This is a genomic window from Arthrobacter senegalensis, assembly GCF_059091765.1.
The window spans coordinates 55232-111737 of sequence record NZ_JBNHGZ010000004.1; the positions used below are offsets into that span (position 1 = coordinate 55232).

At 69.6% G+C, this 56506-nt stretch carries 56 protein-coding genes (2 of these 56 cut by a window edge); 11 read left to right on the forward strand and 45 right to left on the reverse strand.

Going from position 1 to position 56506, the window contains the following annotated elements; genetic code table 11:
* The 9 genes from dapB to AC5RVG_RS13220 form a co-directional block, all read right to left on the reverse strand.
* Nucleotides 1-331, reverse strand: partial view of a 4-hydroxy-tetrahydrodipicolinate reductase gene (dapB, locus tag AC5RVG_RS13180; RefSeq protein WP_494014175.1) — the beginning only. It extends 425 nt beyond the left edge of the window; only the first 331 of its 756 coding nucleotides appear in the window; it begins with the start codon at nt 329-331; its stop codon lies beyond the left edge, outside the window.
* 16 nt (nt 332-347) lie between these two features.
* On the reverse strand, nt 348-776 hold the full coding sequence (locus tag AC5RVG_RS13185) for a molybdenum cofactor biosynthesis protein MoaE (protein WP_494014176.1): 429 nt from the start codon (nt 774-776) through the stop codon (nt 348-350).
* 67 nt (nt 777-843) lie between these two features.
* Complete coding sequence (locus tag AC5RVG_RS13190) at nt 844-1335, reverse strand: MogA/MoaB family molybdenum cofactor biosynthesis protein (RefSeq protein WP_494014177.1); 492 nt, start codon at nt 1333-1335, stop codon at nt 844-846.
* Nucleotides 1332-1808 carry a cyclic pyranopterin monophosphate synthase MoaC gene (gene moaC, locus AC5RVG_RS13195; protein ID WP_494014178.1) on the reverse strand — a complete coding sequence of 159 codons (477 nt, stop codon included), beginning with the start codon at nt 1806-1808 and terminating at the stop codon, nt 1332-1334. The genes AC5RVG_RS13190 and moaC overlap by 4 nt, the downstream gene beginning before the upstream one ends.
* Complete coding sequence (locus tag AC5RVG_RS13200) at nt 1805-3016, reverse strand: molybdopterin molybdotransferase MoeA (protein ID WP_494014179.1); 1212 nt, start codon at nt 3014-3016, stop codon at nt 1805-1807. Before AC5RVG_RS13200 ends, moaC begins: the two co-directional genes overlap by 4 nt.
* A gap of 123 nt (nt 3017-3139) precedes the next feature.
* On the reverse strand, nt 3140-4192 hold the full coding sequence (locus AC5RVG_RS13205; protein WP_494002414.1) for a sulfate/molybdate ABC transporter ATP-binding protein: 1053 nt from the start codon (nt 4190-4192) through the stop codon (nt 3140-3142).
* On the reverse strand, nt 4189-5001 hold the full coding sequence (locus AC5RVG_RS13210) for an ABC transporter permease (protein ID WP_494002415.1): 813 nt from the start codon (nt 4999-5001) through the stop codon (nt 4189-4191). The genes AC5RVG_RS13205 and AC5RVG_RS13210 overlap by 4 nt, the downstream gene beginning before the upstream one ends.
* Nucleotides 5002-5075: 74 nt before the next feature.
* Entirely contained in the window at nt 5076-5741 is a 666-nt protein-coding gene (gene modA, locus AC5RVG_RS13215) for a molybdate ABC transporter substrate-binding protein (protein WP_494014180.1), read from the reverse strand.
* A 136-nt stretch (nt 5742-5877) separates the two neighbouring features.
* Nucleotides 5878-6282: a TOBE domain-containing protein gene (locus AC5RVG_RS13220; protein ID WP_494002417.1), complete on the reverse strand. Its 405-nt coding sequence runs from the start codon at nt 6280-6282 to the stop codon at nt 5878-5880.
* Between the two features lie 113 nt (nt 6283-6395).
* Here AC5RVG_RS13220 and moaA point away from each other — a divergent pair, with 113 nt between their 5' ends.
* Both moaA and AC5RVG_RS13230 read left to right on the forward strand, forming a co-directional pair.
* Nucleotides 6396-7499, forward strand: a complete 1104-nt coding sequence (gene moaA / locus AC5RVG_RS13225; RefSeq protein ID WP_494014181.1) for a GTP 3',8-cyclase MoaA — start codon at nt 6396-6398, stop codon at nt 7497-7499.
* Nucleotides 7500-7844 carry a MoaD/ThiS family protein gene (locus AC5RVG_RS13230; protein WP_494014182.1) on the forward strand — a complete coding sequence of 115 codons (345 nt, stop codon included), beginning with the start codon at nt 7500-7502 and terminating at the stop codon, nt 7842-7844.
* Between the two features lie 73 nt (nt 7845-7917).
* Here the strand turns inward: AC5RVG_RS13230 and AC5RVG_RS13235 are convergent, their stop codons facing one another.
* From AC5RVG_RS13235 to truB, 7 genes are all read right to left on the reverse strand, one after another.
* Nucleotides 7918-9291 carry a M16 family metallopeptidase gene (locus AC5RVG_RS13235; protein ID WP_494014183.1) on the reverse strand — a complete coding sequence of 458 codons (1374 nt, stop codon included), beginning with the start codon at nt 9289-9291 and terminating at the stop codon, nt 7918-7920.
* A 2-nt stretch (nt 9292-9293) separates the two neighbouring features.
* Nucleotides 9294-11537, reverse strand: a complete 2244-nt coding sequence (locus AC5RVG_RS13240) for a polyribonucleotide nucleotidyltransferase (RefSeq protein WP_494014383.1) — start codon at nt 11535-11537, stop codon at nt 9294-9296.
* A 316-nt stretch (nt 11538-11853) separates the two neighbouring features.
* Complete coding sequence (gene rpsO, locus AC5RVG_RS13245) at nt 11854-12123, reverse strand: 30S ribosomal protein S15 (protein ID WP_494002421.1); 270 nt, start codon at nt 12121-12123, stop codon at nt 11854-11856.
* 148 nt (nt 12124-12271) lie between these two features.
* Nucleotides 12272-13261, reverse strand: coding sequence for a bifunctional riboflavin kinase/FAD synthetase (locus AC5RVG_RS13250; protein WP_494002536.1), 990 nt, complete (start codon nt 13259-13261; stop codon nt 12272-12274).
* A gap of 62 nt (nt 13262-13323) precedes the next feature.
* The gene (locus AC5RVG_RS13255; RefSeq protein ID WP_494014184.1) at nt 13324-13797 is read right to left on the reverse strand and encodes a hypothetical protein; all 474 of its coding nucleotides are present in this window, start codon (nt 13795-13797) and stop codon (nt 13324-13326) included.
* Nucleotides 13794-14162 (reverse strand): hypothetical protein, encoded by a 369-nt coding sequence (locus AC5RVG_RS13260; RefSeq protein WP_494014384.1) that lies wholly within the window; start codon nt 14160-14162, stop codon nt 13794-13796. The genes AC5RVG_RS13255 and AC5RVG_RS13260 overlap by 4 nt, the downstream gene beginning before the upstream one ends.
* 2 nt (nt 14163-14164) lie before the next feature.
* The gene (gene truB / locus AC5RVG_RS13265; RefSeq protein WP_494014185.1) at nt 14165-15073 is read right to left on the reverse strand and encodes a tRNA pseudouridine(55) synthase TruB; all 909 of its coding nucleotides are present in this window, start codon (nt 15071-15073) and stop codon (nt 14165-14167) included.
* Between the two features lie 241 nt (nt 15074-15314).
* Between truB and AC5RVG_RS13270 the strand changes: the two genes are divergently transcribed.
* The gene (locus AC5RVG_RS13270) at nt 15315-16442 is read left to right on the forward strand and encodes a ScyD/ScyE family protein (RefSeq protein ID WP_494014186.1); all 1128 of its coding nucleotides are present in this window, start codon (nt 15315-15317) and stop codon (nt 16440-16442) included.
* A gap of 167 nt (nt 16443-16609) precedes the next feature.
* Here the strand turns inward: AC5RVG_RS13270 and rbfA are convergent, their stop codons facing one another.
* From rbfA to rimP, 5 genes are all read right to left on the reverse strand, one after another.
* The gene (rbfA, locus tag AC5RVG_RS13275; protein ID WP_494014187.1) at nt 16610-17071 is read right to left on the reverse strand and encodes a 30S ribosome-binding factor RbfA; all 462 of its coding nucleotides are present in this window, start codon (nt 17069-17071) and stop codon (nt 16610-16612) included.
* Between the two features lie 84 nt (nt 17072-17155).
* Nucleotides 17156-19975 (reverse strand): translation initiation factor IF-2, encoded by a 2820-nt coding sequence (gene infB / locus AC5RVG_RS13280; RefSeq protein WP_494014188.1) that lies wholly within the window; start codon nt 19973-19975, stop codon nt 17156-17158.
* 143 nt (nt 19976-20118) lie between these two features.
* On the reverse strand, nt 20119-20493 hold the full coding sequence (locus AC5RVG_RS13285) for a YlxR family protein (RefSeq protein WP_494002427.1): 375 nt from the start codon (nt 20491-20493) through the stop codon (nt 20119-20121).
* A gap of 85 nt (nt 20494-20578) precedes the next feature.
* Nucleotides 20579-21553 carry a transcription termination factor NusA gene (gene nusA, locus AC5RVG_RS13290; RefSeq protein WP_494014189.1) on the reverse strand — a complete coding sequence of 325 codons (975 nt, stop codon included), beginning with the start codon at nt 21551-21553 and terminating at the stop codon, nt 20579-20581.
* A 1-nt stretch (nt 21554) separates the two neighbouring features.
* On the reverse strand, nt 21555-22169 hold the full coding sequence (rimP, locus tag AC5RVG_RS13295; protein WP_494014190.1) for a ribosome maturation factor RimP: 615 nt from the start codon (nt 22167-22169) through the stop codon (nt 21555-21557).
* A gap of 129 nt (nt 22170-22298) precedes the next feature.
* On the opposite strand from rimP, the gene AC5RVG_RS13300 reads away from it, so the two are divergent.
* Entirely contained in the window at nt 22299-23360 is a 1062-nt protein-coding gene (locus AC5RVG_RS13300) for a DUF4439 domain-containing protein (RefSeq protein WP_494014191.1), read from the forward strand.
* 34 nt (nt 23361-23394) lie between these two features.
* Here AC5RVG_RS13300 and AC5RVG_RS13305 read toward each other — a convergent pair whose 3' ends face one another.
* Nucleotides 23395-24195 carry a sulfite exporter TauE/SafE family protein gene (locus AC5RVG_RS13305; protein WP_494002431.1) on the reverse strand — a complete coding sequence of 267 codons (801 nt, stop codon included), beginning with the start codon at nt 24193-24195 and terminating at the stop codon, nt 23395-23397.
* A complete protein-coding gene (locus AC5RVG_RS13310) occupies nt 24192-25991 on the reverse strand; it encodes a proline--tRNA ligase (protein ID WP_494014192.1) in 1800 nt (599 codons plus the stop codon). Before AC5RVG_RS13310 ends, AC5RVG_RS13305 begins: the two co-directional genes overlap by 4 nt.
* Nucleotides 25992-26188: 197 nt before the next feature.
* On the opposite strand from AC5RVG_RS13310, the gene AC5RVG_RS13315 reads away from it, so the two are divergent.
* Nucleotides 26189-26929, forward strand: coding sequence for an ABC transporter ATP-binding protein (locus tag AC5RVG_RS13315; protein WP_494014193.1), 741 nt, complete (start codon nt 26189-26191; stop codon nt 26927-26929).
* Nucleotides 26926-27681: an ABC transporter permease gene (locus tag AC5RVG_RS13320; RefSeq protein ID WP_494014194.1), complete on the forward strand. Its 756-nt coding sequence runs from the start codon at nt 26926-26928 to the stop codon at nt 27679-27681. The genes AC5RVG_RS13315 and AC5RVG_RS13320 overlap by 4 nt, the downstream gene beginning before the upstream one ends.
* Nucleotides 27682-27718: 37 nt before the next feature.
* Here AC5RVG_RS13320 and AC5RVG_RS13325 read toward each other — a convergent pair whose 3' ends face one another.
* From AC5RVG_RS13325 to AC5RVG_RS13370, 10 genes are all read right to left on the reverse strand, one after another.
* Nucleotides 27719-28567, reverse strand: a complete 849-nt coding sequence (locus AC5RVG_RS13325) for a GNAT family N-acetyltransferase (protein ID WP_494014195.1) — start codon at nt 28565-28567, stop codon at nt 27719-27721.
* Nucleotides 28568-28595: 28 nt separating this feature from the next.
* Nucleotides 28596-29762: a flavodoxin-dependent (E)-4-hydroxy-3-methylbut-2-enyl-diphosphate synthase gene (ispG, locus tag AC5RVG_RS13330; protein ID WP_494002538.1), complete on the reverse strand. Its 1167-nt coding sequence runs from the start codon at nt 29760-29762 to the stop codon at nt 28596-28598.
* Between the two features lie 92 nt (nt 29763-29854).
* Nucleotides 29855-30145 (reverse strand): YciI family protein, encoded by a 291-nt coding sequence (locus tag AC5RVG_RS13335; protein ID WP_494014196.1) that lies wholly within the window; start codon nt 30143-30145, stop codon nt 29855-29857.
* 134 nt (nt 30146-30279) lie between these two features.
* Complete coding sequence (locus AC5RVG_RS13340; protein WP_494014197.1) at nt 30280-32028, reverse strand: hypothetical protein; 1749 nt, start codon at nt 32026-32028, stop codon at nt 30280-30282.
* 170 nt (nt 32029-32198) lie between these two features.
* A complete protein-coding gene (locus AC5RVG_RS13345) occupies nt 32199-33623 on the reverse strand; it encodes a M50 family metallopeptidase (protein ID WP_494014198.1) in 1425 nt (474 codons plus the stop codon).
* Nucleotides 33620-34834, reverse strand: coding sequence for a 1-deoxy-D-xylulose-5-phosphate reductoisomerase (gene dxr / locus AC5RVG_RS13350; protein WP_494014199.1), 1215 nt, complete (start codon nt 34832-34834; stop codon nt 33620-33622). Before dxr ends, AC5RVG_RS13345 begins: the two co-directional genes overlap by 4 nt.
* Nucleotides 34835-35213: 379 nt before the next feature.
* The gene (locus tag AC5RVG_RS13355) at nt 35214-35609 is read right to left on the reverse strand and encodes a universal stress protein (protein WP_493977715.1); all 396 of its coding nucleotides are present in this window, start codon (nt 35607-35609) and stop codon (nt 35214-35216) included.
* On the reverse strand, nt 35606-37156 hold the full coding sequence (locus AC5RVG_RS13360; protein ID WP_494002440.1) for a tripartite tricarboxylate transporter permease: 1551 nt from the start codon (nt 37154-37156) through the stop codon (nt 35606-35608). The genes AC5RVG_RS13355 and AC5RVG_RS13360 overlap by 4 nt, the downstream gene beginning before the upstream one ends.
* Complete coding sequence (locus tag AC5RVG_RS13365; protein ID WP_494014200.1) at nt 37149-37688, reverse strand: tripartite tricarboxylate transporter TctB family protein; 540 nt, start codon at nt 37686-37688, stop codon at nt 37149-37151. Before AC5RVG_RS13365 ends, AC5RVG_RS13360 begins: the two co-directional genes overlap by 8 nt.
* A gap of 2 nt (nt 37689-37690) precedes the next feature.
* Entirely contained in the window at nt 37691-38698 is a 1008-nt protein-coding gene (locus tag AC5RVG_RS13370; RefSeq protein WP_494002442.1) for a Bug family tripartite tricarboxylate transporter substrate binding protein, read from the reverse strand.
* Between the two features lie 195 nt (nt 38699-38893).
* Here AC5RVG_RS13370 and AC5RVG_RS13375 point away from each other — a divergent pair, with 195 nt between their 5' ends.
* A complete protein-coding gene (locus tag AC5RVG_RS13375) occupies nt 38894-40489 on the forward strand; it encodes an ATP-binding protein (RefSeq protein WP_494002443.1) in 1596 nt (531 codons plus the stop codon).
* Complete coding sequence (locus AC5RVG_RS13380) at nt 40486-41334, forward strand: response regulator transcription factor (RefSeq protein ID WP_494014201.1); 849 nt, start codon at nt 40486-40488, stop codon at nt 41332-41334. The genes AC5RVG_RS13375 and AC5RVG_RS13380 overlap by 4 nt, the downstream gene beginning before the upstream one ends.
* 56 nt (nt 41335-41390) lie before the next feature.
* Here AC5RVG_RS13380 and AC5RVG_RS13385 read toward each other — a convergent pair whose 3' ends face one another.
* The 7 genes from AC5RVG_RS13385 to AC5RVG_RS13415 are packed head-to-tail and all read right to left on the reverse strand — an operon-like array spanning nt 41391 to nt 49105.
* Complete coding sequence (locus AC5RVG_RS13385; protein WP_494014202.1) at nt 41391-42209, reverse strand: HpcH/HpaI aldolase/citrate lyase family protein; 819 nt, start codon at nt 42207-42209, stop codon at nt 41391-41393.
* On the reverse strand, nt 42206-42799 hold the full coding sequence (locus AC5RVG_RS13390; protein ID WP_494002446.1) for a MaoC family dehydratase: 594 nt from the start codon (nt 42797-42799) through the stop codon (nt 42206-42208). Before AC5RVG_RS13390 ends, AC5RVG_RS13385 begins: the two co-directional genes overlap by 4 nt.
* A complete protein-coding gene (locus tag AC5RVG_RS13395; protein ID WP_494014203.1) occupies nt 42796-43449 on the reverse strand; it encodes a CoA transferase subunit B in 654 nt (217 codons plus the stop codon). The genes AC5RVG_RS13390 and AC5RVG_RS13395 overlap by 4 nt, the downstream gene beginning before the upstream one ends.
* Nucleotides 43450-43459: 10 nt before the next feature.
* Nucleotides 43460-44239 carry a CoA transferase subunit A gene (locus AC5RVG_RS13400; RefSeq protein ID WP_494014204.1) on the reverse strand — a complete coding sequence of 260 codons (780 nt, stop codon included), beginning with the start codon at nt 44237-44239 and terminating at the stop codon, nt 43460-43462.
* 25 nt (nt 44240-44264) lie between these two features.
* Nucleotides 44265-45428 (reverse strand): acyl-CoA dehydrogenase family protein, encoded by a 1164-nt coding sequence (locus tag AC5RVG_RS13405; protein WP_494014205.1) that lies wholly within the window; start codon nt 45426-45428, stop codon nt 44265-44267.
* Nucleotides 45429-45430: 2 nt separating this feature from the next.
* Nucleotides 45431-47494: an acetyl/propionyl/methylcrotonyl-CoA carboxylase subunit alpha gene (locus AC5RVG_RS13410; protein WP_494014206.1), complete on the reverse strand. Its 2064-nt coding sequence runs from the start codon at nt 47492-47494 to the stop codon at nt 45431-45433.
* Between the two features lie 6 nt (nt 47495-47500).
* The gene (locus tag AC5RVG_RS13415; protein ID WP_494014207.1) at nt 47501-49105 is read right to left on the reverse strand and encodes a carboxyl transferase domain-containing protein; all 1605 of its coding nucleotides are present in this window, start codon (nt 49103-49105) and stop codon (nt 47501-47503) included.
* Between the two features lie 166 nt (nt 49106-49271).
* Between AC5RVG_RS13415 and AC5RVG_RS13420 the strand changes: the two genes are divergently transcribed.
* Both AC5RVG_RS13420 and AC5RVG_RS13425 read left to right on the forward strand, forming a co-directional pair.
* Nucleotides 49272-49892, forward strand: coding sequence for an SACE_7040 family transcriptional regulator (locus AC5RVG_RS13420; RefSeq protein ID WP_494014208.1), 621 nt, complete (start codon nt 49272-49274; stop codon nt 49890-49892).
* A gap of 35 nt (nt 49893-49927) precedes the next feature.
* On the forward strand, nt 49928-50395 hold the full coding sequence (locus AC5RVG_RS13425; RefSeq protein WP_494002453.1) for a GNAT family N-acetyltransferase: 468 nt from the start codon (nt 49928-49930) through the stop codon (nt 50393-50395).
* 49 nt (nt 50396-50444) lie between these two features.
* Here the strand turns inward: AC5RVG_RS13425 and AC5RVG_RS13430 are convergent, their stop codons facing one another.
* From AC5RVG_RS13430 to pdhA, 3 genes are read right to left on the reverse strand one after another with little or no spacing between them, the layout of a single operon-like run.
* Complete coding sequence (locus AC5RVG_RS13430; protein ID WP_494014209.1) at nt 50445-51881, reverse strand: dihydrolipoamide acetyltransferase family protein; 1437 nt, start codon at nt 51879-51881, stop codon at nt 50445-50447.
* A 4-nt stretch (nt 51882-51885) separates the two neighbouring features.
* The gene (locus AC5RVG_RS13435; protein WP_494014210.1) at nt 51886-52893 is read right to left on the reverse strand and encodes an alpha-ketoacid dehydrogenase subunit beta; all 1008 of its coding nucleotides are present in this window, start codon (nt 52891-52893) and stop codon (nt 51886-51888) included.
* Entirely contained in the window at nt 52893-54014 is a 1122-nt protein-coding gene (gene pdhA / locus AC5RVG_RS13440; protein WP_494014211.1) for a pyruvate dehydrogenase (acetyl-transferring) E1 component subunit alpha, read from the reverse strand. Before pdhA ends, AC5RVG_RS13435 begins: the two co-directional genes overlap by 1 nt.
* Before the next feature lie 191 nt (nt 54015-54205).
* On the opposite strand from pdhA, the gene AC5RVG_RS13445 reads away from it, so the two are divergent.
* Entirely contained in the window at nt 54206-54682 is a 477-nt protein-coding gene (locus tag AC5RVG_RS13445) for an Lrp/AsnC family transcriptional regulator (protein ID WP_494002457.1), read from the forward strand.
* A 197-nt stretch (nt 54683-54879) separates the two neighbouring features.
* Here AC5RVG_RS13445 and AC5RVG_RS13450 read toward each other — a convergent pair whose 3' ends face one another.
* Nucleotides 54880-56505: a monocarboxylic acid transporter gene (locus AC5RVG_RS13450; protein ID WP_494014212.1), complete on the reverse strand. Its 1626-nt coding sequence runs from the start codon at nt 56503-56505 to the stop codon at nt 54880-54882.
* Nucleotides 56502-56506, reverse strand: partial view of a DUF485 domain-containing protein gene (locus tag AC5RVG_RS13455; protein WP_494014213.1) — the 3' end only. It continues 364 nt past the right edge of the window; the window shows 5 of its 369 coding nt (coding positions 365-369); the start codon falls outside the window, past its right edge — the gene reads right to left on this strand; the stop codon is at nt 56502-56504. The genes AC5RVG_RS13450 and AC5RVG_RS13455 overlap by 4 nt, the downstream gene beginning before the upstream one ends.

Here is a 56506-nt window from a genome sequence, read left to right on the forward strand (position 1 = left end):
GCGCGAAGTTGGGGGCGATCAGCACGCCCGTTCCGGGATGCTGTTCCAGCAGCTCCGCCAGCGAGTCGCGCCTGGCCTGGTCCCAGCCGGTGGTGCCGACCACCGCGTGCATGCCGTGCTCGACGGCGAAGCGGACGTTGGCCTCGGTGTTGTCCGGGGTGGTCAGGTCGACCACGACCTGCGTCCCCGCGGCCACCAGCTCTTCCAGCGCGTCGCCACGCTTCAGCGCGGCCACCAGGTCCAGGTCGGGGGCGCCCTGGATGGCCGCGACGGCCTCGCTGCCCATCCGTCCGCCGGCGCCCAGCACGGCCACCGCAAGTTGCTCAGTCATGCCCTCCAGCGTATCGCTACTGCCCGATGCCGACCCATTCGGTGCTGCCATCGGCGAAGTGCTGTTCCTTCCAGACCGGCACTTCTTCCTTGATCCGGTCCACCAGCTCCGAGCAGGCGGCGAAGGCCGCGGCGCGGTGCGCCGACGCGACGGCCGCGACCAGGGCCGGATCGCCGATCGCCAGCGGGCCGGTGCGGTGCGCCACCCAGATGCGCACGCCGTCGTGGTCCGCGGCGATGCGCCCCGCGACCTCGGCGATCACGCGCTGGGCGCTGGGGTGGGCGGAGTAGGACAGCGCGGCCACGGCCTGGCCGCCGTCGTGGTTGCGGACCACGCCGCTGAAGCTGACCACGGCGCCGCACTCGGCGGAGCCCACCGCGGCGGTAGCTTCGCCCGCGTCGATCGCCTCGCCGGTTACCGCGGCGTACAGCACCGTGCTGGTCATGGTTGTCCTCTCATCGGCTGCATGCTTCCAGTATCCCTTGGCCGGCGTTGACCGGCGCGGGGCGGCGTCAGCCGGCATGGCCTGCGTCGGTGTCGCCTTCCAGCTGCGCGCAGATGTGCCCGATCAGCGGATCCAGGGCGGCCAGGCCGTCGCGCACTCCCCCGGGAGAGCCGGGCAGGTTGACCACAAAGGTGGACCCGGCGGTCCCGGCCACGCCCCGGCTCAGCGCGGCCAGCGGGGTCTTGGTCCGCCCGTACGCGCGGATGGCTTCCATCACGCCGGGCAAATCCCGTTCCAGCGCGACGGCGGTGATTTCCGGGGTGCGGTCGTCGGCGGCCAGTCCGGTGCCTCCGCTGGTGACGATCACCCGGGGCCCGGCGGCGAGCATCTTCCGCAGCGCCTGGCGGACGGGTTCGCCGTCGGCGACGATCTGGGGGACACCGGCGGCCAGGCCGTGTCCGGCCAGCCACTCGGAGATCAATGGCGCGCATTCGTCCTCGTAGGCGCCGGCCGCGGCGCGGGTGGAGGCGACGATGATGCCGGCGGTCCTGGCGCTCACAGCGCCCAGTCCCCGCTCTTGCCTCCGGATTTTGCCAGCACCTTGATGTCGGAGATGACCGCGTGCTTGTCCACGGCCTTGACCATGTCGTACAGGCTCAGTGCCGCCACCGAGGCGGAGGTCAGCGCCTCCATTTCCACGCCGGTGACCGAGCGGGTCTTCACCGTCGCCTCGATCCGCACGGATTCCGCGGCCGGGAAAAAGTCCACCGTGACCTTGCTGATCGGCAGCGGGTGGCACAGCGGGATCAGCTGCGGCGTCTGCTTGGCCGCCATGATTCCGGCGACCCGGCTGACTGCCAACGCGTCGCCCTTGGGCAGCGAACCGGCGGCCAGGAGTTCCACCACGTCGGGGCGGGTGGTCAGCACGGCCTGCGCCGTGGCTTCCCGGGTGGTTTCGTCCTTGCCGCTGACATCGACCATGTGCGCCGTGCCGTCCTCGCGGACGTGGGTCAGGCGTTCTGCTTCACTCATAGCAGCCATATTTCCACGTCCTGGCCGGCTTCGGCGCGTTCCATCCCCACGGGCAGGTGGACCAGCGCGTTGGACTGCGCCAGCGCGTGCACCAGGTGGGACCCCGCTCCGCCGACCAACTGCACCCGTCCTCGGTCGTAGCGGCCGCGCCGCACCTGGTGTTTGCCGGCCGGCGACTCCGCGGCTTCCGCCAGCGGGGCGCGCAGCACCGCCCGCGGAGCGGGGGCTCCCAGCACCGCCGTCAGCGCCGGCCGCAGGAACATCTCGAACGAGACCAGGCAGCTGACCGGGTTGCCCGGGAACGCGAGGAAGACCGCGTCGCCGATCCGGCCGGCGCCCTGCGGCCCGCCCGGCTGCATCGCCACCGAGGCGAAGGCCACCCCTTCGGGCTCGAGCGCCTGCCGGACCACTTCGAAGGCGCCCTTGGAGATCCCGCCGGAGGTCAGCACCAGGTCGGCGCCGTGGCGGCGCAGGTCCTCGTCCAGCCGGCGGCGGAACCCGGGCGCGGAGTCGGCCAGGATGCGGCTGGAGACCACCTCGCAGCCGGCCTCCCGCAGCGAGGCCGCCAGCAGGGTGTTGTTGGCATCGTAGATCTGCCCGGCCCGCAGCCGGGCGCCGGCGGCCACCACCTCGTCGCCCGTGCTCAGCAGCAGCACCCGCAGCCGCGGCCGCACGTCGGCGGAGGCCAGGCCGAGCGCGGCGAGCAGGCCCAGCTGCGGCGCCTTCAGCAACGTTCCGGCCGCCAGCGCGAGGTCGCCGGCGGCGATGTCGCTGCCGGCGGCGCGGACGAACCGGCCGGCCTCGGTTTCCGGCAGGGTTACCGTGCCTCCCTCGCCCTCGACCGGGAAAGAGTCCGGCACCGCTTCCTCGATCGGCACGACGGCGTCCGCCCCCGCGGGCAGCATCGCCCCCGTCATGATCGGCGCGGCCGCGTTCGGCGGCAGCGCCGGGGCGGCATAGCCCGCGGGAATTGCCGGGGCCACGGCGAACCCCGCCCCGCCGGTTGTCTCCGCGCTGCGGACCGCGTAGCCGTCCATCTGCGAGTTCGCGAAGGGCGGCAGGCTCATCGGCGCGGCCACGTCGGCGGCCAGCACCCGCCCGAGGGCCGACGCCAGCGCCACCGTCTCGCTCCCGGCGAGGCAGTCCCGTGCGGCGTGACGGAGCAATTCCTCGACGACGGCGCAATGCCCGGCAACGCTCTGTGCCACTGGCCCTCCTTGTCGCAGGCGGAACCGACGGCCGGGTGCCGGAGAGGGTGCCGCGTGCATGTTCTGCTGCCATCCTAGGGGACGGCCTTGGGCGGCGCCGCGGAGCTTCCCCGGACGGGGACGTCAGCGCGGGTAGATCGACACCTCGGCCGCCTTGACCACAAAGTGCACGCGTTCCCCCGGCGCCAGCGACAGGTCGGAAACCGCGGCGGGCGTGACCTCGGCGGCCAGCGCGCCGGCCCTGACCGTGACCAGGCCGCCGTGCGGCACCAGTTCGGTCACGGTGGCCGCCACGGCGTTGCGCGGGCTGCCGGCCGGCAGGTCGGGGAACAGCGCCACCGAGGCAGGACGGAACACCGCCGCCGCGGGGTCCCCGGGACGCAGCCCGGCTTCGGCTTCCCCGCTCCAGTGCGTCCCGTCGGCGCCGGCCAGTCCGGTCTCCGTGGCGGTGCCGGTGACGAAGTTCAAGCCGGTCATCCCGGCGGCGAAGGCACTGCGCGGCCGGGCAAACACCTCGCGCACCGGCCCCTGCTCGACGATCCGCCCGCCGTCCATGACCACCACCCGGTCGGCCAGCAGCAGCGCGTCCAGCGGTTCATGCGTGACGATGACGGCGCTCCGCCCCGCCAGCACCCGGCGGAGCAGCCTGCGCAGGGCCGGGGCGGCCGTGATATCCAAGGCGGACATCGGCTCGTCAAACAGCAGCAGCGAAGGGTCGGCCGCCAGCGCGCGGGCTACCGCGACGCGCTGCGCCTGGCCCCCGGACAGCTCACCCGGCCGGCGGTCGGCCAGCCCGGAGGCTTCCAGTTCCGCGAGCCAGTGCCGGGCGGCCCTGCGGGCATCGGCCCGGGAGGCTCCCCGGCTGCGCAACCCGTAGGCAACGTTGGCCTCGACGCGCAGATGCGGAAACAACAGCGGTTCCTGCGCCAGCAGGCCGACGCCGCGGGCATGGGCGGGCACCCAGCGGTCCGGCTGCGGCTGCCCGGCGCTGAACAGGACCCTGCCGTCCAGTTCCGCCCGGCCCCAGGCGGGACGGAGCAGCCCGGCAACCAGACCCAGCAGGGTCGACTTGCCGGCCCCGTTCGGGCCGAGCACGGCGACGGTTTCTCCGTCCGCGACGCTGAAGTCCGCCTCGAAGCCGCGGGACGGCAGCCGCGCGGTCAGGTCCAGGCTCATGGGACACCCGCCGCCCGGCCCGGGCCGCTCCTGCGGTGGACCAGCATCACCACCGCGACGGCGACCACCACCAACACGAGCGACAGCGCCACCGCGGCATCCGCATCGGTTTCCCGCTGCAGGTAGATCTCCAGCGGGAGCGTGCGCGTGACTCCCTGCAGGCTTCCGGCAAAAGTCAGCGTGGCCCCGAACTCGCCCAGGCACCGGGCAAAGGACAGCACCGCCCCGGAGAGCAGCCCGGGCAGCACCAGCGGCAGGGTCACCGTGCGCAGGACGCGGGACGGCCTGGCGCCCAACGTCGCCGCAACCGTTTCATACCTGGTGCCCGCCGTGCGCAGCGCACCTTCCAGGCTCAACACGAGGAACGGCAGCGCCACGAAGGACTGCGCGAGCACCACGGCCGTGGTGGAGAACGCGATCTCTATGCCGATCATCTCGAAGGTGCCGCCGAGCAGCCCGCGCCGGCCGAACGTATACAGCAGGGCCAGGCCGCCGACGACGGGCGGCAGCACCAGGGGCAACAGCACCAGCGACCGGACGACCTGCTGGCCGGGGAAACTGCTGCGCGCCAGCACCAGCGCCATCGGGACGCCCAGCACGATGCACAGGGCCGTGCTGGCGGCGGCAGTCCGCAGGCTCAGTCCCAGCGCGGCCAGCGCCGGCTCGGAGGTCACGAGCCGTGGGAACTCCGGCCAGTTCACGCGCGCGGCCATCCCGGCCAGCGGCAGCAGGACGAAGACGGCGCCGGCCGCAGCCAGCGGATACACCCAGTAGGGCACCGGGGCGCGCACCGCCGTCGTCGTCGTCATGTTCTCCCGTTCGTTCCGAAGGTTGTCCGCATCCCATCCGGGCGCCCTGGCCGGGGCCGGGCGCCGCGCTGCGCTTAGGGCGGGCCGAATCCCGCCGCCGCCAGGGCCTTCCGGCCTGCGTTCCCGGTCACGAAATCCACGAAGGCCTCGGCTGCCGCCGGGTTGTCCGCCCCCTTCAGGCCGACGATCGGGTAGGCGTTGACCGCCTGCCCGGCTTCGGGGATGGAGATGCCGCGGGCCTTGCCTCCGGCGCCCTGCACGTCCGTCGCATACACCAGGCCGGCGTCGGCCTGGCCGGAGAGCACCTTGCCCAGGACGTCGGTGACCGACTGCTCTTCGCTGACCGCCGGGATGTGCACGCCGGCGGCGCGCTGGACGGCGGCGGCCGCGGCGCCGCAGGGAACCTGGGATGCGCACAGCACGGTTTTGACCCCGGGTTCGGCCAGGTCGTCCAGCGACGAGACGCCGGCGGGGTTCGCGGCGGGCACCGCGATCTGCAGCACGTTGGTGGCAAAGACCGCCGGCGGGCCCTCGTTCAGTCCGTGGCCGGCAACCAGGTCCATGGTCGCCTGGTCGGCCGTCGCGAAAACGTCCGCCGGGGCCCCGGCCAGGATCTGGGCGGCGAGGTCGGAAGAACCCCCGCTGTTCAGGCGCACGTCCACGCCGGGGTGGCCGGCCTCGAACTCGTCGGCCAGCCCGGAGAAGACGGAGTGCAACGACGCCGCCGCGAAAACGGTCACCGTGCCCTCGGGCCCGGAACCGTCCGACCGGCCGGCCGCGCCAGCTCCCGACGGCCCCGGCGCCGCGCACGCGCTGCCGGCGAGGATACAGGCCGCGGCCGCCGCCGGGCCGGCCAGGCGCTGCCAGCGGCGCACCTCAGCTCGTCCCCGACGGCGTCTCGACGGCGACCATGGTCGCCTTAACCGAGGCCACCGCCACCGACCCCGGTTCGATGCCGAGGTCCCGCACGGCTTCGGCACTCATCAAGGACACCACCCGGTGCGGACCGCACTGCAGCTCCACCTGGGCCATCACCGCGTCCAGCCGGACATCGGTCACGATCCCCACGAAGCGGTTGCGGGCCGAGCTGCCGATCCCGGTGGGATCCTGGGGCAGGGCAGCCTGCTCCCGGGCCAGGGCGGCCAGCTCCGCGCCGTCCACGGTCGCCCGGCCGGAGGCGTCCCGGTGCTTGGCCAGCGCTCCGGCGTCGATCCAGCGGCGCAGGGTATCGTCGCTGACCCCCAGGAAGCGCGCAGCATCCGAGATGCGTATCTGCGTCATGGAAAGCAGTATAGTTCCGCAAATGCGGAACCGGACAGGTTCGGGTTGCGTCCGGTGTCGCCCCTGCCGGAACCATCCCGCATCCGCGGCCCTCCGCCGGGTACCCTCGAGGTATGAGCGTTGATCTGGGAATGCCGCAGGTTCCCGGCGGGACCGCGTCCGCCGCGGCCCCGGCGCGCCCCGCAGGGACCGGCCCGGCGCTGGTGGACCGCTTTGGCCGGGTGGCCACCGACCTGCGGATCTCGCTGACCGACAAGTGCAACCTCCGCTGCACGTATTGCATGCCGGCCGAAGGCTTGGACTGGCTGGCCAGGGAACAGGTCCTCAGCGACGACGAGGTGGTCCGGCTGGTCCGGATCGCCGTCGGGCGGCTGGGCGTGCGCGAGCTGCGCCTGACCGGCGGCGAACCCCTGGTCCGTGCCGGGCTGGTGAACATCATCGCTGCCGTCCGCAACAACCACCCCGACCTGCCCGTGTCGCTGACCACCAACGCCCTCGGGCTGGAGAAGAAGGCGGCCGCCCTGAAGGCGGCCGGCCTGACCCGGATCAACGTCTCGCTGGACTCACTGCACCCGGAGACGTTTGCGCAGCTGACCCGCCGCCCGTTCCTGGACCGGGTGCTCGCCGGCATCGAAGCCGCCGACGCGGCCGGCCTGGGCCTGCTGAAGATCAACGCGGTGCTGATGCGCGGCATCAACGACGCCGAGGCGCCCGCGCTGCTGGACTGGGCGGTGGAACGGGGCTACGAGCTGAGGTTCATCGAGCAGATGCCGCTGGACGCGGACCATGGCTGGACCCGGCAGAACATGCTGTCCGCCGCCGAGATCCGCGCCCTGTTGGAGCCGGTCTTCCTGCTCTCCCCGGACCCGCGCTCACGCGACGGCGCCCCGGCGGAACGGTGGGAGGTGCGGCGGCGGGACCGCCCCGGCGTCGTCGCCGGCACCGTGGGAATCATCGCCTCCGTAACGGAACCGTTCTGTGCCGACTGCCGCCGCACCCGGGTCACGGCCGAGGGCAAGGTGCGCTCCTGCCTGTTCTCGCACGAGGAAACTGACCTGCTGGACCTCCTGCGCTCCGGCGCGGACGACGAGGCGGTGGCGGAACGGTGGAGGCATGCGATGTGGGGCAAACCCAAGGCCCACGGTATGGATCATGCGGGTCTGGGCGGCACGGACTTCGTCCAGCCGGACCGGACCATGAGTGCGATAGGCGGATAGATGATCATCCGGTATTTCGGGGCGGCGCAGGCCGCCGCCGGCGTCGAGGAGGAATCCCTGCCGCTGCCCGACGGCAGCACGCTGGAGGCGGTGCTGCGCGAGGTCATCGCCCGGCACAGCACCGCGGCGGCGAAGGAACCGGTGCCCGCCGGTGCCGGGGCCGTCCCCTCGGCTGGGGGCGGGCGTCCGATGCCTGCCGCACCCGGCAGGCCGTCCGCTCCCTCCATGGAGTCGGTCCTCGCCCGGAGCAGTTTCCTGCGCAACGAGGTGGCGTGGAAGGACCGGCAGGCACCGCTGGCGGCAGACGACGTGATTGACATCCTGCCGCCGTTCGCCGGCGGCTGACCGCGCCCCCCTCATCCCCAAGGAGGCGGGCAGCATCCGCGCCCTCGGCCGCCCGGGCGGGCCGGGGCCGGTTCTACCGGCCGAAGTCCGCCGCCGAGTCGAAGGGGCCGACGACGGTGACCACGCGCGGCGCCGCGGCCAGCTCGCCGGCGAGCTCCCGGACCTGCCCGGCGGTCACGGCCTCGATCCGGGCAAGCGACTCGTCGATGTCCAGGAACTCCCCCGACACCAGCTCGGCCCGGCCCAGCCGCGACATCCGGGAGCCGCTGTCTTCCAGGGCCATCACGATGCCGCCGGAAAGCTGCCCGACGGCCCGGCGCAGCTCGTCGGCGGAGATGCCGTCGGCCGCCAGCCGGTCGAGTTCGGCCCCGAGCAGGTCGATGACCTGGCCGGTCTTGGCCGGCGAACAACCGGCATACATGCCGAAGTAGCCCGCATCGGCGTAGGCGCCGGAGAACGAATAGGTGGCGTAGGCCAGGCCCCGTTTCTCCCGGATCTCCTGGAAGAGCCGGGAGGACATGCCGCCGCCCAGCACGGCATTGAGCACGCTCATGACGAAGCGGCGCTCGTCGGTGGCGTTGATGGACGGGCAGCCCATGACGATGTTGGCCTGCTCGACCGGGCGGCGGTGCACGTAGGTGCCGGCGACGGGGGCGATGGCCGCGGCCGCGGTCTGCCGCCTCGGCACCGGGACCGCACCGGCCTTGAGGTGCCAGCCGGCCGACTCCAGGGCGGCGAGCACCTGCGCGCACACCGCGTCGTGGTCCAGCCCGCCGGCCGCGGTGACCACCAGCTCGTCGGGCCGGTAGTAGCGCTGGTAGTGGGCCCAGACCGAGTCGCGGGCGACCGCCTTGATCGCCTCCGGCGTCCCGCCGATCGGCCGGCCCAGGGGGTGCCCGCCGAGCACCGCCTCAACAAATTTTTCGTGGCACACGTCCGCGGGATCGTCATTGTCCATGGCGATCTCTTCGAGGATGACTCCGCGTTCCTGCTCCAGCTCCTGCGGGTCAAGGACCGCAGAGGTGATCATGTCGGCGATCACGTCGATGGCCATCGGCAGGTCCGAATCCAGGACGCGCGCGTAGTAGCACGTGCTTTCCTTGGCCGTGGCCGCATTAGATTCGCCGCCGACCTCGTCGAAGGCGGAGGCGATGTCCAGTGCCGTCCGGCGCCTGGTGCCCTTGAAGAGCAGATGCTCCAGAAAATGGGTCGAGCCGTGTTGGCCCGCGGCTTCATCCCGCGAGCCAACACCGACCCAGAATCCGATCGTCGCCGACCGCTGGCCGGGCATGGCTTCGGTCAGCACCCGCACTCCCCCGGGCAGCACCGAGCGGCGCACGATGGCGCCGCCCGGTTCGCCGTGGACCAGCGTGGGGTCCGACCCGCCGAGCTCGGTGGCGTCGGCATGCTGCATGCTGCCGACCAGCGGCAGGGCGACGACGGTCATGCTTACTCGGCCACGGCCTCTTCGGCCGACGCCTCGTCGGCTGCGGCGTCCTCGGCCACCACGGGGGCGAGGGACAGCTTGCCGCGGTCGTCGATCTTAGTGATCTCGACCTGGACCTTCTGGCCCACCGACACCACGTCGTCGACGTTGTCCACGCGCTTGCCGCCGGCCAGCTTGCGCAGCTCGGAGATGTGCAGCAGGCCGTCCTTGCCCGGGGTCAGCGACACGAAGGCACCGAAGGTGGTGGTCTTCACGACCGTGCCCAGGTAGCGCTCGCCCACCTCGGGGATCTGCGGGTTGGCGATCGCGTTGACGGCGGCGCGGGCGGCTTCGGCGGCCGCACCGTCGGTCGCGCCGATCAGCACGGTGCCGTCGTCCTCGATGGAGATGTCCGCGCCGGTGTCTTCCTGGATCTGGTTGATCATCTTGCCCTTGGGGCCGATGACCTCGCCGATCTTGTCCACCGGGATCTTGACCGAGATGATCCGCGGGGCGAATTCGCTCATCTCGTCCGGCTGGTCGATCGCGGCATTGATCACGCCGAGAATGTGAAGCCGTGCCTCGCGGGCCTGCTTCAGGGCTGCGGCCAGCACGGACGCCGGGATGCCGTCGAGCTTGGTATCGAGCTGGATGGCGGTGACGAACTCCGAGGTACCGGCGACCTTGAAGTCCATGTCGCCCATGGCGTCCTCGGCACCCAGGATGTCGGTGAGCGCCGCGTAGCGGGTTTCACCGTCGACCTGGTCGGAGACAAGTCCCATGGCGATGCCGGCGACCGGGGCCTTCAGCGGCACGCCGGCGTTGAGCAGGGACAGGGTGGAGGCGCAGACCGAGCCCATGGAGGTAGAGCCGTTGGAGCTCAGCGCCTCGGAGACCTGGCGGATGGCGTACGGGAACTCTTCACGCGACGGCAGCACCGGCACCAGGGCGCGCTCGGCCAGCGCGCCGTGGCCGATTTCGCGGCGCTTGGGCGAGCCCACGCGGCCGGTCTCACCGGTGGAGTACGGCGGGAAGTTGTAGTTGTGCATGTAGCGCTTGCGCGTCACCGGCGACAGCGAATCGATCTGCTGCTCCATCTTCAGCATGTTCAGCGTGGTGACGCCCAGGATCTGGGTTTCGCCTCGCTCGAAGATGGCCGAGCCGTGGACGCGGGGCAGGACCTCGACCTCGGCGGTCAGCTTGCGGATGTCGCTCAGCCCGCGGCCGTCGATGCGCACCTGCTCGGTGAGGATGCGCTGGCGGACAACCTTCTTGGTCACGGCGTTGAAGGCCGCGGAAACTTCCTTCTCGCGACCGGCGAATTCCGCCGTCTCGGTGCCGGCCAGCTGCGCCAGGATCTCGGCCTTGAACGCGTCTGCGGCCTCGTTGCGCTGCTGCTTGTCGCCGATCGAGAAGATTTCCGTCAGCTTGGCAGCTGCGGCGGACTCCACGGCGGCGAAGGCATCGTCCTCGTAGTCCTTGAAGATCGGGAATTCGACCGTCGGCTTGGCCGCGCGGGCGGCCAGGTCGGACTGGGCCTCGCACAGCGCCCGGATGAACGGCTTGGCGGCCTCGAGGCCCTCGGCCACGACCTCTTCGGTGGGCGCGGTGGCGCCCTCTTCCTTGATCAGGTTCCAGGCGTTGTCGGTGGCTTCGGCCTCGACCATCATGATGGCGATGTCGTTGCCGGCGGCGATGCGGCCGGCCACCACCATGCTGAACACGGCGCGCTCCAGTTCGGAGTGCTTGGGGAAGGCCACCCACTGGCCGTCCACGAGCGCCACGCGGACGCCGCCGATCGGGCCGGAGAACGGCAGGCCGCTCAGCTGGGTGGACATCGAGGAGGCGTTGATCGCGACGACGTCGTACATGACGTCGGGATTGATGGCCAACACGGTCACCACTACCTGGACCTCGTTGCGCAGCCCCTTGACGAAGGCGGGGCGCAGCGGGCGGTCCATCAGGCGGCAGGCCAGGATCGCTTCGGTGGACGGGCGGCCTTCGCGGCGGAAGAACGAGCCCGGGATGCGGCCGGCGGCGTACATCCGCTCTTCCACGTCGACGGTCAGCGGGAAGAAGTCGAAGCCTTCGCGCGGGGACTTGCCCGCCGTGGTGGCGGAGAGCAGTGCGGTGTCTTCGTCGATGTAGACCATCGCCGAGCCGGCCGCCTGCTGGGCCACGCGGCCGGTTTCGAACCGGACCACGCGCTGGCCAAACCGGCCGTTGTCGATGACAGCTTCTGAGTACTGAATTTCGGGACCCTCCAAGAGAGCCACCTCCGTTTCTTCGAGTGCGGAGGCCGTCGGTATCTGCCCAAACCTGCGAGGCCGCTTCACGGCCAGCCTGCCTGTACGCCACCCGGTCTTCGATCGAGACCTACGGGCAAACCCTTTGAGGGCGTCCCGGAAGCCACTACCGAGGACCGCGAATGCCGCGATACCGAAAGTCTCCAGTTGATGTAGTTGTCGGCCGACGGTCTCCCGGCGGCCGTGCTCCTGCCGCGCCGCAAACCGGCGCGGTAGGAAAAAGGCGGCTCTCCTGTCCCCGTGTCGCAGTGGACGGAAGAGCCGCCTCCGTCACTGACTAGCGGCGCAGGCCGAGGCGCTCGATGAGCGCACGGTAGCGCGTGATGTCGGTGTCACGCAGGTAGGTGAGCATGCGACGACGGCGGCCGACCAGTGCCATGAGGCCCCGGCGGGTGTGGTGGTCGTGCTTGTGCATCTTCAGGTGTTCCGTCAGGTCGGAGATGCGACGGGACAGAACAGCGATCTGAACCTCGGGAGAACCCGTGTCGCCCTCGTGCGTGGCGTATTCCTTGATGATTTCCTGCTTGAGCGCGGCGTCTAATGCCACAGTAACTCCTAGAAGTTGTGCCGTGAGGCCCGAGTCAGCACTTCGCTGCCGGGGGCTCCGCAGTCTCCGCCGGCCGCCAGAGGCTTGCCGGCAGCAGAGCACGGAGGGATACAGCCGCCACGGACCGCAGCCGAATCCATCGGCCAGTTTACCTGTTGCGGGCTTGGTCTGTCGAAAGCAGGCTTCGGGTACGCACCACGTCGTCGCGCATTTGGGCGATCAGGGCCTCGGGGCCGGTGTAGGCCACCATGCCGCGCAGGCGTTCCACGAACTCGACCACCACCTGCTGCCCGTAGAGATCGAAGTCGTCCGTGTCCTCCTGCGGCCGGTCGATGACGTGCGCCTCGACCCGGCGGCTGGCGCCCTCGAAGGTCGGATTCGAGCCCACCGAGATGGCGGCCGGCCACCTGGTGCCGTGCTGGTCCACCAGCCAGCCGGCGTAGACGCCGTCGCCGGGGATCATGCCCGTTGCATGCTTGGACAGGTTCGCGGTGGGAAAACCCAGTTCCCGGCCGCGGGCGTCGCCGTGCACGACTTCGCCGCGCATCCGGTGGGTGCGTCCGAGCACCTCCGCCGCCGTGGCGACATCCCCCGCGGCGAGGGCTTCCCGGACCCAGGACGACGAGTAGCGCCGGCCGCTGCCCGCGGCGCCGAGGTCCGCATCGGTTTCATATTCGTCGACGACCTCGACGGTGAAGCCGAACTGCCGGCCCAGTTCCTGCATGGTGTTCAGGTCGCCGGCGTTGTTCTTCCCGAACCGCGTGTCGTGGCCGATGACGACGGCGGTGGCGCCGAGGGTCTCCACGAAGACCTTGCGGACGAACTCCTCAGGGGTTTCGCCGGCCAGTTCCAGCGTATAGGTCATCATCAGCAGCCCGTCCAGGCCGCTGGCCTCCAGCGCCTCGACCCGGTCCTGCAGTCCCATGATCAGCTGCGGGGCGGCGTCCGGCCGGTGGACCTGGGAAGGATGCGGATCGAAAGAAATCGCCACCGCCCGCGTCCCGCGGGCGGACGCGGTCTCCACCAGGCGGCGCAGCACCTGCTGGTGGCCGCGGTGGACGCCGTCGAAATTTCCCAGTGTCACCACTGACGGACCATAGCCGCGGGGTACGTCGGCCAGGTCTTTCCAGTAGTGCACAGTAAACTCCTCGTCGATCGGGGCCTTCAGCGGGTGCGGACCCGTCGCCGGGACCCCTTCCATTATGGACGACCTCCGGGGGGCTTCGAGCCCGCCGCCGGCCGGTGCCGCCAGAGCCACCACAGGCCGATGACCGGCAGCAGCAGGGGGACGTATCCGTATCCCTTGCCGAAGCCCGACCACACCGTGTCCTGCGGAAGCAGCTGGGGATCCAGCACGCTCAGCAGCCCGACGGCCAGGACTCCCACGAGTTCGATGCTCACGGCGGCCACCGACAGCCAGTAGGAGCGGGTCCCGGACCTGGCCAGCGTAACGGTCGCCAGGATGTACACGACGGCGGCGAAGGCGGAGAGCAGGTAGGCCACCGGCGCTTCCGAGAACTTGGTCGCTATCTGATAGCCCGCCCGGGCGGTGGCGGAGAGCGCGAAGACCCCGTAGACCGCCACCAGGAGGCGCCCGGGACCGGTGGCGCGGCCGGCGGCGGCGCTCACATCCCGGGTATGCCTTGCCCGTTGTTGTTCCTGGCCGGGTTTCATACGGCGATCGCTCCGTCCCAAATTTGTTCCATTCTCACCAGCATGACGAATACCGTGATTCCTGCCGCCCCCAGCACCAGGTTGCTCCACCGGCTGCGGTCCATGATGGCCCACCAGAAGGCTGCTACCGGAACCAGCAAGGCGGTGATCAGGTAGCCCCAAAATTCCCAGGTTTCCCCGCTGACGGGCTCACCGGAAGCCTGTCTGATGATACCCGCCGCCCCGTAGACGAGCAGAAACAGCTCCACCGCGGCGACCGAGAGAATCGTGACGTCGTTGGGACCGTGTTTCAGGAGGGCGGCAACCACGCAGATGACCGCGGCAAGCAGGGTGACCACCGTGCCGGCGATGAAAAAACCGTCGATGATCACTGTGCGTCCGCCTCGTTTCCCGGTGCGAACACCAGCAGGGGCCTGGCTTGCGCATCGTTGTCTTCCAGCAGCGCCACCAGCGATCCGTCCGGGGCGAACGCCGCCGTCGCGCCGGGTGCTCCGGCGGCCGGGATGCGTCGGCCGTGTGAGACGTCGTCGGCCTCGGTGGCGCTGAGTTCCCGGACGGGGAACAGTACGCGGGCGGCCTCGTCGAGGCCCGTCATCCGGAGGTCTTCGGCCAGTTCATCCAACGTGGCTGCGTTTTCAATCCGGAACGGACCCACCCGGGTCCGGCGCAGGGCCGTCAAGTGTCCGCCGACGCCCAGCCGCTGCCCGAGATCGCGCGCCAGCGCCCGGATGTAGGTTCCCGACGAGCACTCGACGGTGACGTCCACGTCCTGCACCTTCCCGCCCCGGCCGCGCCGTATGCCGTGGACCTCGAACCGGTGGATCGTGACCGGCCGGGCGGCCAACACCACGTCCTGTCCGGAGCGCACGCGCGCGTAGGACCGCTGGCCGTTGACCTTGATGGCCGAGACGCTGCTCGGTACCTGCAGGATCTCCCCGGTCAGTTCGGCGACGCCGTCCCTGATCTGCTGTTCCGTCACGGCAGCGGCGATGGTTTCCGCCGTGACGTCGCCCTCGGCGTCGTCGGTCACCGTGGACTGGCCGAGCCGGATGGTGGCGTCATACGTCTTGGGGGCGCCGACGATGTAGGTCAGCAGCCGGGTGGCCTTATTGACGCCGACCACCAGCACGCCCGTGGCCATGGGGTCCAGGGTGCCGGCGTGGCCGACCTTCCGCGTTCCGGCCAGGCGGCGCATGCGGCCGACAACGTCGTGGCTGGTCCACCCCTGCGGCTTGTCGACGAGTATCAATCCGGAACGGAGCAGGCCAGAAGTCACGCCTTTCAGTATATGGCGTCCCGGGGAAACGGCCGGTCGGGGCTTAAAGCGTGCATCGTTGACAGCCTCCGGGGGCTGCAATATTTTGGGCACACTGCGTGCCGTGGATGCGGCCTCCGAGGGATTTCAGCAGGCCAGCGGCACAGTCGCCTCTTCGGCATCACTTGCCCTTGTTCTCCGGCCACTCCGCCGGCCTGCGAGTCGTCCGGGGTGCCCCGCGGCTCTCTTCAGGAGCTTCATCGTGAAAAAACCATCGCTGTATCTCGCCCTTCCTTTGGCGCTCGGACTTGCGTTCGGCACCGGCCTGGCACCGTCATCGGCCCACCGGGAGAGCCCGGAGCCTCCGTCGGCGACCGTGCTGGCCGAGGGGCTGCAATCGCCGCTGAGTCTTGCGGCCGGCCGGCACGGCCTGTTTGTGACACAGAACTTCGCCGGCGTCCTGAACCGGATCAAGCGCCATGGCGATCCCGAAGTCCTGTACCGCTCCGGCGGACCCCAGGTCGCGTCCGCCTCCCTCTACAGGCACACGGTCTACTTCTCCGAGGGCACCGGTGCCGGCGGCATGGACGGGCTGCCGAACGTGCAGTGGATCAAGTCGTTGGACCTGCACGACGACGAGGCCGCGCCTCAGAAGATCGCCGACGTGGCGGCCTATGAGAAGAAGCACAACCCGGACGGCCGCGTCACCTACGGCTTCCGCCATGTGAAGGACCGGCAGTGCCTGGACAAGATTCCGGAGGGGATCCCGGCCAAGTACAAGGGCAACGTCGACTCCAACGCCTATGCCACGGCCGCCAACAGAAACAGCATTTATGTCGCCGACGCCGGCGGCAACGCCATCCTGAAGGTCGACAAGCACAGCAAGCGGGTCAGCACGGTTGCGGTGCTGCCGCCGGCATCATTCCGGGTCACCGCTGCGTTGGCGGCAGGCATGGGCCTGCCGGATTGCGTGGTCGGCCAGAAGTACTACCTGGAGCCGGTGCCTACGGACGTTGAGTTTGGCCGGCACGGCTGGCTGTACGTCACCTCGCTGCCGGGCGGTCCCGAAGACGGGAGCATCGGCGCGCTCGGCCGCGTCTTCAAGGTCCATGCCCACACCGGGAAGGTCGTGCAGCTGGCGGGGGGCCTGTCCGGCGCCACCAACCTGGCGGTCAGCTCACGCGGCGACATCTACATTGCCGAGATGTTCGGCAACAAGATCTCCGTGCTGAAGAAGGGCCACGACAAGGTGCGGACGTTCTTCGAGACCACTGCCCCGGGTGCGCTGGAGATCCGCGGCGACCGGCTCTACGCCACAACGAATGCGCTCCCTGACTTCACCGGGAAGACACCTCCCGACGGCAAGGTCATTAAGATCCGGCTGCACTGATCCGCGGCTGCCGGGACCGGAAAAAGGGCGGGCCACCTGCGCACAGCAGGTGGCCCGCCCTTTGGTGCAACGGCCGTCGGGCCGTGCAGCGGTCGTTGGTCAGCGCGGCCCACGCCCGGGAGCAACGGCCGTGGGCCGCAGCGGGACGTCAGTGGGCGCGGAAGCCGCTATTCCGGACGCGTTCCGCGGCCGGCGTCGTCCTCGTCCTCGTCTTCGGGCTTGCGGTACGGGTCCTCTTCGCCGGCAAAGGCGGCGCCTTCGGCCAGGGCCGCGACCTCGGCGTCCTTGGCCTTCGCGGCCCGCAACAGCTCCTCCAAGTGGCTGGCGTTCACCGGAATCTCGTCCGCGACGAATTCCAGCGTGGGTGTGAGCCGGGCGGTGATGTTCCGGCCCACTTCCGCCCGCAGGACGCCCTTGGCGGACTCCAGTGCCTTGCGGGTCCCGTCCTGCTCTTCGGCGTCGCCGAATACCGTGTAGTAGACGGTGGCGTGCTGCAGGTCGTTGGTCACCCGGGCGTCCGTGATGGTCACAAATCCCAAACGGGGATCCTTGACCCGGCGCTCAAGCGCCTGGGCGACCACTACTTTGATCCGGTCGGCCATCTTGGCGGCGCGTGCTGGGTCTGCCATGACCCCTCCTCAAATTCTCGTGTTGATGGCGGAACAGCGGGCGCCCGGCGGCGATGCCACCGGACGCCCGCTGCAGGCCGACTGCTAGACGCGCGGCTTTTCGCGCATTTCGAAGGTCTCGATGATGTCGCCTTCCTTGAGGTCGTTGAACGACCCAAGTCCGATGCCACATTCGAATCCTTCGCGGACCTCGGTCGCGTCGTCCTTGAACCGCTTGAGCGAGTCAACGGTGAGGTTCTCGCCGATGACCTTGCCGTCGCGGGTGACGCGCGCCTTGGTATTGCGGCGGATCGTGCCCGAGCGGACGATGGAGCCGGCGATGTTCCCGAACTTGGACGAACGGAAGATCTCGCGGATTTCGGCCGTGCCCAGCTGTGCCTCTTCGTACTCCGGCTTCAGCATGCCCTTCAGCGCGAGTTCGATGTCATCGATCGCCGCGTAGATGACCGAGTAGAAGCGCATGTCCACGCCCTCGCGGTCGGCCAGTTCGGCCACCCGCTCGGCCGGCTTGACGTTGAAGCCGATGATGATGGCATTGTCCACGGTGGCCAGGTTGACGTCGTTCTGCGTGATGGCACCGACACCGCGGTGGATAACGCGCAGCTGGACATCCTCGCCCACATCGATCTTGAGCAGCGAGTCTTCCAGCGCCTCCACGGCACCGGACACGTCGCCCTTGAGGATGAGGTTGAGGGTGTCGACCTTGCCCTCGGCCACGGCCTTGTCGAAGTCCTCGAGGCTGATGCGCTTGCGGCGCTTAGCCAGGGCTGCGTTGCGGTCCGCGGCTTCACGCTTCTCGGCGATCTGGCGGGCGGTCCGCTCGTCGTCGGTCACCAGGAAGGTGTCGCCGGCGCGCGGGACGGTGGACAGACCCAGCACCTGGACCGGACGCGACGGTTCGGCCTCGGTGACGGATGCGCCGTCTTCATCGAACATGGCACGGACGCGGCCGTGCGCGCTGCCGGTGACGATGGCGTCGCCCACCCGCAGCGTTCCGGACTGGACCAGCACGGTCGCCACTGCGCCGCGGCCCTTGTCCAGGTTCGCCTCGATCGCGATGCCGCGGGCGTCCTTGTTCGGGTTGGCCCGCAGGTCCAGGGCGGCGTCGGCGGTCAGCAGCACGGCCGAGAGGAGATCCTCGATGTGCAGGCCCTCGCGTGCCGAGACGTCCACGAACATGGTGTCGCCGCCGTATTCCTCCGGAACGAGGCCGTACTCGGTCAGCTGGCCGCGGATCTTCTCCGGGTTGGCGCCTTCCTTGTCGATCTTGTTCACGGCGACGACGATGGGCACGCCGGCAGCCTGCGCGTGGTTCAGCGCTTCAACGGTCTGCGGCATGACACCGTCGTCCGCGGCCACCACCAGGATGGCGATGTCGGTGACCTTCGCGCCACGGGCACGCATGGCGGTGAACGCCTCGTGGCCCGGGGTGTCGATGAAGGTGATCTTCCGGTCCCGGTCATCGTGCTGGAAGTCGATCTGGTAGGCACCGATGTGCTGGGTAATGCCGCCGTGTTCGCCTTCGCCCACCCGGGTGTTGCGGATGGCGTCCAGCAGGCGGGTCTTACCGTGGTCCACGTGGCCCATGACCGTCACGACGGCGGGGCGCCGCTCGAGGTCGGCTTCGCCCTCTGCCTCGAGTTCGGCGTCGAGGTCGATGTCGAACGAGTCAAGCAGTTCGCGCTCTTCGTCCTCCGGGGAGACAACCTGGATCTTGTAGCCCAGTTCAACACCGAGCAGCTCGAAGGTGTCCTCGTCCAGCGACTGCGTGGCGGTGGCCATCTCGCCGAGGTGGAACAGCACGGTCACCAGCGCTGCCGGATTCGCCTCGATCTTGTCGGCGAAGTCGGTGATGGAGGAGCCGCGGCGCAGCCGGACAACGGTGCTGCCGTCGCCGCGGGGTACCGAGACGCCGCCCAGCGACGGTGCGCTCATCTGCTCCAGTTCCTGGCGCTTGGCGCGCTTGGACTTGCGCTGCTTGCCGCGTCCGGCGCCTCCCTTGCCGAAGGCACCCTGGGTACCGCCGCGTCCGCGGCCGCCCTTGCCGAAACCGCCGCCGGCCGGTGCCGGTCCGCCGGCTCCGGGGCGGGCCGGAGCGCCCGGACGTCCGGGAGCGCCGCCGCCGCGGCCGGCCGGAGCCGGGCGCTCGGTGCGGTTGGGCATCATGCCCGGCGTAGGACGGGCACCGCCCGGACGCGGTGCGCCGGGACGAGGTGCGCCCGGCCGCGCGGGAGCACCCGGACGCGGTGCAGCGCCGGGACGCGGTGCGGCAGGACGGGGACCGCCCTGGCCGGCTGCCGGTGGACGCGGGCCGCCCGGGCGGGGCATGCCCTGCGAGGTTGCAAAGGGGTTGTTGCCCGGACGCGGAGCACGCTCGGCGTCACGGTCGCCGCGGCCGCGGGGCATGCCCTGGGACGTGGCGAAGGGGTTGTTGCCGGGGCGCGGGCCACCGGGGCGCGGGGCACCGGGGCGGGCCGGGGCGGGACCGCCGGGGCGCGGAGCTGCCGATCCCGGCTTGGCAGCCGGTGCTTCTGCGCGCTGCGGCGCCGCTTCCGCTGCCGGAGCTGCCGGAGCGGCAGGAGCCGGTGCTGCCGGGGCGGCAGGCGACGGCTTGGTGGCCTCCGCGGCCGGAGCCGGGGCGGCCGGAGCCGGGGCGGCCGGGGCGCTGGGAGCGGGCTTCGCTCCCGGCTTGGGCGCTGCTGCCTTGGGTGCTGTCTTGGGGGCCGCCTGTTCACCCTTCGGGGCGGCGGCGGGGAACGCGTCGCGAAGCTTCTTCACGACGGGTGCCTCAATGGTCGATGACGCTGAGCGGACGAATTCGCCCAGCTCCTGCAGTTTGGATACTGCATCTTTCGAGGTAATACCGAGCTCTTTTGCGAGCTCGTGTACGCGGACCTTGGCCACATTTCTCCTGTCTCGGTCCGCACGAGGCAGGTCTGCCGGGCACGAACCGTCTAATTCTTGCTGCGGCTTTCAGCAGAATGGGCTGAAAGGCCGCGGGCGGAGCACAATGAAGTACTCATCACTTGGCACTCATCGGGTTTCCATCAGTTTTCTGACCCGCTTTCAGGTTGGACGGTTGGGGTGACGGGGCCGGCCGCGGTGGCCGCCTCGTCGTCAGCACGGAACTGGTCTGCAACAGTGCTGCTGTCAACAGTGGCCCGGAAGGCCCTGCCGAAGGCATGCCGTTTCAAAGCCAGTTCCATGCAATCCGGTCCGCGGTGCATCCAGGCACCGCGTCCAGGCCTGCGGCGGCCCGGATCGACGACGACGGTGGGAACACCGTCGACTTCTTCGACTGCCAGCCGCAGCAGAACGGCCTGGTCTTCCCGGCGCCGGCAGCCTATGCAGGTCCGCTGGGGCGGCGTGGCCGCCTGGGCGTGCGCCTGCAAGGGCTTTTGACTGTCGGGAAACCCGGCCATGGATATTCTACCGCTTCCAGTGCCCGGCCAACGAACCGGGCGTGTTGCAGGCCCGAAACCGGGCGTGGTTTTTGCTTCTTGCGCGCTATTGGGCCATGGCTGCGTCGGACACGATATCGATCCGCCAGCCCGTCAGTTTTGCCGCAAGCCGGGCGTTTTGCCCTTCCTTGCCGATCGCCAGCGACAGCTGGTAATCCGGCACCACGACCCGGGCGGAACGCGTCTCCGGGTCGGTGATGGTCACGGAGCTGACCCGCGACGGCGAGAGCGCGCTGGCGATGAACGTCGCCGGATCCTCGCTGAAGTCGACGATGTCGATCTTTTCGTCGTGCAGCTCGGTCATGACGGCCCGCACGCGGGAACCCATTTCGCCGATGCAGGCACCCTTGGCATTGAGTCCGGGCACGTTGGCCTTGACTGCGATCTTCGTCCGGTGGCCGGCCTCCCGCGCCAGGGCAACAATCTCCACGCTCTTGTCCGCGATCTCGGGTACTTCCAGTTCGAAGAGCTTGCGCACCAGGCCGGGATGGGAACGGGACAGGGTGATCGAGGGGCCCTTCATGCCGCGGTGGACGTCCACCACATAGGCGCGCAGGCGCGTGCCGTGCACGTAGCTCTCCCCCGGGACCTGTTCGGGCGGCGGCAGCAACGCCTCCACCGTGCCCAGGTCCACCTGGACCATGTGGGGGTTGTGCCCCTGCTGGATCAAGCCGGACACCAGCTCCCCCTCCTTGCCGCGGAAGGCACCCAAGACGTTATCGTCCTCGGCGTCGCGCAGCCGTTGGAGGATGATCTGGCGTGCCGTGCTGGCCGCGATCCGGCCGAACCCGCTGGGCGTGTCGTCAAACTCGCCGATCACGGTGCCGTCGTCGTCCACCTCGGCCGCCCAGATGGTGACGTGGCCGCTCTTGCGGTCCAGCTCGGCCCGGGCCTGGTCGATGGAACCGGGGGACTTGTGATAGGCCACCAGCAGGGCCTGCTCGATCGTGGGGATCAGCAGGTCCAGCGGAATTTCGCGTTCGCGCTCCAGCAGCCGCAGGGCGCTCATATCGATATCCATCTCAGGCCTCCTCCTCGTTCTCCAGCTCGCCGTCGGCGGCGGCAATCGTGTCGTCGTCTACCGGGGCGAACTCCACTTCGACCTTGCCGGAGCGGATGTTCGTAAAGTCCAGGTGGACCGGTTCGCCGGGACGGGGCTTCATGCCCTTCTTCGGCGCTTCTTCCGGCCGCACGGTCACGCCGGCCTCGCCGACCTCCAGCAGGCGGCCGGCAACATCGTCGCCGGCGACCAGCTTGACCTTGACCAGCCGGCCCACGTTCCGGCGCCAGTGGCGCAGCTGGGTGAGCGGCCGGCTGAGCCCCGGCGAGGATACCTCCAGGCTGTAGGCGCGGCCGTCGTCGCGCGGATCCTCATCCAGCGTCTTGGAGAGGGCCTGCGACACCTCGGCGATGGCATCGAGCCCTACGCCGCCGGTCTGGTCCTCGGGCAGGTCCACGACGACGTGGACGATGCGCTGTGATCCGGCGTGGCGGATTTCCACATCCTCGAGGAACAACTCGTGCGCGGCCACGGACGGTTCCAGCAGCTCTTTCAGGCGTGCGGCCTCCGCGGACGTGTCGGTACCGGATGTCCCTCCGGTAGTGGGCACGCCGCTGTGATCGCGCCGCTGGGCCATACTGCCTCCCTGTTTCGGTAAGTCTCGCTTCTAGACTAGCGACTTTACCGTCACCGGTGGCCTCCCCGCGGCCAGTTCCCGGCCTACGCCGGTGCGGCGGACGCCGAAGCCGTGACATCATCTTCAGTTGTGGGATCTACTTCAAGGCGCCGCGGCGGCAACCAGACCGCGCCATCCCGGGCGTGGCGCCGGGCGCCGCTGCTGTTGCTCACCGCGGCGATTGTGGTCAGCACCGGCACCGTGGTGGCGAGCATCACCGAGCCCGCCCCGCCCCCCAGCACCACCGAGCAAGCCCGCCTCGACGCTCTGGACGGCCTGGAAGGCCTGGCCTCGGCCTTCGAGGAACACGACGACGACGGCGCCTCCCCCACCGCCGAACTGCTCCGGACCCAGGCGGACCTGCTGAGGCTGACCACGTCGTGGCCGTCCGGGTCCCCTGCCGCGCCGGACACCGCGGCCCCGTCGTCCCCCGCCGGCTTGGGCGGCAGCCCGGCCCCGGCCGTAAGGCCACCCGGCCCCGGGGAGCTGGCCGGGCTCGCCGGCGACCTGCTGGCCGACGCCCAGGAGACGGACCCGGGGCTGGCCCGGCTGCTGGCGTCGGTCGGCTCCGCGGTGTTCGCCCAGGCGCAGGTTTTGGCCGGCGGGGCGGAAGTGGCTGCGCCGTGGGAAGCCCCGGAGATACCGCCCGCCTCCCCCGGCTGCGCCGCCCCTTCCGCTCCGGCGGGGGACGCGCCCCGGTCGCCGTCGCCCGGCGCGCCGACGACGGAGGAGGCCTTGGCCGCCGTCGTGCGTAGTCACGAGCGCCTGGCCTACGCCTATGAAACGGTGCTGCCGCGCCTCGCCGGCGCCGAACGCGCGGTCGCCGCCGAGCGCCTCGCGGCGCATGCCGACGCCGCCGGGAACTGGCGGGCGGTGGCGGCGGCCGAATGCCTGGCCCTGCCGCTGCCGGAGCCGGCGTATGCCCTGGGCAGCGACTTCGCGGCCGATCCGCTGCCGGCGCTGCAGGGCGCCGAGGAGGCCGCCCTCCGGCCGCTGGCCGACCTGGTCGCGCTCAGCAGCGGGAGGGTGCGGGAGCACGCGGTGTCCGGCCTCGCCACCGCCACGGCGGAGCTGGCGGCCTCGACCGGCGTCGTGTCGCCCGCCCCGGGACTGGACGACGAACTGCTGGCCGCGCCCGCCACCGGCTCGTGACGAGGGGGCAGCTGGCCGCCCCCTCCGGTCCGGATCAGCGGCCCAGCACGTTCTCCTGCAACACGTCGTAGCCAAGCTTGAGGATCAGGGCCGCGACCACGGCCAGGAAGACCACGCGGATGAACTTGCTGCCCTGTGAGACGGCCATCCGTGCACCGACGTAACCGCCGGCCATGTTGGCGACGCCGAGCACCAGCCCGAGCCCCCACAGCAGCGCCCCGCTGGGCAGGAAAAAGGCCAGGGCGCCCAGGTTGGTGGCCATGTTCACGATCTTGGCCTTCGCGCTGGCAGCCAAGAAGTTGTAGCCGAGCAGCGCCACCATCGCGATGATCAGGAACGAGCCGGTGCCGGGACCGATCAGGCCGTCGTAGAAGCCAATGACCAGCCCGATTCCGGCGGCCGCGCCGAGGTGCCGGGCGCCCTTGTACCGCAGCCGGGTCAACGATCCCGCCGTCGGACGGAGCGCGGTAAAGACGGCCACCGCGATCAGGGCGACGACGATGATCGGCTTAAACACCTCGGCGGGCAGCACGGTGGCCACGATCGCCCCGCCGAAGCTTCCCGCCAGCGCGACGCCGGCCATTGGCAGCGCGGTTTTCAGGTCCGGGTGCGCCCTGCGGTAATAGGTCACCGCGCTGGTGGTGGTGCCGAAGATGGAGCCCATCTTGTTGGTGGCCAGTGCCTGCACCGGGCTGATGCCGGGGACCAGCAGCAGCACGGGCAACTGGAGCAGGCCGCCGCCGCCCACCACGGCGTCCACCCAGCCGGCGGCAAAGCCACCCACGACCACGAGGGCGAGGGTGGCCAGCTGCAGTTCCTCGAGTCCGGAGCTCACCTCCCGGCCAGGGCCGCCAACTGCCCGGCGGCCTCGGCCAGCGGCACGTTTTCGGCCTGCCCGGTGGCCCTGTCCTTGACTTCGACCACGCCGTCGGCCAGCCCGCGGCCAACCACCACGATGGTGGGCACCCCGATGAGTTCGGCGTCGGAGAACTTCACGCCCGGAGAGACCTTGGGCCGGTCGTCGTAGATGACATCGACGCCGGCGGCGGACAGTTCCTCGGCCAGCCTGTTGGCTGCCTCAAAAATTTCCGTGCCCTTCCCGGTGGCAACGATGTGGACGTCGGCCGGGGCCACGTTGCGCGGCCAGGCCAGGCCCTTGTCGTCGTGATAGGCCTCGGCGAGTGCGGCCACCGCACGGGTGACGCCCACGCCGTAGGAGCCCATGGTCACCGTGGCCAGCTTGCCGTTGCGGTCCAGCACCTGCAGGCCCAGGGCCTCGGCGTATTTGCGGCCCAGCTGGAAGATGTGGCCCATTTCGATGCCGCGGGCCGCCTCCAGCGGACCGGAGCCGTCCGGCGCGGGGTCCCCTTCGCGGACCTCGACCGACTCTACGACGCCGTCCCAGCCGAAGTCGCGTCCGGCGACCAGACCGAACACGTGCTTGCCGTCCTCGTTCGCGCCAGTGATCCAGCGCGTGCCGGGCACCACCCGGGGATCCACGAGGTAGAGCAGGCCCGTGGCCGACTCGGTCCCGAGGACCGCCGCGTCCAGGCTCTCGCCGGGACCGATGTAGCCCCTGACCAGGCCCGGATGCTTCTTCATGTCTTCCTCGGTGGCCGCCTCGACCTCGACTTCGCCGCCCACCGGGAGGAAGGCACCGATGTTCGCCTCGACGCGCTTGAGGTCGACGGCGCGGTCGCCCGGTACGCCAATGACCACCAGGCTCCGCTCTCCGGTGGGCAGCTTGATGGCCAGGACGACGTTCTTCAACGTGTCCGCGGCGGTCCACTCCCCGTCCGCGCGCGGTGCCAGCTGGTTGGCCGCGGCCACCAGGGTGTCGATCGTGGGGGTGTCAGGGGTGTCCTTGACTTCGGCGGCCGGGGCGTCGGCGTAGTCCACCGGCTCCGGTGCGACGGTGGTGACGGCCTCCACGTTGGCGGCGTAGCCGCCGGGCGAACGCACGAAGGTGTCCTCGCCGATCTCGGTGGGATGCAGGAACTCCTCGCTCTTCGACCCGCCCATGGCGCCGGACGTGGCCTTGACGGTCACCACTTCCAAGCCCAGGCGCTTGAAGATCCGCAGGTAGGCGCGCCGGTGCGCGTCATAGCTGACGTCCAGGCCCTCGTCGTCGACGTCGAAGGAGTAGGAGTCCTTCATGATGAATTCGCGGCCGCGCAGCAGCCCGGCGCGCGGGCGGGCCTCGTCGCGGTACTTGTTCTGGATTTGGTACAGCGTCACCGGCAGGTCCTTGTACGAGGAGTACAAATCCTTGACCAGCAGGGTGAACATTTCCTCGTGCGTGGGGGCCAACAGGTAGTCGGCACCCTTGCGGTCCTGCAGGCGGAACAACCCGTCGCCGTACTCGGTCCAGCGATTGGTCGCCTCGTACGGTTCGCGCGGCAGCAGCGCCGGGAAATGGACTTCCTGGGCGCCGATGGCGTTCATCTCCTCGCGGACCACGGCCTCCACCTTGGCCAGCACCTTCAGGCCCAGCGGCAGCCAGGAGTAGATACCGGGGGCGGCGCGGCGGATGTAGCCGGCGCGCACCAGCAGCTTGTGGCTGGCAACTTCGGCGTCGACCGGGTCATCGCGCAGGGTGCGCAGGAACATGCTGGACAGGCGAAGAACCACTGCAGGAATCCGTTTCTCAAGGGTTGGGCCGGCAGCGGCCCGCGAAATTCAACTGCCTTCTAATCTACTGGCTCCGCGCGCGTGCCAGCGACAGCCCGAGGGGTTGGCCAGGCAGCGGCCGCCAGAGCGTCTGGACGCACCCTTGCGACGGGTCTAGGTTGATGTCACCGAACCAGTAAAGGAGGGAGGCGGAGAGGATGCCGCACCCGGCGGCGCCCGTGGCGCCGGCCGTATCCGTCGCAGGGCTCACGGTGGTCCGTGCCCGTAAGCCCGTCCTGTCCGCCATCAACTGCGAAGTCTCCCCCGGAACCATCACCGGCCTGCTGGGGCCTTCGGGCAGCGGCAAGACCACGCTGATGCGGGCCATCGTCGGGGTGCAGAAAACGGCTGGCGGGACGGTCACCGTCCTGGGGCTGCCCGCGGGACACCGCGAGCTCAGGCACCGGATCGGCTACGTCACCCAGGACCCGAGCGTGTATCCCGATCTTTCGGTCCGCGAAAACGTCCGATACTTCGCCGCACTGCACGGCCGGTCCGCGTCCGAAGTGGACGAAGCCCTGGATTCCGTGGGACTTGCCGGGGAGGCGGGGCGTAAGACCGCGGACCTCTCCGGCGGCCAGTTCAGCCGGGTATCGCTGGCATGCGCTTTGGTGGGCAGGCCCAACCTGCTTGTGCTCGACGAACCGACCGTCGGCCTCGATCCCGTCCTGCGCGTGGAGCTCTGGGATCATTTCGCGGCCCTTGCTGCGGCGGGCACCACCCTGCTGGTTTCGAGCCACGTCATGGAAGAGGCCTCTCACTGCGATGATCTGTTGCTGCTGCGCGACGGCTCCCTCCTGGCCCAGCTCACGCCGGCGGAGCTGGCCGAGCGCGGCGGCACGGTGGACCTGGAAAAGGCTTTCCTCCACATGATCCGGAGCCGGGAGGCGGCGGCATGAACGCATCGATGACGCTGGCCACCGCGCGGCGTGTGCTGGCCCAGCTGCGCCACGATCCGCGCAGCATCGCGCTGATCGTCGTGGTTCCCGGCATCCTGCTCGGCGTGGTCTACCTGCTGTTCGACAATGAGGCCCTGCCGCCCGGTGCGCCGCGCACCTTCGACCGGGTGGGCCCGATGATGCTGGCGATCTTCCCGTTTGTCGTCATGTTCCTGATCACCTCCATCACCATGCTCCGCGAACGGACCACCGGCACCCTGGAACGCGTCCTGTCGACGCCGATTAACAAGACCGACCTCCTCTTCGGCTACGCCCTGGCGTTCGGGCTGATGGCCGCCCTCCAGGCCACGGTGACGACGGCGGTGGCCTACCTGGTTTTCGGTCTCGACATCGAAGGCAACGGGGCGCTGGTGGTGATGGTCGCCGTCGTCAACGCGGTTCTGGGAGTGGCGCTGGGACTCTTTTGTTCGGCCTTCGCCCGTACGGAGTTCCAAGCGGTGCAGTTCATGCCGGTAGTGGTGGTCCCGCAGATCCTGCTCTGCGGCCTGTTTGTGCCCAGGGAGCAGCTGTCCGACTGGCTGGAGGCCGTAGCGAACGCCATGCCGTTGACCTACACCGTGGATGCGCTGCAGCAGATCGCGGCCCACGCCGAAGCCACCGGGGACCTGTGGTTCGACTTGGCGGTTGCGGCCGGCTGCGTCATCGTGGGACTGCTGCTCGCGTCACTGACGCTGCGCCGGCGGAGCGCGTGAAGGGTGGACACGGCATGCTTCCGGGCACCTCCCCCGCCTAAAACAAGACGGTGGCGAAGGTGCCGACCTGCCGGAAGCCGACCGCGGCGTAGGCGGCCATGGCCCGGTGGTTGTAATCGTTGACGTAGAGGCTGGCGACCGGCGCGTACTTGCGGGACAACTCGACGACGGCTGCCATACAGCCGGCTGCCAGCCCGCGGCCGCGGTAGGCGGGGTTCACCCAGACGCCCTGGATCTGCACCGCGTCGGCGCTCACGTTGCCCAGTTCTGCCTTGAAGACGACCTGCCCCTGGCCGTCCCGGCGGATCAGCGAGTGTCCCTTCCCGATCAGGGTGGCCACGCGCTGCCGGTAGTGCTGGCCCCCGCCGATCAGCGGCGAGTACCCGACTTCCTCCTCGAACATCGCGACGCAGGCGGGCACCAGCACCTCAAAGTCGTCGTCGGTGGAGAACCGGACCTGCGGGTCCGCGGGCACGGCGGGAGTTCCGCGCAGCTCCATCAGGGGCTGGTTGGGCCGGACGTCGAAGGCCCGCGGATGGGCGGTCCGGTACGAAGACCAGATGCCGAGCACCCCCTCGGCGGGCCCGAAGATGGAGGACATGCGCCGCCCGCCGGCGGCCAGGTGGGCGCCCAGCCTGGCTCCCTGTTCGGCATCCAGCCCGGACGGGACCACGTTCACGCCCGCCCAGCAGGCCCCGGTGAGGACGCCGTCGTCGTACATTCCCAGGATGTGGGCACCGGAGGGGGTGGGGCCGGCGGTCCCGGCGGTCTCCAGGTGGGCGGCGAGGAAGACGTTGGCCACCGGGTCGGCGCGTACCAGCGCCCAAAGGTCTGCGGTATCCGCATCCGCCAGCGGCCGTATTCCGGCATGCGGATCGGCGGGCACGGCCCCTGCCGCACCCGCCGCGTCACGGCTAGCTGACGTTAACCACGGGGCTACCCTTGACAGCATTCTCGCCATCGGAGTCACCCATCTCCTCGGCAATCCTCAATGCTTCTTCGATCAGCGTTTCCACAATCTGGTCTTCGGGGACCGTCTTGATGACCTGGCCCTTCACGAAGATCTGGCCCTTCCCGTTGCCGGAGGCTACACCCAGGTCGGCTTCGCGGGCTTCGCCCGGTCCGTTCACGACGCAGCCCATCACGGCGACGCGCAGCGGCACCTCCATGCCTTCCAGCCCGGCGGTGACTTCGTCGGCCAGCTTGTACACGTCCACCTGGGCGCGCCCGCAGGAGGGACAGGAAACGATTTCCAGTTTGCGTTCCCGCAGGTTGAGCGACTGCAGGATCTGCAGGCCGACCTTGATCTCTTCCACCGGCGGGGCGGACAGGGACACGCGGATAGTGTCCCCAATCCCCTTCGAGAGCAGCGCCCCGAAGGCGGTGGCCGACTTGATGGTGCCCTGGAAGGCCGGACCGGCCTCGGTGACACCGAGGTGCAGCGGCCAGTCGCCGCGTTCGGCCAGCAGTTCGTAGGCGCGGACCATGACCACCGGGTCGTTGTGCTTGACCGAGATCTTGAAGTCGTGGAAGTCGTGTTCTTCGAACAGCGACGCCTCCCAGACGGCGGATTCGACCAGCGCCTCCGGGGTCGCCTTGCCGTACTTCTGCATCAGCCGCGGGTCCAGGGAGCCGGCGTTGACGCCGATCCGGATGGAGGTGCCGGCGGCCTTGGCTGCCTCGGCGATCTCCTTGACCTGGTCGTCGAATTTGCGGATGTTGCCCGGATTCACGCGGACGGCGGCGCAGCCGGCGTCGATGGCGGCGAAGACGTACTTGGGCTGGAAGTGGATGTCCGCGATCACCGGAATCTGTGACTTCTTGGCGATGATCGGCAGGGCCTCGGCGTCGTCGGCGCTGGGGCAGGCCACCCGGACAATGTCGCAACCGGAGGCCGTCAGCTCGGCAATCTGCTGCAGCGTCGCGTTGATATCCGTGGTGGGCGTGGTGGTCATCGACTGCACGCTGATGGGCGAGTCCGACCCGACCCCGACGGAGCCGACCTTGATCTGCCGGGTCTTGCGGCGCGGCGCCAGGACTGGCGGTGGTGAAGCTGGCATTCCAAGATTGACCGAGGTCAAAACGTCCTCCATGTGCCGGTAGGCAGTTGCTGATCAGGTTTCATTATCCCCTTCCCGCCGGGCGTTGGCACACGGTGCGGGAGTGGGAAGGATCATGCGTGGTGGGCGAACGCCCCGGTGACGGGCTTCCAGTCGGTGACTTTCAGGCCGGAGACGAAGTTGTTGACGTTGAATGGATCCTGCTTCAGTTCCTCCAGCAGGCTGGCTTCGTCCTCGGCGGTGAAGATCAGCAGCGCGCCGGTGCCGTCGGCGTAGGGGCCGGAGGCCAGCAGGCGGCCCCGGTCCAGGAAGCCGCCCAGCCAGGCGCGGTGGGCGGGACGGTATTCGTCCCGGCCGGGCTCGGAATCGGCGGCGTAGACATATTCGACGGCAAAGACACTCATGGTCTTCACCTTACCCGCCGGTGGATGCGGGCGGACTATTGGCAGGACGAGTGTGGATGGGGCGGGGCTATTGGTGACGCCGGTGGTTGGCCCGGGGCTATTGGCGGGACGCGTGTGGATGGTGCGGGGCGGGGCTATTGGTAGGAAACGAACCAGGGAGCCGGCTTCACGCCGGTGTAGGTGCGTTTCGGGCTGAAGGTCGGGGTGTCTTCGTCGTAGAAGTTCTTCCAGCCCATCCAGATGTTCTTCGGCAGGTCCTCCCGGAGGACGCGCCAGGTGTCCAGTTTCTGGCCGGGCCCGCCGTGGCCGTCGGCATGCAGCACCAGGGCCAGCTCTTCGTGGCCGGTTTCCAGCTTCTGGCGGTCCGAAATCATCTGGTACTGGAACTGATGCAGGATCAGCACCTTCTGGGGCAGGGAGTTCTTCCGGGTAAGCTTCGCCAGCCAGTCGCTGACCCGGTTGATCTCCGCAGCGGACACCGAGCCGATTTGCTCCATGTGACGCTGCCCCTTGCCCAGCCGCCATTCCGGATCCAGGGCCAGGCCCACATGCGGTTCCTTCAGCAGATCCTCGTACATCTTGGCCTGGGTGAGGAAGTCCGACCGGCCCGGCTGCAAATCCAGCACCACGTACACCCCGGCCTCGCCGGCGGCCTCAATCCACGGGCGCAACTCGTCCGGATCAGTCTCCTCCGAATAGTCGCCGTCCTTACCGGCCGAGGCGCTGGCAACCGTGGCGATGATCTCGAAGGCCGGGACCACCGGTTCCTTGCTGTGCGGTTGGTACTGCTTGGCGAGTTTCTTCACGCGCTTCACCGACGCCTTGGGATCCTGCTCGCCGAGCGCGCCGAGGGCGGGCCCGGAGGGATGCCCGTACAGCGCCACCATCCGCCGGGACGGGAAGGCCATCTGGCCTCCGCCGGGCAGTTCCGGCACGGTCAGTGCTGCCGTGGTCCGGCGCGCGAAGGTGTCGCCGCTGCCGAACTCTTCGCCGACGGCGAGCACGCGGTTCTCGGGCTCCTGCCGCAGGAATTCGATGGTCTCGCTGCCGTGTCGCGGGTCTGCGTGCGGGTCCTGGAAAACCCGGGCGCCCGCCGCCTCCACGACCGCCAGGGTCGCGCGATAGTCCCGCCCGCCGTCCTTGTCCGTCAACACCGAGACGGCCGCGGGCTCCTCCGCACGCTCGGGCGCCTCCATGTCCCCGTCCGGGGGAAGGATTTCCGCGTCCGCCAGCAGCGGGGCCCACGCCTCGATGCTTTGATCCGGGTCGGCGCCGGACACCGTCGATGCGGTATTCAGGCCCGCGGAGCCGGCAGCGGCCGAGGCGGCGGGCCCGGCCGCGGAGCCGGCCTTGGTCGAATCAGAGGGCACGGCCCCGGAGTTGGCTTCCGGCGCGGCACTCGGGGAGCCCTCCGGCTCGGCGGGCGGCCGGCCGAAAGCCTTGACCTGGCGGACGCCGAGCCGCTCCAGTTCTTCGGCCAGCCCGTCCCCGGCCAACAGCAGCGGCACACCCATCGGTACCGATTCGGCAGCCGCGGCAGCTATGGCCTCGGCGTCGCCGGGAGGCGCGACGAACGCCACGGGACTGGAGTCAAACAACGCCTGGCTGGCGGCGAGCGATGCTTCGGCGTCGGAGCCGGCAAGCACCTGCGGATCGGCGGCACCAGCCCTCAACTGCACGCGATCCGGGGCAACCTCTGTTGACGCCGCCGATGATGGCGGATCCTGGGCCTCGCCCGGCGCGGTGCAACCGGCAAGTACAACAGCGGCCGCCAGGACGGCGGCGGCGCCGGTCCTGAACCGGGGCCTGCGGCCCATCGACTCCGCCCGGGCGCTGCCCCGAAGGCTCGCTGCGGTGCGGGCTGTACGCGGTGCCGTGCTCACGGGTCGTGGCTCCCTTCGCCGGTTCCGGCCAGTCTAACCACGGGGACCGGCAGGGTTCCAACCAACGGCGGGCGCGCCGCGCACAAGGGTCAGTCGCGCACACGGGCATGCACCGCCGTCGTGCCGGATCAGGGGAGGTGGCGGTTTCGCCAGGGCGCCGCCATGCCGGATCAGCCGAAGATATTGACCGGTTTGACGATGTCCGCGTAAATCAGCAGCGCGCCCATGCCCATCATCACCACGGCCACCACGTAGGTCAGCGGGAGCAGCTTGGCGATGTCCACCGGCCCCGGATCCGGGCGGCGGAACAGCTTGGCGAAGCCGCGGCGGATGGCCTCCCAAAGCGCGCCGGCCACGTGCCCTCCGTCGAGCGGCAGCAGCGGGATCAGGTTGAACACGAACAGCGCCAGGTTGACCGAACCGACCAACCCGATCAGCGAGGCCGCCCGCGCCTCGAAGGGAATCTCGTCCATCGCGCTGATCTCGCCGGCAATCCGGCCCACGCCCACCACGCTCATCGGCCCGTTCGGGTCCCGTGGAGCATCGCTGAAGGCGGCCTCAGCCACGTCGGCCAGCCGCTGCGGCAGATGGAGCACCACGCCGGTGATCGCCTGCAGGTTCTCCCCCACGGCCGGGAGCACGTCGCCGGCCGGCTGCGGTACCAGCGCGGTGGTGGCGCCCATCCCCACGAAGCCCGCCTGCTCCGTCACCGGCTCGCCGTCGCCGTCGAGCAGCGGTTGCCCGGCGTCGTCGAATACCGGGCGCTCGGTGAGGATCGGGGTGATGGTCGTCGTGATTTCCCGGCCGTCGCGCTGGAGGGTGATCGGCGTCTGCTCCCCCGCCGCGTCCCGGATCCATGCGGTCAACTGGTACCAGTCGGTGACCGGCCTGCCGTCGAAGGCGGTGACGGTGTCCCCTGGCCGGATGCCCGCCGCGGTGGCGGGAGCCTCGGGATCGCTGGGCAGGCAGTCGGTCTGTCCGGTTTCGGCGGCCTGCGACGCCGGGACCACGCATTTATTGACCTGGGCAATGGTGGTGGTGGCCTGGGCGGTGCCGAAGCCGACCAGCACGATGCCGATCAGCACCGTGCCGATGACCAGGTTCACAAACGGACCGCCGAGCATGATGATGACCCGTTTCCAGACCGGCAGTTTGTAGAACATCCGGTTTTCGTCGCCGGGCTGCAGCCGCTCGGCTTCGGCCTGCCGGGCATCGTTGGCCAGTTGCTGGAACATGCCGGTGCTGGACCGGCGGACCGCGCCGCCGCCGGCGCCTCCGCCGCCGACGCCGCCGCCGTCGACGCCGCTGCCGACGCCGTCGCCGTCCTTGACTCTGCCGCCGCGGGCGCTGTCCTTGGCCGGCGGGTACATGCCGATCATCGACACGTAGCCGCCGAGCGGGATGGCCTTCACGCCGTATTCGGTCTCGCCGCGCCGTCGGGAGAAGAGGGTCTTGCCGAAGCCGACCATGTACTGGGTGACCCGCACCTTGAACAGCTTGGCGGGCAGCAGGTGGCCCACCTCATGCAGGGCGATGGACACGGCGATGCCGACGGCCACGAAGAGGACGCCGAGAATGAAAAGCAGAATGGTCACAACATAGCCAAACGTTCGTAGGCCCGCGAGCGTGCCCAGTCCTCTGCGGCCAGCACTGCCGCCACGGTCAGTTCGTCGGACGGCGCGTGCGCATCCACCACGGCAGCCACCGTCTCCACAATCTCGTCGAAGCGGATCCGGCCGTCGTGGAAGGCGTCCACGGCTTCTTCGTTGGCCGCGTTGTAGACGGCCATGAAGGTCCCGCCGCGGCCGGCCGCCTCCTTGGCCAGCCGCACCGCGCCGAAGACCTCCTCGTCCAAGGGCTCGAAGGTCCAGCTGGTGGCACGGCTCCAGTCACACGGCTGCGCGGCGCCCGGTACCCGCTCCGGCCAGCCCATGCCGAGGGCGATCGGCAGGCGCATGTCCGGCGGCGACGCCTGCGCGATGGTGGATCCGTCGGTGAACTGCACCATCGAGTGCACCACAGACTGCGGGTGCACCACCACGTCGATCCGCTCCAGCGGGACGTCGAAGAGCAGGTGGGCTTCGATGACTTCCAGCGCCTTGTTCACCATCGTCGCCGAGTTGGTGGTGACCATCCGACCCATGTCCCAAGTGGGGTGGGCCAGCGCCTGCGCCGGAGTGACGTCGCGCAGCTGTTCCTTACTGAAGCCGCGGAACGGCCCGCCGGATGCGGTGACGATCAGCCGGTCCACTTCGGCGGCCGTGCCCGACCGGAGCGCCTGGGCCAGCGCCGAGTGTTCCGAATCCACCGGCACGATCTGCCCGGGCCGCGCGGCCTGCTTGACCAGGGGCCCGCCGGCAATCAGGGACTCCTTGTTGGCCAGTGCCAGCAAGTGGCCCGCACCGAGCGCGGCCAGCGTGGGGGCCAGGCCGATGGACCCGGTAATGCCGTTAAGCACGACGTCGGCGTCCGGCCATGCGGCGATCCTCGCCGCTGCGTCGGGGCCGGCAAAGAGCTCCGGCGAGTATCCGGACACGCCGGCGTCCGCCGCGGCGGCCTTGATGGCCGTTGCCAGTTCATCCACCGTCCCGGCGGCGGTTCCGACCGCCTGGGCCCGGGTGTGGACCGCCTGCCGGGCGGCCAGTTCCACGTTGCCGCCGGCTGCGAGCGCCGTGACCTCGAAGCGTTCCGGGGCCGCGTCCACGACGTCGATCCCCTGCGTGCCGATCGAACCCGTGGAACCCAGCAGCACTACCTTGCGTCGGGCGGGAAGCGGTGCGGCGCGGGGCGGATCTCGGAACTCCATGCGCTCAATTATCCAGCACGGGCGGTCCGCCCGCCGAGCGCCAGCTGTGGGGCGTCCAAGTTACCCCTTGGCTTCGAGATCACCGGTTGTACGGGGTGATCTCGAAGCCATCCCCTGACCTGGTGTGGAGATCATCCTCTACGGCGCGTAATCCCGACGACAACCTCCTGGCCGGACGGGCTGCTCCTCACCCGCCCGACCAGCCACCCGATGCAGGGAAAATCTGCCGGTGCAGGGTTTGCGGGCCCTGCACTGGCAGCGGAACCCTGCACCGGCGTCGATGTCGGCAACCCCTGACCTCCGGGGACAGGGGTTGCCCCTGGGCACTCCCCCGGCGAGCGCGGCATCGCCGACTGTGGCGAGCCATCGCCGCCACCGGCTACCCCTGCTTGACCGCCAACACGTTGCAGGAGGCGCCCAGCAGGATGGTTTGCGCCGTGGAACCCATCACCAGCTTGCCGACCGGCGTGCGGTTGCGCACCCCGATGACAATCAGGTCCGCCCCGGACTCTTCGGCGGCGTCGAGCACGTCGTCGGCGGCCAGCCCGTCCGAGATGCCGTGCCTGATGCTGAAATCGACGCCGGCCCCCGCCAGGACCGACTCCAGCCGGGTAACGTCGGCGGCGTCCGCATAGGTTGGGTCCACCAACCGGTCGGCCCGGGTCGTGTTGACCACCAGCAGCTTCGCCGAACGGCGGCCGGCCTCGTCGATGGCGGCGGCCAATGCGGCGTCGCCCAGAGCGTTGGGAACATACCCCACCACTATCGTCGTCATGCGCTGACCTCCTTGCCTTGGGGGTTCTCGTCGTCGAGCATCGCCGATTCCATCACGCGCTGGCGCTTCTTCATCCAGAAGGACAGCGCGAAGATAACGACCAGGGCAATGTAGATGCCGGCCGAGATCGGAGTGGATACCAGCGCCATCGGATCCCCCTGGGAGATGGCCAGCGAACGCCGCAGCTGGCTCTCGAAGATCGGCCCCAGGATCATGCCCACCACGAGCGGGGCGATCGGGTAGCCGTACCGGCGCATGAAGAAGCCCAGCACGCCCACCACCAGCAGCACGAACACGTCGACCGGGGTGAAGTTCACCGAGAACGCGCCCATGGCCGCGAAGACCAGGATGCCGGCGTAGAGGTACGGCCGCGGGATCTGCAGGATCTTCACCCAGATGCCGACCAGCGGCAGGTTCAGGACCAGCAGCATCAGGTTGCCCACGTAGAGGCTGGCGATCAGTGCCCAGACCAGGGCGCCCTCGACCTCGAACAGCAGCGGCCCGGGCTGGATGTTGTAGCGCTGGAACGCCACCAGCATCATCGCCGCCGTCGCCGTCGTCGGGATGCCCAGCGTCAGCAGCGGGACCAGCACGCCGGCCGCGGCCGCGTTGTTGGCCGACTCCGGCCCCGCCACGCCTTCGATGGCGCCGCGCCCGAATTGCTTCTTGCGCGCGCCCCTGGCCAGTTTCTTCTCGGACGCATAGGACAGGAAGGTGGCCACGTCGGCGCCGCCGGCCGGCATGGTGCCGATCGGGAAGCCGATGAAGGTCCCGCGCAGCCACGGCTTCCAGGACCGCCGCCAGTCCTCCTTCTTCATCCACGACGTCCAGCCGCCGGTCACCGGGATGACCTTGACGGGCCCGTGCCGCAGCCGGGACGCCACGTACAGCGCCTCGCCCAGCGCGAACAGCCCCACGGCCACCAGCACCACGTCGATCCCGTCCGCCAGGAAGGGGCTGCCGAAGGTGTAGCGCTGCTGGCCGGTCATCAGGTCCACGCCCATGAACGCCATGAACAGTCCCAGCCCCAGCGAGGCCAGGCCGCGCAGCACCGAGGCGCCCAGCAGCGCGCCGACGGTCAGGAACGCCACGACCATCAGGGCAACGTACTCCACCGGACCGATTTGCACGGCGAACGCAGCCACATAGGGCGCCACGAAACTCAGCAGCACCGTGGCCACCGTGCCGGCGATGAAGGAACCGATTGCCGCCGTCGCCAGCGCCGCGGCACCGCGGCCGGCTTTCGCCATCCGGTTGCCCTCGAGCGCGGTGACGATGGAGGCGGATTCACCGGGCGTGTTCAGCAGGATCGACGTGGTCGAGCCGCCGTACATGCCGCCGTAGTAAATCCCGGCGAAAACGATGATCGCCGCGGTCGGCTCGAGGCTGTAGGTGATCGGCATCAGCAGGGCAACGGTCATCGCCGGCCCGATACCCGGCAGCACGCCCACCGCCGTTCCGACCAGGACGCCGCCCAGGGCGTACAGGAGGTAGATCGGCTGCATCGCCACGGAAAAGCCCTCCAGGAGGGCGTAGAAGTTATCCATTCAGGAACGGCACCCCTTCGAGCACGCCGGCAGGCAGCGAGACGCCGAGGAGCCCGGCGAACGCGAACTGCAGCAACAGCGCCATGACTACCCCGACCACGGCCGCACGCCACAGCGGCTTGGCGCCGAGCGCCCACGCCGCGCCGACGAACAGCACGGCCGCGGCAACCGGCCAGCCCAGCGGCACGATCAGGAAAATATGAACGACGACGGCGCCCGCCATCTTGGCGACGGTCAGCCAGTCCGTCTTGACATCCGGATCGATGTCTTCGCCCTCTTCGGCCTCGCCGGTGACGCCGCGCAGCAACTGCACGATCAGGCCGGCACCGACGGCCACCAGCAGGCCGGAGACGATGTACGGCAGCGCCCGGGGCCCGATGTCGCTGGCCGCGTCGGGCGTTTCGATCCCCGCCCCGGCCACGAACCCGACGATCCCGATGCTCAGGATCACGGCCGCGAAGACTATTTCTCCGAGCGGCTTGCCCGGGGCGGCAGTGCCGCCCCGGACCGCTCCAGTAGTGGAAGAGGCCATGGTTACTTCACGAGACCGATATCCGTCAGGGTCGCGGTGACTGTCTTGATGTCCTCCGTCAGGAAGCTTTCAAATTCTTCGCCGGCCAGGAAGGCGTCGCCCCAGTTGTTGGTGGACAGGGTTTCCTTCCACGCATCGGTGTCGTGCAGCTCGGTCATCAGTGCCGTGAGCTTCTCCGCCTGGGCATCGTCGATAGACCCGGGAGCCACGACGCCGCGCCAGTTGGTGAGCACCACGTCCATGCCCTGCTCCTTCAGCGGCTTGACCTCGGGCAACTGCGGCGCCGCCTCCGGGCCGGAGACCGCCAGTGCGCGCAGCTTGCCGGCCTTGACCTGCTCCGCGTACTCCCCCACGCCGGAGATGCCGGCCGAGACCTTGTTGCCCAGCAGCGCCGCCAGCGATTCCCCGCCACCGGAGTACGGGATGTAGTTCAGGCTGTCGGCGCCGATTCCGGCTTCCTTCAGCATGAGGCCGGCCAGGATGTGGTCGGCGCCGCCGGCGGAGCCGCCGGTGATGGAGACGCCCTTGCCCTTGGCCTTGACGTCGGCGATCAGGTCGTCGATCGTCTGGTAGGGCGAGTCGGCGGGAACGACGACGACGAGCGGTTCTTCGGTGAGCCGGGCGATCGGCGTGGTGTCTTCGATCCGGTTCTTCGACTTGTTGGTTTCCACGGCCCCGACCATGACGTACCCCATCACCATCAAGGTGTCCGGGTTCTGTTCGGTGGCCAGCTTCGCCAGCCCGTTGGTGCCGCCGGCGCCGCCAATGTTGACCACCGAGGCGCTGGAAACCAGGTCGTTTTCCTGCAGATCCTTTTGGATGGCGCGGCCGGTCTGGTCCCAGCCGCCGCCCGGGTCTGCCGGGACAATGATGTTGAGCTTGTCGATGCCGGCTTCTTCGGCACCGCCCCCGCCGCCACTAGTGGAGCCGCAGGCGGCCAGGACCAGGGCGGATGCTGCCGCGGCGGCCACCAGGGCCGAACGGCGTCTCATCGTACGGTCGAGCTTCATGTAGGTTCTTCCTCCTCCAACCGGCGTGATGGGCATCACCATGCCGTGCGCCCCAGCGTAGGGGCCGGCCCGGCGCGCGGGAAGAATGCGGTCATTGTGGCCGTATTGGTCATTGTGGTCACAACCGCGCCCCGCGCCGAGGCACCAGATGACGGCTGCAAAGTGGCGCAGCTAACAGCATGAGAAAATGGTGGTGTGTTCCAATCCCTGTCGCTGCGGACCCAGCTGTTTGTGCTGCAGCTGTCCATCCTGCTCGCCGTCGTGCTGGTGGCCGGCTCGGTCGCCATTTCGATGCAGGAGCAGCAGATCCGCGACGCCTACGAGGGGCGGATGATCGGCGTGGCACGCTCGGTGGCGCAACTGCCGTCCATTGTGGACGCCTTCGACGACGAAGACCCCAGCGAGACCATCCAGCCGATCGCCGAGCTCATCGCGCAGTCCACGGGCGTGACCTATGTGGTGGTCACGGACGACCGCGGGATCCGCTACTCACACCCGAACCCGGCATTGATCGGGCAGATGGTTTCCACGGACCCGTCGATCCCGTTGTCCGGCGAGACGTTCGTGGGCAGGCAGACCGGCACGCTGGGCGAGTCGTGGCGGGTGAAGGTGCCCGTCTATGACCGGTCGGGCGGAACCGTGATCGGCACGGCGTCGGTCGGCACCTTGGAATCAACGCTGCGCGATGACCTCAACGACGACTTGCCCGTTCTGCTGGCCTGGCTCATCGCGGCGGCACTGGTCGGATCGGCCGGCGCGATCTACATCTCGCGGCTGGTGTGGCGGCGGATCTATCAGCTCGAACCGGAGGAGATCGCCGCCCTGCTCGAAACGCGCGACGCGATGCTGCACGGCATCGGCGAGGGCGTGGTCGCCGTCGACGACCGCGGGCGCATCGCCTTGCTCAACGATGAGGCCAAACGCCTCCTGGAGGTCTCCGACGCCGCTTTGGGCCAGCCAGCCACCACCATCCTGGAACCGGAGCTGGCAGCAATGCTCGCGGCCACCGGCGGCGCCGACGAAACGGTCCTCGCCGGCGAACGGGTGCTGCTGGCCCGGGCCAATGCGGCCACCGTGGACTCGCGCCGCGTGGGCAGCGTCCTCATCCTGCGTGACCGCACCGAACTGCACCAACTGCTGCAGGATTTGGACGGCGCACGGGATGTCACCCAGGCCCTGCGTGCCCAGGCGCACGAATTTTCCAACAAGATGCATGTGATCTCCGGCCTGCTGGAACTGGGCCGCGCGCAACAGGCGGTGGACTTCATCTCGCGCTCCGGCCACGGCGGGTCGGTGGTGGCGGGCGAACTGGCCCCGGGCATCACGGACCCGGACGCGGCCAGCCTGCTGATGGCCAAGACCACCATCTGCGACGAAAAGGACATCAGGCTGCTCATCGATCCGGCATCCGAGCTCGCCCCGGACGGCACCACCGATGCGGTCACGGTGCTCGGGAACCTGATCGACAACGCCATCGAAGCCGTGGGGATGCAGGGAACCATCACCGTCGCCATCGCCAGCGGCCCGGCCGGCTGCACCATCACGGTCGCCGACGACGGCCCCGGCATCCCTGCGGAGGAATACCACCGCATCTTCGAGCCCGGCGTCTCGGGCAAGGAAGCCGCCCTGCCGGGCAGCCGAGGGTTCGGCCTCGCGCTGGTCAGCCGCGTCGCCGCGCGGCGCGGAGGCAGCGCCCGCGTGGCGGCGTCGGCCTCCGGCGGCGCCGAGTTCACGGTCACGTTCTCGCCCACCCCGCCCAACGCCCGCGCGCACGAAATTCCGGTCCCATGAGCCAGATCCGCACGGTCGTCATCGACGACGACAAAGAAGTTGCCGGGGTACACACCGGCTTCCTGCTGGCCCACGGCGCCTTCGACGCCGTGGGCACCGCATACACCGGGGCCGAGGGCCTGGCCATGGTCGCGGCGCTACGCCCCGAACTGGTGCTGCTGGACATCCACCTGCCGGACATGAGCGGCATCGACGTGCTGCGCGCGGTCCGGAACCTTCCCGGCGAACCTGTCGACGTGATCGCGATAACTGCGGCACGCGAACTGGACACGGTGCGGGCCGCGATGGCCGGCGGCGTGCTCCACTACCTCGTCAAGCCGTTCAACGCGCGGGTGCTGATGGAGCGGCTGGACGCCTATGTGGAACACCGCCGGCACATCAGCGGCAGCGACGACTCCGCCGTGCTGGACCAGGACGGCATCGACCGGCTGCTCGCGCCGCAGCTCGACGCCGGCAGGGAGTCCGCCCGGCGGGACGCGGACGGAACGGCCGAAGGCCCGGCGCCCCGCGGCGCCTCGGGCGCACCCCGGCTGTTGCCGCGCGCCGCCGCGTCCCGAAGCGATGCCGGCCGCGCCGCGCTTTCCGCCGTCGCGCTGTCCGGCTCCGGGGCCGCGGTCCCGCTGCCCAAGGGCCTGTCCCTGCCCACCCTGGAGGCGGTGATCGCCGACCTGCATGCGGCCGGCGCTGCCTCCTCTGCGTCCGAGGTCGCCGGGCGGCTGGGCCTGGCCCGGGTCAGCGCGCGGCGCTACCTGGAGTACCTGGTGTCGCGCGGCGAGGCACGGATCACCCCGCGCTACGGGGCAGCCGGCCGGCCGGAGAAGTTTTACGTCCCGATAGGCCGCTAGGACTGTGTTCCGGTCCCGCTCACGAGTCAGGACGGGGCCTGCGTCCCGACCAGACGTTAGGACGGGGTTTGCCGGGCCCGCCGCAGGATCTGCTCGGCGTGCTTGAGGACCGGCCCGTCGACCATTTGGCCGCGGAACCGGAAGGCCCCGGATTCGGTGGCGGCGGCGGCCAGCAGCGCGGCCGCATGGTCGGTTTCCTCCTCGCCCGGGCGATAAGCGGCCCGCACCACGTCGGCCTGGCTGGGGTGGATGATGGCCTTGGCCGCGAACCCCGAGGCGACGGCGTCCTCAGCCTCAGCGGCGAGCCCGCCGAGGTCCGCTATGTCGAGGTAGACCGAGTCGATGGCGGCCTTGCCGTAGGCGCCGGCGGCAAGCAGGACCTGCGAACGCGCCTGCCGGGCCACGTCCCGATAGGTTCCGGACGCGGACCGGCTGGAGCTGCCGCCCAGTGAGGCGACCAGGTCCTCGGCTCCCCACATCAGCGCGGTGACGTTCGCGCAGCGTGCCAGTTCCGCGGCGCGCAGCACGCCGAGGGCCGTCTCGCACAGGGCCACTACCGAGTACTCCCCCAGCCCGCCGGCCGCCGCCGCGTCCTCCGCCTTGGCCAGCATGATGGTGCGGTAGCCGGACCGGCGGACGGCCTCCAGGTCCGGTGCGTGGTCGGCGGTACCGGCCGCGTTGACCCGGACGATCGTCCGGTCGGGGTCCAGCGGGTTGTCGATGATGGCTGCCCGGGCCGCCGCACGGTCGGCCGGAGCAACGGCGTCCTCCAGGTCCAGGATCACCGCGTCGGCGCGTGCGGCCGCCTTGCCGTACCGGTCCGGGCGGTCCGCCGGACAAAACAGGATGGCCGGTCCCATGCCGAAGCCGGTCATCGGCTTCCGTCCCCGGGCCGGCCGTCCCACAGTTCGGCGTCGGCCGTTTCCGAGCCCGCGATGGCGTCCGCGTGGCCGTCCTTGGTCCACATCAAACAGCTGCGCGTCACCGTGGCGACCACGTCCCCGTGCTGGTTCCGGCCGGTATGGTGCATGGTCACCACGCCGGTCCCGGGCCGGGAGCGGGACAGCCGCTTGTCGGTGACCACCGTCTCGGTGTACAGGGTGTCCCCGTGGTAGAGCGGGTGCGGGAACGTCACGTCGGTCATGCCCAGTTGTGCCACGATCGTGGACTGGGTGAGCTGGCCGACGGACTGGCCCACGACCGTGGCGAGGGTGAACATGGAATTCATCAGCCGCTGGCCGAACGGCTGCTCCGCCGCCCACGCCGCGTCGAGGTGCAGGGCCTGGTTGTTCATGGTGGCGGTGGTGAAGAAAACATTGTCCGCCTCGGTGACCGTCCGGCCCGGCCGGTGCGCGTAGATGACGTCTGCCTCGATCTCCTCGAAGTAGAGCCCGCGCTGGATGATCACTTTCTGCGCCCCGGCCGCTTCCGACGGCGTCGCCGCTGCCCCGGCGTCGGTGTTCACCGGGCACCCGCCTGGTACTGGTCGACCCGGAGCTCGGCTCCGGTGGCCGCCACGACGTCCCGCATGTCGACGCCGGGGGCGGTCTCGCGCAGCACCAGTCCCTGCTCCCCGACGTCGATGACCGCCAGGTCGGTGATGATGGTGTCCACGCAGCCCCTGCCGGTCAGCGGCAGCGTGCATTCGGTCAAAATCTTGGGATTCCCGTCCCTGTCCACGTGTTCCATCATGACGATCAGCCGTTTGGCGCCGAAGACCAGGTCCATGGCACCGCCCATGCCCTTGACCATCTTGCCGGGGATCATCCAGTTGGCCAGGTCCCCGGTCCGGGACACCTGCATGGCGCCGAGAACGGCGACGTCGACGTGCCCGCCGCGGACCATGCCGAAGGAAGCGGAAGAGTCGAAGATCGCCGCTCCCCGGTTGAGCGTGACGGTCTCCTTGCCCGCGTTGATCAGGTCCGGGTCGACGTTGTCCTCGGTGGGATAGGGGCCGACGCCGAGGATCCCATTCTCCGAATGCAGGATGACCTCCACGCCGTCGGGGATGTAGTTGGGGATGAGGGTGGGCATGCCGATGCCCAGGTTCACGTATTGCCCGTTTTCCAGTTCCTTAGCCACCCGAGCGGCCAGTTCGTTGCGCGTCAGCGCCATGGCGTACTCCTTACTTCCCGGTCGCGCCGGTGTCGTGGCCGGCCAACCGCACCGTGCGTTTTTCGATCCGCTTTTCCACCTCCGGCGCCACCACCACCCGCTGGACGAAGATGCCGGGGGTGTGGATCTGCTGGGGGTCCAGTTCGCCCGGTTCGACGAGTTCCTCGACCTCGGCGATCGTGATCCTGCCGGCCATGGCGCACAGCGGGTTGAAATTCATGGCTGTCACGTGGAACACCAGGTTGCCCAGCCGGTCGCCCTTCCAGGCGTGCACCAGGCCGAAGTCGGGCCGCAGGGACTCCTCCAGCACGTACTCGGCCCCGCCGAAGCTGCGGACTTCCTTCGGCTCCGACGCCTTGGCCACCGCGCCGTCGGCGTCGTATTTGCGCGGCAGCCCACCCTCGCTGACCTGGGTGCCGACCCCGGCGGCCGTATAGAACGCGGGTATCCCGGCCCCGCCGGCGCGCAGCTTCTCCGCCAGCGTCCCTTGGGGGGTCAGCTCCACTTCCAGCTCGCCGGCCAGGAACTGCCGGGCGAACTCCTTGTTCTCGCCCACGTAGGAGCTGATGGTGCGCCGGATGCGCCCGTCGGCCAGCAGCACGCCCAGCCCCCAGTCGTCCACGCCGCAGTTGTTGCTGATGGTCTCCAGGTCGGTGGTGCCGGCGTCGTGCAGGGCCTGGATCAGCGCCACCGGAATGCCGCACAGGCCGAAGCCGCCCACGGCCAGCGAGGCGCCGTCGGGAATGTCCGCCACGGCTTCCGCGGCGGAAGCTACTACCTTGTCGATCACTGCGTCCTCCTCTGCCTGCGGTCTGTCAAAGCCCCAGTTCGCGGGCGATGAGCATCAGCTGCACTTCGGTGGTCCCTTCCCCGACCTCCAGGATCTTCGAGTCACGGTAGTGGCGCGCCACCCGGAATTCGTTGATGAAGCCGAAGCCGCCGAAAATCTGCGTGGCATCGCGGGCGTTGTCCATGGCGGCTTCGCCTGCCACCATCTTGGCAATCGCGGACTGGGTTTTGAAGTGTTGGCCGGCGAGCATCCGGGCGGCGGCGTCGTAATACGCCAGCCGCGCCGTGTGCGCGCGGGCCTGCATCCGGGCGATCTTGAACTGGATGGCCTGGAAGGAGCCGATGCTGGTGCCGAAGGCCTGGCGCTCCTTGGCGTAGCGCACCGCTTCATCCACGCAGCCCTGCGCCGCGCCCGTGGCCAGCGCGGCGATGGCGATCCGGCCCTCGTCCAGAATTTGCAGGAAGTTCGCATAGCCCCGGCCGCGGCGGCCCAGCAGGTTCTCCTCCGGGACCCGGACGTTGTCCAGGGTGAGCGGATGCGTGTCGGAGGCGTTCCAGCCCACCTTGTTGTAGGCCTTCTCGGCGGTGAAGCCCGGGGTGTCGGTGGGAACCAGGATGGTGGAAATCTCCTTCTTCAGCGAGCCGTCGTCGCGCTCGGAGGTGCCGGTGACCGCGGTGACGGTGACCAGCCGGGAGATGTCGGTGCCGGAATTCGTGATGAATTCCTTGTGCCCGTTGACCACCCACTGCCCGTCCACGAGCTCGGCCCGGGTCTTCGTGCCGCCCGCGTCGGAGCCCGCTTCGGGTTCGGTCAGGCCGAAGCCGGCGAGCGCCTCGCCGCTGGCCAGCATGGGCAGCCACTGTTGTTTCTGGTCCTCGCTGCCGAAGCGGTAGATGGGCATGGCCCCCAGGGAGACCCCGGCCTCCAGGGTGATCGCCACCGATTGGTCCACCGCACCGAGTTCTTCCAGCGCCAGGGCGAGCGCAAAGTAATCGCCGCCCATGCCGCCGTACTCCTCGGGGAACGGGAGGCCGAACAGTCCCATCTCGCCCATCTGTGCCACCACTTTGTACGGGAAGCTGTGCTCCTCGTCGTGCTTGGCGGACACCGGGGCCACCACCTCGCGGGCAAATTCCCGCACGGTCCCCACCAGGTCCTGATAGTCCTCGCTCAGTGAAAAGTCAGGCATGGTCATGCCCCTTTCTGTTCAGGTTCTTCGGGGACAGGATCCGCTGCCCGCACGACGGCGACGATCTGGCCGGCCTTGACCAGGTCGCCGGGTTTGAGGTTGATGCTGGCCTCGCCGGCGATCGCGGCGCTCAGCTGGTGTTCCATCTTCATCGCTTCCACCGTCAACAGCGGCTGGCCGGCCACCACCCGGTCGCCGTTGGCCACCGCCACGGATGTCACCGTCCCGGGCATCGGCGAGCGCACCTCGGGTGATGTCTCCCCCTCGGCCTGGCGGACCCCCGCCAGGGCATCGGCGAGCCGCCGCTCCCGGCCGCGGACGGTCACCCGGGCCGACCAGCCGGCGTCGCCCAGCCAGATCGTGCCGTCCCCGCCGAACGCGTGGCGCAGCGGCCGGCGGAGTCCGTCGACCTCCGCCGCCTGCCCGGCCCGGTCCAGCACGACGGCGTAGCTGCCGCCGCCGGCCGTCACCAGGGCACCGGCGGGCGCGCCGGCGGGCGCGTCGCCCGTCCAGGCCACCGTCACGTCGCGGTGTTCTCCGCCGCCGAGGTCGAAGCTGACCGTGCCCGGGCGCGGCCCGCTCAACCGCCAGCCCTCGCTCCGCCAGGCGGACCCCGCGCCGCCGGCGGCACATGCGTGGATCCGCGCGTCCCGTTGCCGGAGCAGCCAGTCCACGGCGGCCACGGACAGTTCGGCGTCACCGGGCCGGCGGAACTGCTGGTGTTCGATCTTCCGGTCGATCAGAGTGGTGTCCAGCCGCCCGGCCCGCACGTCCTCGTCGGCCAGCAGGCTGCGGAGGTGCTCGATGTTGGTATGGATGCCCAGCACCATGGTGTCGGCGAGCGCACCGTCCAGCCGTGCCAGGGCCTGCTGCCGGTCCTCGCCCCAGGCGACCACCTTGGACAGCAGCGGGTCGTAGTCGGAGGGGATGACCAGCCCGGGCAGCAGCGAACTGTCCACCCGGATGCCCTCCCCGGCGGCTTCCTTCAAAGCCAGCACCGTGCCCGCCGAGGGCAGGAACTGCTGCGAGGGATCCTCCGCATAGACGCGCGCCTCCACCGCGTGTCCCGTGAGCACGACGTCGGACTGCGCCAGCGTGAGCACCTCACCGGCGGCGATGCGCACCTGCCACTCCACCAGGTCCAGGCCGGTCACCAGCTCGGTGACCGGGTGTTCCACCTGCAGCCGGGTGTTCATCTCCATGAAGAAAAACTCGTCGGGGGCGTCGTCGGAGACCAGGAACTCCACCGTTCCGGCCCCGGTGTAGTCCACCGAGCGGGCGGCGTTGCAGGCGGCCTCGCCGATCCTGCCGCGGGTGGCGGCGTCGAGCAGCGACGACGGAGCCTCCTCGATGACTTTCTGGTGCCGGCGCTGCAGCGAACATTCGCGCTCCCCCAGGTGGATCGCGTTGCCGTGCCGGTCGCACAGCACCTGAACCTCGATGTGCCGCGGCCGGGCGATCAGCCGCTCGAGGAAGAGCGTGTCGTCGCCGAAGGCGGAGGCAGCCACCCGGCGCCCGGCGGCGAGCGCGGCGCGCAGTTCCCCGGGCCGCTGCACGGCCATCATCCCCTTGCCGCCGCCGCCGGCCGACGGCTTGATCAACAGCGGGTAGCCGACCTCTTCGGCGGCCCGGACCAGCCCGTCGTCGTCCAGCCCCGGTTCCGCGATCCCGGGAATGACCGGGACCCCATGCGATGCCACGTGGTTCTTGGAGCGGATCTTGTCCCCCATGATCCCGATCGCCCCCACGTTGGGTCCGATGAACACGATGCCGGCCGCCTCCAGCGCCTGGGCGAACGCCACGTTCTCGCTGAGGAAGCCGTAGCCGGGGTGGACGGCCTCGGCGCCCGTGGCCTTGCAGGCTTCGATCACCGCGTCGATGCGCAGGTAGCTCTCGGTGGCCGGGGCGGGCCCGATCCGCACCGCGATGTCGGCCTCGCGCACGTGGCGGGCCCCGGCGTCGGCATCCGAATAGACGGCAGCGGCACGGATGCCCATGGCGCGCAGCGTGCGGATGACCCGGCAGGCGATTTCGCCGCGGTTGGCAACCAGGACGGTTTCAAACACTTTCGATCACATCCTGAACAGGCCGAAGGCGGTCTCGGGCAAGGGACTGTTGGCGCAGACGTCCAGGGCGAGGCCGAGCACGGTCCGGGTCTGCGCCGGGTCGATGATCCCGTCGTCCCAGAGCCGGGCGGTGGAGTAATACGGGTTGCCCTGCGCTTCGTACTGCTCCCGGATGGGGGCCTTGAACGCCTCCTCGGCCTCGGCGCTCCACTCCTCCCCGCGGGCTTCCAACTGGTCGCGTTTGACGGTGGCCAGGACCGAGGAGGCCTGGTTTCCGCCCATCACCGAAATGCGAGCGGCCGGCCACATCCAGAGGAAGCGCGGCGAGTAGGCGCGGCCGCACATGGAATAGTTGCCGGCTCCGAAGGACCCGCCGATCACCACGGTCAGCTTCGGCACCCGGGCGGTCGCGACGGCGGTCACCATCTTGGCGCCGTGCTTGGCGATGCCGCCGGCCTCGTAGTCGCGGCCCACCATGAAGCCGGAAAGGTTCTGCAGGAAAACCAGCGGGATGCCGCGCTGGTCGCAGAGTTCAATGAAGTGCGCGCCCTTGAGGGCAGATTCGGAAAAGAGCACCCCGTTGTTCGCCACGATGCCCACCTGATGCCCGTGGAGCCGGGCGAACCCGGTGACCAGCGTGGTGCCGTACTCCCGCTTGAACTCGTGGAAGCGGCTGCCGTCCACCAGCCGGGCGATGACCTCGCGGACGTCGTAGGCGGCGTTGACGTCCACCGGAACGGCCCCGTAAATTTCCTGCGGGTCGGCCGCCGGGGCCTCCACGGGCGCCGTCTCCCAGGCCGGTGTCCGGCACGGGAGTGTGGCCACGATGTCGCGGACAATCTCCAGCGCGTGCACATCGTTCTCGGCCAGGTGGTCGGTCACCCCCGAGGTCCGCGCATGCAGTTCGCCGCCGCCGAGTTCCTCCGCGGTGACAACTTCGCCGATGGCCGCCTTCACCAGCGGCGGGCCGCCCAGGAAGATAGTGCCCTGACCGCGGACGATCACGGTTTCGTCGCTCATCGCCGGAACGTAGGCGCCGCCGGCCGTGCAGGAACCGAGCACCGCGGCGATCTGCGGGATTTTAGCCGCCGACATCCGCGCCTGGTTGTAGAAGATGCGGCCGAAGTGCTCGCGGTCCGGGAAGACGTCGTCCTGCTTGGGGAGGAACGCGCCGCCGGAGTCCACCAGGTAGATGCACGGCAGGTTGTTCTCCAGCGCCACCTCCTGGGCGCGCAGGTGTTTCTTGACCGTCATCGGATAGTAGGTGCCGCCCTTGACGGTCGCATCGTTGCAGACCACCAGCACGTGGCGGCCGTGCACCAGGCCGATGCCGGCGATCATCCCCGCCCCCGGCGAATCGCCGTCGTACATTCCCTCGGCGGCCAGCGGCGCGATCTCCAGGAACGGGCTGCCCTCGTCCAGCAGCGTGTCGACCCTGTCCCGCGGCAACAGCTTGCCCCGCTCCAGGTGGCGCCGGCGCGAGCCCTCCGGTCCGCCCGCCGCCACCGAGGCCAGGCGGGCGTGCAGTTCGGCAGCCAGCCGGCGCTGCTGCTCGTCGTTGGCCCGGAAACTGTCACTGGTAGTGTCCACCCGGGAAGCCAGTGTCTCCATCGACACCTTCCTGGCCGAAGCCGTCGCGCGCCCACGCCCGCCGCCCGCTGGGGGCAACTGGCCTGAAGGACGCATTTTGGTTAGTCTGTACTAACTGAAATCAGGCTAGTGGCCGTTAAGTGTCTTGTCCAGCACTTATTCGGCACCTTCTCGAAGGAACCGATCCATGCCCGCAGCACCGCATGCCGCCGCCGTGACGCGCCAGACCGGCCGCAGCCTGGCCAAGGCCACCCGGAGGGCCGCACTGCTGGACGCCGCCGCCCGCCTCTTCGCCGAGCGCGGCTTCAACGGCGTGTCCATCGAAGACCTCGGCTCGGCGGCCGGCGTCAGCGGGCCGGCCGTCTACCGGCATTTCGAGAGCAAACATGCGGTGCTGGCGGCGCTGCTCACGGGCGTCAGCCAGGACCTGCTCGACGGCGGCCAGGACGTGGCGGCCGGCCAGCAGGATGCCGAGGAGGCGCTCCGCGGCCTGGTCGCCTTCCACGTGGACTTTGCCTTGAAGAATCCCGACGTCATCCGGGTCCACGACAGGGACCTGGACAGCCTCCCCGCCGAGGATTCGGCGCTGGTCCGGACGCTGCAGCGCACCTATGTGGAGGTGTGGGTTTCCGTGCTGGCGCGGCTGCTGCCGGAGGCGGACGCTGCGCAGTTGCGGGTCCGCGCACACGCCGTCTTCGGACTGATCAACTCCACGCCGCACTCGACCCACCGGAGCCGGCAGCCGCGGGAAGCCTGGCGCCGCAATCTGCTGGAACAAATGGCTTGGGCCGCGTTGAAAGCCGAGTAGGGTGTATCAGACACCAACTAGCCGAAAGGTCTGCTGTGATTGAGCTTCGTCCTGTAGAACCTGCCGACCTCGACGAGTTCTTCGAGTACCAGCAGGATCCCGACGCCAACCATATGGCGGCGTTTGCTGCCCGGAATCCGTCTGACCGCGGCGTGTTTGATCTCCACTGGCAGAGCCTGCTCAACGACGAGTCCATCACCGTGCGCACCGTCACCGTCGACGGCGAGGTGGTGGGCAGCGTGCTGGCCTACCCCAACGAGGGGTACCCGGAACTGAGCTACTGGACGGCGAAGTCGCAGTGGGGCAAGGGCGTCACCACCGCGGCCGTCGAGGCCTTCCTGCGGGAATTTTCCGCGCGTCCCATCCGCGCGCGGGTGGTCAAGGACAACCTTGGCTCAGTCAAGGTCCTGCACAAGCTCGGCTTCCGGACCGTCGGCGAGGCCCAGGGCTTCGCCAACGCCCGCGGCGCCGTGGTCACCGAGGAGATCCTCGAACTGGCCTGAGCCGCCTCTGCACCCTGATCACACCATGGCCAGCACCATGGCCGGGTGATCACACCATGGCCAGCACCATGGCCGGGTCCGACAGGATCGTGCCCACGTCGGCGAGGAAGCGTCCCGCCTGCTCCCCGTCCACCACGCGGTGGTCGAAGGACAGGCTGAGCGTCACCACATCGCGCAGCGCCACCTCCCCCCGGTATTCCCACGGCTGCCGACGCACCGCGCCGAGGGCAAGGATGGCCGACTCCCCCGGGTTCAGGATCGGCGTTCCGGCGTCGATGCCGAACACCCCGATGTTGGTGATGGAGATGGTTCCCCCGCGCAGTTCAGCCGGGGCGCTCCTGCCGGCGCGTGCCGTCTCGGTCAACTCCCCCAGGGCCTCGGCCAGCCGGTGCAGGTCCATCCGGTGCGCGTCCTTGATGTTCGGCACCGTCAGTCCGCGCGGAGTCGCCGCGGCAATGCCGAGATTCACGTAGTTCTGCTGCACGATCTCGCCGGCGTCCCCGTCCCAGCGGGAGTTCAGCTCGGGGCGGCGCTCCAGCGCCAGGCACAGGGCTTTGGCGGTGATGGTCAGCGGCGTGAGTTTCAGCCCGGCGAACGCCTTGCCCGCCTTGAGCCGCCGGATCAACTCCATGCTCTCCGTCGCGTCGACCGTAAGGAACGAGGACGCATGCGGGGCGGTGAAAGCACTGGCCACCATGGCGGCGGCGGTGTGCCTCCGTACGCCCCTGACCGGGATCCGCGTCTCGGCCTCCGCGGCGCCGCCGAGCCAGCCGCCGGCCGTCCCGGACACGGCGCCCGGGGCCGCGACCGCCGGGGCCGCTGCGGCCGCCTCGTGGACTGCGAGGACGTCGTCGCGGGTGATCAGGCCCCGTTCTCCGGTCCCGGCCACCTGGGTCAGATCGACGCCGAGGTCCTTCGCCAGCTTGCGGACCGGCGGGGTGGAGCGTGGCCGCTCCGGGATCGTCCCGGACGGTTCGGCCGCAGCCTCACCGGGCGCACCGGCCGGCCGGCCGGCGGCCGCAACATCCGCGGCTCCGGCGGGCTCCGTGTCCGCTGCGTTCCCGGCCAGGGTCGCCGGATAGGTGGCCGGCACCGCCGCGGTGGCCGCCCCTCCGCTCTTGCGCGGGCGCCGGGCAGGCCGCCCGTTCCCTTCGGCCGCCGCACCGTACCCCACCAGATTCGCCTCGCGGCGCGGTTCCGGCGGGCTTCCCGCGGCCTTGGCACCGTCGTCGCCCTGCCCCGCGTCTTCCACCTCGATGGAGACGATCGGCTCGCCCACGCTGACCGTGGTGCCGGGTACCTCATGCAGGGTCCGGACCACGCCGGCGAACGGCGAGGGCAGCTCGACCACGGCCTTGGCGGTTTCCACCTCGCCCAGGATCTGGTTGAGCTGGACCGCGTCGCCCTCAGCCACGCTCCAGCTGACGATCTCCGACTCGGTGAGCCCTTCGCCCAGGTCCGGCAGTTTGAATACCTTGATCCCCACGGGCTCAGTCCTCCAGTCCGGTCAGCGAGTTGGGCCGGCCGAGCACCCGGTCCACGCCGTCAAGCATGCGATCCAGGTCCGGCAGATGATGCCGCTCCATCTTGGCCGGCGGGTACGGAATGTCCATCCCGGTGATCCGCACCGGCGCGTGTTCCAGATGATAGAAGCAGCGTTCGGTCAGGCTGGCCGCGATCTCCGCGCCGAGCCCGCCGGTCCTGGCCGCCTCGTGGGTGACCACCAAACGGCCCGTTTTCCGCACGGAGGCCTCCACGGTGGGAAAGTCCAGCGGCGACAGCGAGCGCAAGTCAATGACTTCCACCGACACGCCGTCGTCCTCGGCGGCCTGCGCGGCCTCGCGTGCCGTCTGCACCAGCGCGCCGTAGGCCACCAGGGTCACGTCCGACCCGGGCACCTCCACCCGGGCGCTGCCCAGCGGCAGCGCGGACTCCAGCGCATTCTCGTCCACTTCGCCCTTGGTGTGGTACCGCCGCTTCGGCTCGAAGTAGACCACCGGATCGTCGGCGGCGATGGCCTGCTGGATCATCGTGCAGGCGTCCTGCGGGTTGGACACTGCCACCACCCGCAGACCGGACGTGTGGGTGAAATACGCCTCCGGGGATTCGGAGTGGTGTTCGGCCGCGCCGATGCCGCCGCCGAAGGGCACCCGGATGGTCAGCGGCATCTTGACCCGGCCGCGGGTGCGGTAGTGCAGCTTGGCTACCTGGCTGACAATCTGGTCGAACGCCGGGTAGATGAAGCCGTCGAACTGGATTTCGCACACGGGCCGGTAGCCCCGGTAGGCCATCCCGACGGCGGTGCCCAGGATCGCGGACTCGGCCAGCGGGGCATCGATCACCCGGTGGGCGCCGAAGTCCTTTTGCAGTTCGTCGGTAATGCGGAACACCCCGCCCAAGGCTCCGATGTCCTCGCCGATGATCACCACCCTGGGATCGTTTTCCAGGGCCTTGCGCAGCCCGGTGTTGATGGCGCGTCCAAACGTCATGGTGGTCATCAGCGGCCTCCCTCGGCAGCGTCGAACGAATCAAGATAGCGCTCGTAGTGCGCGCGCTGTTCTGCCAGCACGGGGTGCGGCGCCACGTAGACGTTCTCGAACAGTTCCAAGTCCGCCGGGTCGGTCATGCTCGTGCACCCGGCCCGCATCTCGGCCGCTGCCTGGTCGGCCGCGTCCCGGACCCGCTGTTGCAGGCCCTCGTCCAACAAGCCCTCGGCCGCCAGGTGGGCGGCCAGCCGGTCGATCGGATCGCGGCTCTTCCAGTCCTCCAGCTCGTTCGCGTCGCGGTAGCGGGTGGGATCGTCCGCCGTCGTGTGCGGTCCCATCCGGTAGGTGACCGCTTCGATGAAGGACGGGCCGCCGCCGCTGCGCGCGTGCTCCAGCGCCCGGCGGGTCACCGCCAGGCAGGCCAGGACATCGTTGCCGTCCACCCGGTAACTGGGAATGCCGAATCCGGGCGCCCGGTCGGAGAGTTTGCCTTGGGTTTGCAGTGACACCGGTTCGGAGATCGCCCACTGGTTGTTCTGGCAGAAGAAGATCACCGGCGCCTGGAAGCTGGCGGCAAACACCATGGCCTCGTTCACGTCGCCCTGGCTGGTGGCGCCGTCGCCGAAATACGTCACCGCCACGGCGTCATCGCCGTCGAACTTGACCGCCATGGCGTAGCCGGTGGCGTGCAGCGTTTGCGCGCCGATGATGACCTGCGGGGTGGCCATGTTGATCTCGTAGGGGTCCCAGCCGGAGGGCCTGTTGCCGCGCCAAACGCGGATCATGTCGGTCAGGTCCACGCCGCGGCAGTACGCGACGCCGTTTTCCCGGTAGCTGGAGAAGACGAAGTCGTCCTTGCGCAGGGCGCGGCCGGAACCGATCTGGGCCGCTTCCTGCCCCAGCAGCGGCGGCCACAAGGCGAGCTCCCCCTGCCGCTGCAAGGCGGTGGCTTCCTGGTCCAGGCGGCGGACCACCACCATGTCCTGGTAGAGGCCGGCGAGTCGGTCGCCGTCGATATCCTCCAGCCAGGGGTCGAACTCCCCGCTGGGGGCCCGCGTGCCGTCCGGCGCGAGCAGTTGGATGTAGCTTTCCTGGTTATGCGGACCGGCCGGGTCCGTGCCTGGTAAGGACACTTGCGACACTCCCTTTGCGTCTTCAGGGCCGGGAAGTCTTGTGGACCTCCCGGCGCCGGACAGCCCCGCCTGCACCTTTGCCCGCGGTTGACTGTGACACTACTCACATCCGGCAAGTAGCGCAATGATCCGGACAAAAACTGAGCAGAATGCCCTGTCGGGGCCGGGCAGGGCGTGCTAGTCTGCGCATTATGCGGAATCTGGACGGCACCGACCTGCGGTTACTGACAGCCCTGACGCAGGATCCGCGCCGGACGGTCGTGGCCCTGGCGCAGATCCTGGGCCTGTCCCGCAACACGGTGCAGGCGCGGATGGCCCGGCTGGAAAAGGACCAGGTGTTCCTGTCCTTCGACCGGCGGATCAATCCCGCCGCCGTGGGATATCCGCTCGCGGCCTTCATCCACATCCACGTGCACCAGCCGAAACTGCAACAGATCACCGACGAGCTGGCCCGCATTCCGGAAGTACTCGAAGCGATCGGCATCACGGGCCAGGCGGATATTCTGGCCCGCGTCGTCTCCGAGGGCGCCGAGGACCTGTTCCGCGTCAACGGCAAGATTCTGGCGATCGACGGCGTGGAGCGGACCGACACGTCGCTGGCCATGCACGAACTGATCCCGTTCCGGATGGAACCGCTGCTCTTCCGCGGTGCCGGGGCGACCGGCTGACTGTCAGGCCGGTGTGAATCCGACCAGGTCCCTCACGCTGACCAACGCCGCGCTCCCCTAAGCCGGACCCATTGCCCGCGAGGGGTTCGATGCCGATCACTGCGCCGCGCATGACTGCGGGCCCGGCATCCTTCTGCCGGGCCCGCAGTGTTATCTGAGTCGGCGCGTTGCAGCAGGCGCGCGCCGCCGTCGTCGTCTCAGTGAACCGTGGCCTTCTCCGCGCCGACGCCGGTGAGCGAGCGGACCTCCATTTCGGCCTGCTTGGACGCGTCCTCGCGGTTCTTGTCCAGCACGGTTCCCAGCCAGCCCAGGAAGAACGCGAGCGGGATGGAGACGATGCCCGGGTTGTTCAGGCCGAAGATGGCGAAGTCCGCGCCGGGGATCATCGACGTCTCCTTTCCGGAGACCACCGGGGAGAACACGATCAGGACGATGGCCGCACCCAGGCCGCCGTACATGCTCCAGACCGCACCCTGGGTGGTAAAGCGCTTCCAGAACAGCGAGTAGACGATGGTGGGCAGGTTGGCCGAGGCGGCCACGGCGAACGCCAGCGCCACCAGGAAGGCCACGTTCTGGCCCTGGGCGCCGATGCCGCCGAGGATGGACACGACGCCGATGACCACTACGGTGCGGCGGGCCACCCTGACCTCGCCGGCCGAGTCGACCTGTCCCTTGCGCACCACGTTCGCGTAGATATCGTGCGCGAAGGAGGCGGCCGCGGTGATGGTCAGGCCGGCCACCACCGCCAGGATGGTGGCGAAGGCGACTGCGGAGATCAGCCCCAGCAGCACAGGGCCGCCGAGCGCGAAAGCCAGCAACGGTGCGGCGGAGTTGACCCCGCCCGGAGCGCTCTTGATGGCTTCCGGGCCGATCAGCGCCGCGGCGCCGTAGCCCAGCACCAGGGTGAACAGGTAGAACGCGCCGATCAGCCAAATGGCCCAGACCACGGACCGGCGGGCCTCCTTGGCCGTCGGCACGGTGTAAAAGCGCATCAAAACGTGCGGCAGGGCCGCGGTGCCCAGCACCAGGGCCAGCGCCAGCGAGATGAAGTCCAGCTTGGACGCCTCCGAGACGCCGTACTGCAGGCCCGGGTTGAGCAGCTCGGGGTTGCCGGCGGTTTCCACGGCGGCACCCAGCAGTTCGGACAGGTTGAAGCCGTGCAGTGCCAGCACCCACACGGTCATGATGAACGCACCGGCGATCAGCAGGCAGGCCTTGATGATCTGGACCCAGGTCGTGCCCTTCATGCCGCCAACCAGTACGTAGAGGATCATCAGTGCGCCGACGACGGTGATCACCAGAGACTGTCCCAGCCTGGAGTCGATGCCGATCAGCAGCGAGACCAGGGCGCCGGCTCCGGCCATCTGCGCCAGCAGGTAGAAAAAGCACACGGCCAGTGTGGTGATGGCCGCGGCAATCCGCACCGGGCGCTGCCGCAGCCGGAAGGACAGGACATCGGCCATGGTGAACTTGCCGGTGTTGCGCAACAGCTCGGCCACCAGCAGCAGGGCCACCAGCCAGGCCACCAGGAAGCCGATCGAGTACAGGAAGCCGTCGTACCCGTTGATCGCGATCGCGCCGCAGATGCCCAGGAACGACGCCGCGGAGAGGTAGTCGCCGGCAATGGCGGTACCGTTCTGGCCGCCGCTGAAGGACCGGCCCGCCGCATAGTAGTCGGCCGCGGTCTTGTTGTTCCGGCTGGCCCGCAGCACCACCACCAGGGTCACGCCGACAAACAGGGCGAAGATCAGGATGTTGATCCAGGTGGAATCCTTGATGTCGTCCGCCGTGACGGCCAGCGGAATGTTCACGGCGTGCCTCATT

Coding starts and splice junctions, on each gene's coding strand:
- rimP (WP_494014190.1), bottom strand. CDS start 22,169: ATGGCCCAGCGGCGCGATCACAGCGGCGTGCCCACTACCGGAGGGACA.
- AC5RVG_RS13255 (WP_494014184.1), bottom strand. CDS start 13,797: ATGAAACCCGGCCAGGAACAACAACGGGCAAGGCATACCCGGGATGTG.
- dxr (WP_494014199.1), bottom strand. CDS start 34,834: ATGGAGTTCCGAGATCCGCCCCGCGCCGCACCGCTTCCCGCCCGACGC.
- AC5RVG_RS13185 (WP_494014176.1), bottom strand. CDS start 776: ATGACCAGCACGGTGCTGTACGCCGCGGTAACCGGCGAGGCGATCGAC.
- AC5RVG_RS13385 (WP_494014202.1), bottom strand. CDS start 42,209: ATGACCGGCTTCGGCATGGGACCGGCCATCCTGTTTTGTCCGGCGGAC.
- AC5RVG_RS13445 (WP_494002457.1), top strand. CDS start 54,206: ATGCGGAATCTGGACGGCACCGACCTGCGGTTACTGACAGCCCTGACG.
- AC5RVG_RS13360 (WP_494002440.1), bottom strand. CDS start 37,156: ATGGATAACTTCTACGCCCTCCTGGAGGGCTTTTCCGTGGCGATGCAG.
- nusA (WP_494014189.1), bottom strand. CDS start 21,553: ATGGATATCGATATGAGCGCCCTGCGGCTGCTGGAGCGCGAACGCGAA.
- AC5RVG_RS13235 (WP_494014183.1), bottom strand. CDS start 9,291: ATGACCGTCGTCGCCCTGCCGCTGGTCGGCAGCATGCAGCATGCCGAC.
- AC5RVG_RS13315 (WP_494014193.1), top strand. CDS start 26,189: ATGCCGCACCCGGCGGCGCCCGTGGCGCCGGCCGTATCCGTCGCAGGG.
- AC5RVG_RS13450 (WP_494014212.1), bottom strand. CDS start 56,505: ATGAGGCACGCCGTGAACATTCCGCTGGCCGTCACGGCGGACGACATC.
- AC5RVG_RS13415 (WP_494014207.1), bottom strand. CDS start 49,105: ATGGAGACACTGGCTTCCCGGGTGGACACTACCAGTGACAGTTTCCGG.
- AC5RVG_RS13285 (WP_494002427.1), bottom strand. CDS start 20,493: ATGGCCGGGTTTCCCGACAGTCAAAAGCCCTTGCAGGCGCACGCCCAG.
- AC5RVG_RS13370 (WP_494002442.1), bottom strand. CDS start 38,698: ATGAAGCTCGACCGTACGATGAGACGCCGTTCGGCCCTGGTGGCCGCC.
- moaA (WP_494014181.1), top strand. CDS start 6,396: ATGAGCGTTGATCTGGGAATGCCGCAGGTTCCCGGCGGGACCGCGTCC.
- AC5RVG_RS13230 (WP_494014182.1), top strand. CDS start 7,500: ATGATCATCCGGTATTTCGGGGCGGCGCAGGCCGCCGCCGGCGTCGAG.
- AC5RVG_RS13205 (WP_494002414.1), bottom strand. CDS start 4,192: ATGAGCCTGGACCTGACCGCGCGGCTGCCGTCCCGCGGCTTCGAGGCG.
- AC5RVG_RS13380 (WP_494014201.1), top strand. CDS start 40,486: ATGAGCCAGATCCGCACGGTCGTCATCGACGACGACAAAGAAGTTGCC.
- AC5RVG_RS13365 (WP_494014200.1), bottom strand. CDS start 37,688: ATGGCCTCTTCCACTACTGGAGCGGTCCGGGGCGGCACTGCCGCCCCG.
- AC5RVG_RS13210 (WP_494002415.1), bottom strand. CDS start 5,001: ATGACGACGACGACGGCGGTGCGCGCCCCGGTGCCCTACTGGGTGTAT.
- AC5RVG_RS13220 (WP_494002417.1), bottom strand. CDS start 6,282: ATGACGCAGATACGCATCTCGGATGCTGCGCGCTTCCTGGGGGTCAGC.
- AC5RVG_RS13395 (WP_494014203.1), bottom strand. CDS start 43,449: ATGGCGCTGACGCGCAACGAACTGGCCGCTCGGGTGGCTAAGGAACTG.
- AC5RVG_RS13355 (WP_493977715.1), bottom strand. CDS start 35,609: ATGACGACGATAGTGGTGGGGTATGTTCCCAACGCTCTGGGCGACGCC.
- moaC (WP_494014178.1), bottom strand. CDS start 1,808: ATGAGTGAAGCAGAACGCCTGACCCACGTCCGCGAGGACGGCACGGCG.
- AC5RVG_RS13405 (WP_494014205.1), bottom strand. CDS start 45,428: ATGCCTGACTTTTCACTGAGCGAGGACTATCAGGACCTGGTGGGGACC.
- rbfA (WP_494014187.1), bottom strand. CDS start 17,071: ATGGCAGACCCAGCACGCGCCGCCAAGATGGCCGACCGGATCAAAGTA.
- AC5RVG_RS13435 (WP_494014210.1), bottom strand. CDS start 52,893: ATGACCACCATGACGTTTGGACGCGCCATCAACACCGGGCTGCGCAAG.
- AC5RVG_RS13420 (WP_494014208.1), top strand. CDS start 49,272: ATGCCCGCAGCACCGCATGCCGCCGCCGTGACGCGCCAGACCGGCCGC.
- AC5RVG_RS13320 (WP_494014194.1), top strand. CDS start 26,926: ATGAACGCATCGATGACGCTGGCCACCGCGCGGCGTGTGCTGGCCCAG.
- AC5RVG_RS13335 (WP_494014196.1), bottom strand. CDS start 30,145: ATGAGTGTCTTTGCCGTCGAATATGTCTACGCCGCCGATTCCGAGCCC.